This is a genomic window from Klebsiella sp. 2-CIP_Kleb. (assembly GCF_050378715.1).
Taxonomy (GTDB): domain Bacteria; phylum Pseudomonadota; class Gammaproteobacteria; order Enterobacterales; family Enterobacteriaceae; genus Klebsiella; species Klebsiella quasipneumoniae.
This window is the reverse complement of record NZ_JBNRLG010000001.1, coordinates 281,017-334,848: the sequence shown is the minus strand read 5'-3', so window position 1 is coordinate 334,848 and position 53,832 is coordinate 281,017. Positions and strand designations below refer to the sequence as shown.

The following is a 53,832-nucleotide window of genomic DNA, read 5'->3' as shown; positions in this document are numbered from 1 at the left end:
GACATCCTCGGTCTGCCGTCGCGCAAGGCGCTGAACGTCCGCTACTATGGCCTGAATCATTTTGGCTGGTGGACCAGCATCACCGATAAAGCCGGTAACGATCTGATGCCGGCGCTGAAGCGTCACGTGGCGGAGCAGGGTTACAGTAGCCCAAAAGAAGATTTTCAGCATAAAGCGCCGAGCTGGATCGAAACCTTTAAAAAGGTGAAGGATGTGTTTGCCCTCGATCCCCTGACGTTGCCGAACACTTATCTGAAATACTACCTCTACCCTGACTACGAGGTGGCCCACTCTGACCCGGACTTTACGCGGGCCAACGAAGTGATGGCCGGACGTGAAAAAGAGGTCTTCGATATGGCCCGGGAGATCACCCGTCGCGGCACCACGGAAGGCGCGCATTTCCATGCCGGGGCCCATGCCACCTTCATCGTCGACCTCGCCTGCGCCATCGCCTTTAACACCCAGGAGCGGATGCTGTTGATCGTGGAAAACAACGGGGCGATCGCCAACTTTGACGAGACGGCGATGGTGGAAGTCCCCTGCCTGGTGGGCGTCAACGGCCCGGAACCGCTGGCGATGGGAAAAATCCCTTCGTTCCAGAAAGGACTGATGGAGCAGCAGGTGGCGGTGGAGAAGCTGGTCGTTGACGCCTGGATTGAGAAAAGCTACCAGAAACTGTGGCAGGCCATCACCCTGTCAAAAACGGTGCCCAGCGCCGCGGTGGCGAAAGCGATTCTCGATGAGCTGATCGTCGCCAACGAAGGTTACTGGCCCGCGCTGCACTGATTTTTTGCCACAACCCTGCCGTGAGTGCCCCTCTCGGCAGGGTTATCGCCGGCATCCATCCCGCGATACCTCCTTCCATAGCCTCCCTCAGCGCCAACGCGTCGATGGCCTGCGCGACGCCAGCCAGACTGACATCACAGCATCGCCAGCCACAATTTTCCCTGAACAGAGTAATGAAATATAAATTCTATTCTTCGATATTATGGCGTAAAAATGTGATCTGCGTTGTATTCTTTGAGTTACATTAACCCACTGAAAACAACATCATTATTACTAACTCGCAAATTTAACCCGCATTTCATAGGGATATAGCGCCGTATGCCATTGTGATTCGCTTCATGCATTTACCTTCCTGCAACACCAGTTTGAAATTAAATTTTCATAATGTGATCTTGTAGCATGCTCATTCCATTTCTTTGTGCCATATTCTTAGCACGGTAAATCGCCGGAACGACAGCAACGTGCCACACCAGGGCGCTGTCCTGCGGCCAACGTCGGCGCTGCCGACGCACTGAAGACCGCTAACCCGAAAAGGAGAACGGATATCGACGACATCCATGCCAACACCAAGCCGTAAACCTCTTTGACCGCCATTGCTTAGCGTACCCTGCCTTGTGCTGAGCAATTACACAAAGAAGAAAATCATTTAATTCAGTTAGATACGACAACACAGGCGTGATAAATCCTGACTGGGGAGATGTATTTTTATCTTGTGTCGTTCAACAAAATAAAGGGACTACCATGTCATTTATAACAAACCTGAACCAGCAACAGAGAAAACGACTTCATCAGATCACCTTAGTGGCCACCTTCGGCGGCCTGCTTTTCGGTTACGACACCGGCGTTATCAACGGCGCCTTTTCCTCACTGAAGCAGTACATGGCGCTGACCCCGACCACCGAAGGGCTGGTAATGAGTGTCCTGCTGATCGGCGCCGCGCTGGGCAGCGTGTTTGGCGGTAAGTTCGCCGACTACTTCGGCCGGCGCAAATACTTGCTCTTCCTCTCCTTTGTTTTTCTTATCGGCGCCCTGCTTTCCGCCGCGGCTCCCGATATCACTATCCTGCTGATTGCCCGCGCCCTGCTGGGCTACGCCGTCGGCGGCGCCTCGGTCACCGCCCCCACCTTTATTTCTGAAGTGGCGCCCACCGAGATGCGCGGTAAGCTGACCGGCCTGAATGAAGTCGCCATCGTTATCGGCCAGCTGGCGGCGTTTGCCATTAACGCGATCATTGGCATCATCTGGGGCCATCTGCCGGACGTCTGGCGCTATATGCTGCTGGTGCAGGCGATCCCCGCTATCTGCCTGTTTGTTGGCATGTGGCGCGCGCCGGAAAGTCCGCGCTGGCTGATTAGCAAAAACCGCCACGAGGAAGCGCTGCATATTCTCAAACAGATCCGCCCGGCGGAACGCGCGCAGAAAGAATTCGACGACATCTCCACCCTGATCAAAATTGAAGCCGGCAATAAGTACAGCACCCAGAACACCTTCACCACTATCCTCAAAACGCCATGGATCCTCAAAATTTTGCTGGTGGGCATTACCTGGGCCGCGCTGCAGCAAACCACCGGGGTGAACGTGATTATGTATTACGGCACGGAAATCCTGAGTGCCGCCGGCTTCTCAGAGCGTACCTCGCTGATCTGTAACGTGCTGAACGGCGTCTTCTCCGTCGGCGGTATGCTGATTGGCGTGCTGTTTCTCGTCGATCGTTTTAAGCGTAAGACGATCATTATCTACGGCTTCGCCATTATGGCCACGCTGCACCTGATTATCGCCGCGGTCGACTACACCCTGGTGGGCGACCTCAAAGCCACCGCTATCTGGCTGCTGGGCGCGCTGTTCGTCGGCGTGATGCAGGGTTCGATGGGCTTTATCACCTGGGTGGTGTTAGCCGAGCTGTTCCCGCTGAAATTCCGCGGATTGTCGATGGGGATCTCGGTATTTTTCATGTGGATCATGAACGCGGTGGTCAGCTACCTGTTCCCGCTGCTGCAGGCGAAACTGGGCCTTGGGCCGGTCTTCTTTATCTTCGCGGCCATCAACTATTTGGCGATTCTGTTCGTGGTGTTCGCCCTGCCGGAGACCTCCAATAAATCGCTGGAGCAGTTAGAAGCGGAGCTGTCAGCGAATCATGAGGATAAAAAATCTACTCGTCTCACCAGGGAGGTTGGCTATGATCGATAACATCACGCTGGATAATCTGCACATCGGCTGCAAGGCCAGTAATAAAGCGGAAGTCATCGCCATGATTGGCGCAGAGTGTAAAGCCAAAGGCTATGTCAATCAGGAGTGCGTTCACTTTCTGCTGGAGCGTGAACATCAGGTTTCCACTTTTTTGGGCAATGGCATCACCCTGCCGCATCTGCCGAAATCAGCGACGGATATCATTCTTAAAACCGGGATTGAGATCTATCAGTTTCCTGATGGCGTTATCTGGGATCGCGGCAACGTGATGTTTATAGCCATTGGCGTGATTGCGAAAGAGAAAGAGCATATTGACGTGCTCAAAGAAATAGCCTCGATATTCAGCGATGAGCTGATCGCGAATGCGTTGTCATTAATCTCCGACAAAAATGACTTCCTGAAGATCCTCCAGCATAACGCGCTACCGCGTTAAGTGCGCCACCGGCCGGGGCTCTGCCCCCGGCCATCGCCTTATTTTATTGGTCTCGCAGAAAGCAAGCATTACGAAAAATCTAATTTTCTCCGTTATCACGTCACTCACAATAATAACCGGGGAAATTAACGCATATCGACTGGCTATCAACTCTATTTATTATGCGACAGCTCTTATTCAATATGGAAAAATGACCAATAAAAACAGCATGTTAACCATTAAAAGGCTTTGCATCCTTTGCTTTGCTGTTCAGGCCGTGAGTGCCGCGCGTCAGTGATTCCTGCGCTATCCCATTAGTTTTGATTTATATCAATACCGCTTCCAGCGTTAAAATGCATTTTACAGCGCGATTATTTTGGAAAGGTGTATACGACATTGGTTTTACGATTTGGATATTTATTTAGCCGGCCCGCAAGCCTGTGGGGATGGCTGATGTGTAACGCGCTTAATGGTATCGCGATCGTCCTCTGCTTTCGCGGGATAAGCATCGTGACAGGCTATCGTCAGGCGGTCTGGCAGGTCATCATCACGCTGGCTATTATTATATCGACCTGGTATAGCGCTAATTATTTCGCCGCCCTGGAAGCGCGACGCGACAGACGACGCTTTCTGCTGCTGGCCTGGGTGGTGATGACCATTCTACTGAATTTCATTCACCTCAGCGGCGCTGAATACCGTTATTAAAGGAGCATGCCCATGACGCTGGCTATGCTGTTGGTGCTTATCAATCACCATAAAGGTCTGACGATCTTACTGATTGTCATTATTGCGCTGTTGGTTATGGCGCTTACCCCGCTGGTCAAAAAACTGCTGAGCACTCTTCACGATCGGTCCTGACTTTTCTCTCACGGCCGCCGACAGGCGGCCATCTCTCCTCCTGTTAGACTGATTCCGCCACCAGCCTTAGCGGCATGCAGCCTGCTACAGCGCGCATGAAAAGAAATGAGAACCATTATCAATGAAGCTATGCTAACGTGTCAGCCCAGGCAAAACGCCAGATGACAGAAAACAGGGGGACAGACGAGGTGAAGCAGGATTCAGGGATCATCACAGCGCGGCAGGCGCACGGATTGCTGACGCTGGCGATAGGCGCCGCGCTCTTCTACAGCAGCGGCAGTTTCGCCCGGCCGGATCTGCAGCCGCTGGGGCCGAATATTGCGGACAAAGGGTCAGCTTTCTACCATTTTACCCAGCGCCAGTACGACTCTGCCGATGGCGAACGCCATTACCGGGTGTGGACTGCGGTGCCGGATAAAGCGCCGCCGGCCGCCGGTTATCCGGTACTGTATATGCTGGACGGCAACGCGGTGATGGATAAACTCAACGACGCGTTTCTGCAACAGCTCTCCGCTGGTTCCCCGCCGGTCATCGTCGCTATTGGTTACCAGACGGCGCTGCCCTTCGATACCGCAGCCCGGGCCTGGGATTACACTCCGCCGCTTAAGACGCATCAACCTCGCGCCGGAAAATCCGCGCTGCCGCCGCGAAAAACCGGGGGTAATGACCTGTTTCGCCAGCTGCTGAGCGAAACGATGGTTCCGCAAGCAGAAGCTAAGCTGAAAATCGATCCCCGCCAGCGCGCTATTTGGGGTCACTCCTATGGCGGACTGTTTGTACTCGACGCGTGGCGTAAGAGCGACCTGTTCCATATCTTTTATTCCACCAGCCCGTCGCTCGGCCAGGCACTCGAGTCTCCGCTTAAAGACAGCAACAACATCGATGCCGCGGCTTTCGTCGGGAAATCGCTGTATCTGCTGGAGGGGGATGGCAAAGCCCCTGGAGAGCCGTCCGGGCACGTGGCTTCCGTGGCGGTTTTGCGTCAGACCCAACAGCAACTGGCGGACAACGGCTTGCGGGTGGCCTTCTGGCGCTACCCTGGGCTGACCCATGGTCAGATGTTCGAGGTCTCCCTGCGCTCCGCGCTGCTGCACCTTTCCGGGCAGGCAGCGCTTGCGCATCAGTGATGACCTTGCGCCCACCAGCGGACGGCGGGCGATTCAGCGCTGATCGGGCAGGTGTTTAATATCGACCGGCTCGCCGAACAGGAACCCCTGCATTTCGTCACATCCCTCCTCTTCGAGGATCTGCAGTTGTCCTGCGGTTTCCACGCCCTCGGCGATAAGCGGCGTATTGATCGAGTTGCCCAGCGAAATAATGGCCCGCACGAATGAGCGGACCTGGGGATTGCTCTCCACATCCAGCATAAAGCTGCGGTCGAGCTTGATGACGTCGAAATGAAAATCGCGCAGCATGCTCAGGGAGGAGTAGCCGGTGCCGAAATCATCCAGTGCGATACTGATCCCCATCTTTTGCAGATGATGCAGGACGCTGAATGCCAGCTGCTTGTTCACGATAAACGCCGTCTCGGTGACCTCAAACTCCAGCAGGCTGACCGGATAGGCGGTACGCATCAGGATCTCGCGGACTTTTTCGATAAAGCTACGATGACGCAGCTGCACCGGCGAGATATTGACCGAAATTTTTCTGTTGAGACCCTTTTCCAGCGCTTCGTTACACACCTGCTCCAGCACCCAGTAGCCTAACGGCACGATGGCGCCGCTCTCTTCGGCAATGGGAATAAACACGTCCGGCGGAATAGCGCCCAGCTGAGGATGCTGCCAGCGCAACAGCGCTTCATAACCGGTGATGCGACGATCTTTAATATTGCGGATCGCCTGATAGTGAAGCGAAAACTCCCCCGCCTGAATACCGCGGCGGATGTCGGCGGCCATCATATTCCGCTGCCGCGTCTTGTCGTCCATCTCGCGTTCGTACCAGCAAATTTTGTGGTCGAGACTGCTCTTTGCCCGATACATGGCCAGATCGGAATTGCTCAGAACCGTATTAATATCCGTCCCGTCCTCCGGGTAGACGGAGATACCCATGCTGGCGGAAAGGATCACTTCCGTCGCGGCAAACGTCTGCTTACCGCTGAAGCAGTGCCAGAGACGGGCGGCAAAGGCGTCCACCTCGCTTTCATCGGCAAAAGGTTTGACGGCCACAAACTCATCGCCACCGAAGCGGGCGACCATCTCCTCCTTCTGCAGCGTTTTGAGTACGGCGCCTGCCACGCGCTGCAGCAGCTGATCGCCAATAAGATGGCCCTGCAGATCGTTAATCTCTTTAAACTTATCTAAATCGATGGTGAAAACGGCAAAGCGGCGGGCGTCATTCCCGGTGATTAGCTTTTCCACCCGCTCAAAGAACTCCACCCGATTGGGTAAACCGGTCAGCGCATCGTAACGAGCCATCCACGCGATGCGGTCATTGATCGCCTTCTGTTCGCTGATGTCGCGGGTAATTTTGGCAAAGCCCAGCAGGTTATTTTGCTCATCGCGGATGGCATTGATCATGACATGCGCCCAGAACCGGGAGCCATCTTTACGATACCGCCAGCCTTCGCCTTCGAACTGCCCGCTACGCAGGGCAATTTGCAGATTATTCGCCGGCACCCCGGAGAGTTGTTCGGCTTCGCTATAGAAGAGACCAAAGTAGCGACCGATGATCTCATCGCTCAGGTACCCTTTTGCCCGGCGGGCGCCCTCATTCCAGCTAATGACCGTCCCGTCGGCGCTCAGCATATAGATGGCATAATCTTTAACACTTTCAATAAAGTGGCGATAGGCAATGTCCGTCAGGTGATCGTTACTCATGGTACAGCGCTCTCTGTGGCTCGGTCGTGGCAAAACGCATTAGATATAACAGAATCACGCCCATAATGAATACAAGGTTAAGGTGTTTTATGGTCGCCTTTCCGGCCCGAACAACCGCCGATCGCGCGGCGGACACTCCTGTTAAGCGTAGTGGACCAGGCCATCTTCGGGGGGATAACCTCGGCGATTTTCGCACTTAGGTCGCCCACTAATAGTTACTTTTATTGATTAAAAAGTTTGATTGAAAGAATAAATAAAAGGAGTAATGTTAATAATACTTTCTATGGAGGTTAAATATGTTGCGTGATTATTTAAAAGTGGAAAAAGAAGATCGACTGGTTGAACAACAGAGTCGTCATGACAATAGTCAGCATTATTCTTCGGTAACCGAATGGGTTATTTTAAGTAAAGATGGCCAGCGTAAAGGCCGGGTATCCCTGTTTGACCGCTTCACCACTCGCCGCTCCTGGAGCGACAGCTTCCGCATTACGCAGTTCGATAATGCGGGTAAAGTGGTGGTGGATAAACTCACTGACGCGCTGTAAATTTCCCGGATTCCCGGCCTGACGGGAGAATATTCATACGCAAAATTAACACCTGCATAAAATATATTGATGCGTCGTCATCATGTTATTTTCATTCCGCATACCGATAACCTAATGGGTAATTTTCGCCATGGTGAGCCGCGCGAATTTTTAACCTGAAAAAATACGGTAAATAAGCCCGCTGGTCGGGCTTTTTTGCATGACGCTCGTCACCCACGCCACAAAATGCCAAGGACATCCCGCGCTGGTTTGTATACGATACATCTACGAATCATATATGGTCTGTTTCTATGGGAATCGTCAAAATCTCCGATCTGCTGCACGATGACATTCGTGATGCCAGCAAAGCCATGTCCCGCTCCGTTAATGCCCAGGCGGAATACTGGATCCGCCTGGGCATGATGAGCGAACTCTACCCCGAGCTTAACCACCAGCAGATCAAACTGCTGATGCTGAAATCCGGCTCTGACCGTCTGCTGGAGGTGATCAATGCCATCAATAATCATTAAAACCGCCGATGAGCTCGCGCGCCAGCGCCATGCCGGCCAGCTGCTGGCATCGGTGTTTGACATGCTGGATACCTTTATCGTCCCCGGCGTGATGACGATGGAAATCAACGATCGAGTGGAAGATTTTATCGTCAACCAGCTGCACGCCCGCCCGGCCAGCAAGGGGCAATACGACTTTCCCTATGTGTTGAATACCTCGATTAACGATGTGGTCTGCCATGGGATCCCGAAGGCGACCGAGCATCTGCGCTCCGGGATGATCGTTAACGTCGATATCACCCTCGAGAAAGCGGGCATGATCGCTGACTCCAGTAAGATGTACCTGATAGGCGACGTTTCCCCGCTGGCTCGCCGGCTGGTAAAGACCACCTATGAAGCCATGTGGAAAGGCATTGAGGTGGTGAAACCCGGCGCGACGCTGGGCGACATCGGCCATGCCATTCAGCGCTGGGTCGAGGACCATGGCTACAGCGTGGTCAGAGAATACTGCGGTCACGGCGTCGGTCAGGAAATGCATGAAGAGCCGCAGGTGCTGCACTACGGCAGGCCCGGTGAAGGCGCGGTGCTGCGGGAAGGCATGGTATTCACTATTGAACCGATGGTGAACCAGGGCGACAGTCGTATCAAGACCAAAAAGGATGGCTGGACGGTGGTCACCCGCGATAAAAAACTCTCCGCGCAGTGGGAACACACCGTGGCCGTCACCGCCAACGGATTTGAGGTGCTGACGCTACGCGACGACGAGCAGTCGCGGATCCGCTAAGTTTTCTTCTCCCGGTATATCGGCATAGCCGACATTTCTCGCTGGCGAGTACCGTCCTTCGTCAGCGCACTTTATCCCCTGGCCTCTATTGCCCCCCGCGTTCTCCACACCGCGCCGGGTGTGTCTGCTTTACTCCTTATAAAGTTAATCATAAAACGATGAAAATTTATTGTAAAACGATAAACACCAGGCTAACCTGCGCTCACTTTAACACCAGGGAGAAACGGTATTCCCTCACCTGGATGTCGTACCGCGTTAAGGAGAAAACATGCGCTGGAACCGCTATCGCCGGGACAGACAGATCATTGCCGCCGTGCTGGTTTTTACCGTCATTGTGGCGGCGGGGATCGCCCTGCAGCCCGGCTTTCATCCCCCCAGCTCCCGGACGACGGGGGATAAACAGCTGGTCTCGATATTAACGCCCCTGCTCAATGGCGCCCGCGGACAGGTCGCCGCAGCGCTGATTACGCCTCAGGGGGTGCGTTACGGCCTGTGGGGGAGCGAGTATACGACGCAGTATGAGATCGCCAGCCTGAGCAAAACCATGACCGCCAGCCTGCTGCTGGAGGCTATTCGCCGCGGCGAAGTCACCGCGCAGACGCCGGTGTCGGCGCTGGTCCCGGAGATTGTCAGCCCGGTGCGGGACGTTACCCTGGAGCAACTGGTTTCTCACCGTTCAGGACTGCCACCGCTTACCGCGTCGGTTGGGCAGCGGCTGGCTATTCTGAGCGACATTGCCCGGCGGCAGAATCCCTGGCGCTACGATCGACCCGCGCTGATCGCGATGATGAACCAGGCCACCCTGCAGCCGACGAAATGGTTTGATTATTCCAACGCCGGGTTTGCCCTGCTCGGACTGGCGCTGGAGCGGGCGTCTCATCGCGATTTTGCCACACTGATGGCGCAACGGGTCTTTGCCCCCGCCGGAATGCAGGACGCGGAAGTGGCCCGGCACAATACTCCAGCCTCGCCGACGTTTACCGTGGGCTGGTCAGCCTCTGGTTTCCCTCAGCAGCCATGGGTGATGGACGCCTTCGCCCCCGCCGGCGGCGTACGCGCCACGATTGTCGATATGGCGAAATATGCCCAGGCGCTGCTGGCAGGAAACCTGGCGGGCAGTGAAGGCATGCCCCCCCTGTTCGCCACCGATGATCCCGATTCCCGGGTGGGTTATGCCTGGTTCACTACCCGCGTCCGCGGACGGGAGATCGTCTGGCATGACGGGCAGAGTGGCGGCTTTGCGGCAATGATGGCCTTCGACCGACAGCGACAGACCGCGGTAGTGATCCTCTCCGATACCGCCTGGCCGGTGATCGGGCCTGCCATCAAGCTCTTACTGGCTGCCACCCCTGATGAACAGGAGGCGCGTAATGAACGGAATTGACATCCTCTGGGCGCTGTTAACGCTGTTGTCGGTGATCCTGTTTATTTCCGGCGACTGGCTGGCGCAGCGAAAAATACGCCTGCTCAATTATGTTTTGCTGGTGACCGGGGTTATTTATCTCGCCGAGGTTTTCCAGACCCTGCAGAATCTCGGCAAAATGGGCTACCTGTTTCGGATGCTGACCTGGACCATCCAGGCATCGTTCATCACCCTCAGCCTCTACCGCGTCTGGACCCGTCCGTGGTTTACCAGCCGTCGACGCGGCGTCCGGGCGATGAGCGTTGTCTTCGCCGTGGCCCTTATGTCATGCTTGACGCGGCTGGTGCTTTAATTATTCTCATCAATCAGGAAGGTAAATTGTGAAGCAATCCAGAACCCGGCTGAGTCTGGCTATTATTAGCGGCATACTGCCCCTCTTTTTTATGCTCGCCCTGATCGTGCCGCTGTGGATTTTCTTTACCGGCGAACGATATTTTCTTTCCACCCTGCTGCACTTTGCTGAAGTGCCGTTAACCGACAACCCGGCCCAGGCGCCGGGGATGGCGAGACGTTTGTTGCTGCTGGCCCTGCTGTATCTTCCGGCCGGGCTGTTCGCGTTCGCTATCTGGCAGGGCATGAAGGTAACCCGTAGCGTCCGCCAGCGCAGCGTGCTCAGCCTCTCCCTGGCGCACAGCGTTCGTTACATCGCTCTGGCCATGGTGGGCATGGGGATCCTGTTGCCGGTGTGCCGCTTTCTCATCCCGCTGCTCGCCTGGTGGCCGCAGCCTTATTACCAGGTGGTGTTTCTGCTCAGCGACGGGGTGCTGCTTCTGACAGGAAGCTTGCTGTTTGTGACATTTCACGCCATGCTCCACGGGATCCGTGCGGAAGAAGAGAATAAGGAGTTTATTTAACGATGGCTGTGGTGGTGAATCTGGACAAACTGCTGGTGGAAAAAAAGATGACGTCCAGGGCGCTGGCGGCCTTTGTTGGCATTACCGAACAGAATTTGTCGCTGCTCAAGTCGGGAAAAGTCAAAGGCATCCGCTTTGATACCCTGTCGCGCATCTGCGAGGCGCTCGAGTGTCAGCCTGGCGATATTCTGGCGTGGGAGCCCGACTGACCTCTCCCACCTGATGTCAACAGTCCTGTCAAGGAATTGCTCTGGCCGGCGAATCGTAAGAGAATAGCGCCTACACGCGACGATCTGATTACACGGGAGTTCATCATCAGCCATTCTCGTCGATTCCCCCTAGCCAGCAAAGTGGCGCTGGCAGGCGCGGCGCTCATCGCCGCCGGCATGCTGTTCAGCTGCACCAGTAAGGCCCCCAAATCCCTCGTCACGCCGCCGAAGAGCGCGGCCGTTAAAGCCGGTCAGACGCACCGGGAGCCGGTACGCGGCGTCTGGCTGACCACCGTCTCGCGCCTTGACTGGCCGCCGGTCGGGTCAATTATCGCCAGTACGCCGGAAAGCCGCATCACCCAGCAGAAGCTGGCGCTGATCGCCAAACTCGATAATCTGCAGCGCCTGGGGATCAACACCGTCTTTTTCCAGGTGAAACCGGACGGTACGGCGCTCTGGCGGTCGGATATTCTGCCGTGGTCCGATATGCTGACCGGCAAAATCGGCGAATACCCCGGCTACGATCCGCTGCAGTTTATGCTGGATGAAGCGCACAAGCGCGGCATGAAGGTCCACGCATGGTTTAACCCTTACCGCGTCTCGGTCAACACCAAACCGTCGACGATTGCCGAGCTGAACAACACCCTCACTCAGGTGCCGGCCAGCGTGTTCGTCCTGCACCGTAACTGGATCCGCACCGCCAGCGATCGCTTTGTTCTCGACCCGGGTATTCCCGAAGCGCGTGACTGGATCACCAGCATTGTCGCTGAAGTGGTGCAGAACTACCCGATTGACGGCGTGCAGTTCGATGACTATTTCTACACCGAAACCGCTTCTTCCCCGCTTAACGACAACGAGACCTTCCGTCGTTACGGGCAGGGCTATGCCTCGAAGGGCGACTGGCGGCGGCATAACACTCAGCAGCTTATTGCCCAGGTCTCCGCGACCATTAAAAAACTCAATCCGAACGTCGAGTTTGGCGTGAGCCCGGCCGGGGTGTGGCGCAACCGCTCCCACGATCCGGCGGGGTCTGATACCCGTGGCGCGGCCGCCTATGATGAATCCTATGCCGATACCCGCAGCTGGGTGCAGCAGGGACTGCTCGACTACATCGCCCCGCAGATTTACTGGCCGTTTGCCCGCGATGCGGCGCGCTACGATGTGCTGGCCAACTGGTGGGCCGAGGTGGTCAAGCCGACGCATACCCGGCTGTATATCGGCGTGGCCCTGTACAAGGTGGGTGAACCGTCCAAAAATGAGCCTGACTGGACGGTGGATGGCGGCGTGCCGGAGCTGAAAAAACAGCTCGACCTCAATGAGTCCCTGCCGCAGATCCAGGGCACCATCCTGTTCCGCGAAAACAACCTCAATCAGCCGCAGACCCGCCAGGCGGTTAACTACCTGCGCAGCCGCTGGGGGCCGCCGCAGAGCTAACCGCCAGCCGGCTTCGCTATCCCGCCTGCAGCCCTTGCTGCAGGCGGGCGTGCAGTTTCAGCATGTTCTCCGTGATGGCCCGCCAGACGTGGGCGGAAAAGTCCGACGGCAGCGTCCGGCGGGCGCTTTCGATGGCCTGCGGCACGCGGTCGGCAAACTCGCCCAGGATCGCCAGCATCTGCTCCCGGGGGAAGTTAACCGCTTTGGCGGTCGCCAGAAAATGACGCGGATAGATAGCGTTAATCTCCGTTTTCCGCCCTTTTGTGGCATTGAGCCCCATCGACAGCTTCAGGTCGCGCAGATGCAGTCCCGTCCCGCCCAGCACCGGAAATGCCGAAATAATGTCGTAGAACGGCGTGAGCCGGTAGCTGCCGCCGGGCAGCAAAAAGAGCGAGAAGTTCTTCGCATGCCCGTCCGTTGCCCCGGTCAGCCACTGGAACACCATGAACTTCATAAAGTCATAGCGATCTTTCAGGGCCTCACTGGAACCCAGCAGAAAGGTCATGATCGCGGCGATACCCGGCCCACCGTCAGACTCATATTTCATCGACGACGGTATGCCGAATGCCTGACACAGATCCTCCTGCGGCAGACGCAGCAGCACGCGCCCCTCCTGCGCCCAGCGCCGGTCGAAGCGGGTCACCGCCAGCGCACGGATCCGCGGCGTGTTGATAATCTCCGCCTCCGGCACCGCCAGGCCCAACGCCCTGGCCAGCGCCAGGCACAGATATTCGTTATCCACGCTTTCACGCAGATCCAGCGTCGCATTGGGCTGCTTTATCTCGCCGATGGGCAGTTTAATGATATGGGTGGTCGGGGTGGTGCCCTGCGGAATACACCAGTGCTCGCCCATTCGCAGCAGCGCGGTTTTCTCCTGAGCGCCGGCCACCGAGATACGAAAATCGTCCTGGCCGGTCACCATCCCGAGAGGAATATCCGACTGGTAGGCGGTCAGCAAAGCGGTCAGCTGCGCCTCATCCAGCGTCTGCCAGCGCAACGCGGCAAGATGCGCCTCTTCCCCCGGCGGCAGCAGAGTCACCGCCCCTACGCTGTCCCGCCCGACCTCGGCCAGCAGATCGAACGGCTGTTTCGAACGCGCCTGATAGCGCCTGACGATCCGCTCGCGGACCTGCGGGCTGTCGGGCAGCAGGTTATCAAAATAGTGATACACCGCGTCGGCGGTAATATTGCCATACTGCAGCGGCAGCGAGAGGGAGAGCGGTCTGGCGCGCGGGCTGCGCAGCCACTCCTCATCATAGCGGAAACTGTGGGCCCCGTTGGCCTGGCGGGTTAAGGTTCCCACGCGCGCATTGTTCATCCAGGTGGTGAGCGTCGCCATTACCAGTCAAGATCCGTGGTGTTATCGGGAATCATCGCCGTCTCTGCCGGTTTGGCGTTCAGGGTCATCACCACCCCCAGCGACTGGAGGATCTTAAACAGGGTGGTTAAGGTGGTTTTGTCGGGGTGATTTTCAAAATTGGACAGCGTCGCCTGTTTAATGCCGATCCGGCTGGCCAGCGCCTCCTGAGTCCAGTGATTTTGCTGGCGCAGCAGTTTCAGGTAATTGGCCAGCTGAACCGGACTGTATATCTGCGGGGAATTCATCGCCTTGTTCCTCACCATCATTTATCCCCCTATCGGGATAAAACTGGTTTTATACCCTGCAAGGGATAATGTCAAGTTTATCCCCTGGTGGGGATAGGCCAATGATTATCCTTACGTAGGGATAAAGCAGAAGGGAGGGCAGCCGGAGCAACGTGGTCTGCCCGGTGGCGGCTGCGCCTTACCGGGCCTACGGGATGTCGCTACCAGTTTCATCATCATCCAGGCCGGGCAAGCGCAGCGCCGCCCTGCAATGTCTGTCACTCGGGCAACGCGCAGCCGGGCTTAGCTGCCGCGGTAGGTCGACCACCCGCCCGGGGCGATCAGAAACGGCAGATGGAAATGGTCCTCTGCCGCCTCGCCAATGACAAAATCAATCTGCGCTCGGGTAAAAACGCTCTCGCGCCCGGCACGGGCAAACCACGCCCCGGTTTCCGCGGTTAAACAGTAGCGCCCCGCCGGCAGCGGCGCGGCGCTGAAGGTGACGATACGCCCCTGGGCGTTGGTCACCAGGTTCGCCAGGGTCTCGCCCTCCCGGCTCAGGCTGACCGCGACGCCTTCAGCCGGCGTGCCGGTGGAAATATCCAGAATATGGGTGCTCAGGGTGCTCATTCGCCAATCGCTCCTTCCAGTCTTAACATCGTAATTTCCCGCAGCTGGGCAAGCGCCTCAGCCACTTCTTCGTCAGCGGTATGCTGCAGCCGGCGCGTCAGCGCCTGCAGAATCTCTTCGCCGCTGCGCCCTTTGGCGCGGATTAAAAACACCCGGCCAAAGCGGGCTTCGTAGCGGGCATTCCCCTCCCGCAGGGCCTGCGCCAGTCTTTCATTATCGCTGTCCACCGCCGACTGCTCCTGGCGTGACATCGTCGCGTGCGCCTGGCTGCCGCTCGGTTTTTCGCCGATCCGCGGATGGGCGCTGAGCGCCGCGTTCAGATCGTTCTCTCCCCAGTCGCCCATCGCTTCCCGGGCGACCTGCAGCAGCGCTTCACGGTTGGCGAAGGGGCGCAAGTTCACCAGCGTATCGCTCCAGGCCGGGATCGCCACACAGGGAGCCAGCAGCACCCCTGCCTCATCGCCACTCAGGCTGTTAAACTGACTCAGCGCGATCATCCTGACTCCTTATCGTTTTCGTCGCCGCCTGCTCCTGCGGCAGAACAAGGTTCAGCGCTATCGCCACCAGCCCACCGCTGGTGGCCGCGGAACCGAACAGATCGCCGACCATCGGCGGAAAATGGCTGAGAAACGCCGGCACCGACTCCACGCCAAGACCCGCACCAAACGCCAGTCCCACGATCAGCACATCGCGTCGGGTGAGCGGGTTCTGGGTAATGATCCGGATCCCGGCCGCCACCACGCAGCCAAACATCACCATCGTAGCGCCCCCCAACACCGGCGCCGGGATCTGCCGCAACAGTTCGCCCACCGGCGGGAACAGCCCGAGCAGGATCAGAATTACGCCAATGTAGCGTCCGACATAGCGGCTGGCCACCCCGGTCATCTGGATCACGCCGTTGTTCTGCGCGAAAGTCGTGTTCGGAAAGGCGCTGAGCATTGCGGCCACCATGCAGCTGACGCCATCCGCCAGGATACCGCCCTTCAGCCGGTTGCGGAAAGCGCGATCGTCAACAGACTGTTGTGAAATCAGCGAGTTGGCCGTCAGATCGCCCACCGCCTCCAGAATACACACCAGCGACACCAGCGCCACCGGCAGAAATATCGCGCTGTTAAACTGAAAGCCAAACGGGAACAGCGTTGGCAGGCGAAACAGGGTATCGCCCAGGCTGTGAAGATGGAACTGACCGCTCAGCCCTGCCGCCACACAGCCTGCGGCAATGCCCACCACCACCGAGGAGAGCCGCAGCCAGCGGTTTTTGGCGCAGCTCAGCAGGACGATAACGCCAAGGGTACCCGCCCCGAGCGCGATATTGCTCATGCTGGCGAAATCCTGCGCCTTTTCCCCACCGCACCAGTTAATGACGCTGACCTTGATCAGGCTGATGCCGATCAGCGCAATCACGCTGCCGGTAATGATAGGGGTAAAGATTTTCTTCAGCGGTTCGATAAAGCGGCTGACAATCACCGGCACCAGGGCGGCGACAAAGTTAACGCCAATCAGCATCGCCATAATATCCTGTGGCCCGCCGCCCTGCGCTTTCACCCATATCCCTCCGGCTACCGCCACGCCCAGAAAGGCGAAGCTGGTGCCCTGCATGCAGATCATCCCGGCGCCAATGCCCCAGACCCGGTTGGACTGCAGAAAGGTACCGATACCCGAAGCCAGCAGCGACATACTGATGAGATACGGCAGCCAGTCGCCAAGTCCGAGGGTGGCGCCGATGATCAGCGGCGGCGTGATGATCCCCACCAGACCCGCCAGCACATGCTGGAGGGCGCTAAAAAAGGCCGGAAGCGGTGGGATCCGCTGTTCAAGGCCGTAAAGCAGGCCGCTGTGATGTTCGTCAGACATGGTGTTATCCCGTAGCAAAGAGAAGTGCATGGGCTACTGCACAAAGCAGGCCAGAGACGACAAAAGCGCACGAATAAATTTATTAACACTTAAAAATCATAAGCTTAAATTACTCGAATGATGCATCACTTCCCTCCGCTGCTGAACCAGGCTTATGAAACGATAGATTCTTAATGCAACATACAGAAACTTTTGGTTCATAAAAAGGCAACCAATGCATCACATTGCACCGAGGTGGTGCGCCATGACCTGTCGCTGTGCCTCTGGCGGGCGGTTTTCCTCCCTCCGGCGAACTGGTACGCAAATTGCTGTAGTCAGTGCCTACATCTGGAGAAGGAGAAAAAAATGAAAGCAATCGTGATTGGCGCGGGCATCGGCGGCTTAAGTGCGGCAGTGGCGCTCAAACAGTCGGGGATCGACTGCGACGTCTATGAGGCGGTGAAAGAGATCAAACCGGTCGGCGCGGCGATTTCCGTATGGCCCAACGGCGTGAAATGCATGGCCCACCTCGGCATGGGCGATATCATGGAAACCATCGGCGGACCGCTGCGCCGCATGGCGTATCGCGATTTCCGCAGCGGCGAGAACATGACCCAGTTCAGCCTCGCGCCGCTGATCGAACGCACCGGCAGCCGCCCCTGCCCGGTATCCCGCGCAGAGCTGCAGCGGGAAATGCTGGATTTCTGGGGACGGGAGCGCGTGCAGTTCGGCAAACGCGTCACCCGCTGTGAAGAAAACGCCGACGGCGTGACGGTGTGGTTTACCGACGGCAGCAGCGCCAGCGGCGATCTGCTGATTGCCGCCGACGGCAGCCATTCCGCGCTGCGTCCGTGGGTGCTCGGCTTTACCCCGGAGCGCCGCTACGCCGGCTACGTCAACTGGAACGGTCTGGTGGAAATAGATGAAGCGCTGGCGCCCGGCGATCAGTGGACCACCTTTGTCGGCGAAGGCAAGCGCGTCTCGCTGATGCCGGTCTCCGCTGGCCGGTTCTACTTTTTCTTTGATGTGCCGCTGCCGGCGGGTCTGGCCGAGGATCGTGACACCCTGCGCGCTGACCTCAGCCGCTACTTTGCCGGCTGGGCGCCGCCGGTGCAGAAGCTGATCGCCGCCCTTGACCCGCAGACCACCAACCGTATTGAAATCCACGATATCGAACCGTTCAGCCGCCTGGTGCGCGGTCGCGTCGCGCTGCTGGGCGACGCCGGACACAGCACCACCCCGGATATTGGCCAGGGGGGATGTGCGGCGATGGAAGATGCGGTGGTGCTGGGCGCCGTTTTCCGCCAGACCCGCGATATTGACGCCGCCCTGCGCGAATATGAAGCCCAGCGCTGCGATCGGGTTCGCGATCTGGTGTTGAAGGCGCGCAAGCGCTGCGATATCACCCACGGTAAGGATATGCAGCTCACCGAAGCCTGGTACCAGGAGCTGCGGGAGGAGACCGGCGAACGGATTATCAACGGCATGTGCGACACCATCCTCAGCGGGCCGCTGGGCTGACGGTCGCCATGGACTCAATCACCGCGCTCAGCGTCTGAATGGCCATCTGCGCGGGACGCGATAGCTGACGCGAGGGCGCGGTGCACAGCGCCAGAGTCAGCGGCCGCAGCAGCGTACTGCGCAGCGGGATAAAGGCCAGCTGTCCGCGCTGAACCTCGTCCAGCACGTCGAGCAGGCTGAGGAGCGTCACGCCGCTGCCGCGCAGCACCAGCGACTTAATGAGGCGAATATCATTGCAGCTGATGGTATTCTCCGGCGCAAAGTCATGGTGGCGATAGAGGAGCGCAACACGCTCATGAACGATCAGCGGCGCGCCGGGCACGATGTGCCGCTCCAGGCTGAGCTCGCCCAGAGACAGGGCCTTTGCCCCCGCCAGAGGATGGTCCGGGCGCATCACAATCCCCACCTCCAGTTCGGCAAAGGCCAGTACGCTGAGTCCGGCCTGCCCCTGCGGATCGAGGATCAGACCGACGTCCAGATCCGCCTGACGCACTTTCTGGCTGACGGTGTGGCTGTCGGCCACCTGCAGATCCAGCTCCAGCCACGGCCAGCGGGCGATGATCTCCGCCAGCGCGGCGGCGAAGCCGCCTTCCGCCAGCGCCTGCACCATGCCGACGCTGACGCTCCCGCGCTTCATCCCCTGCAGCTCATCAAATTTTTGCCGGGTCTGACGAAACTCCTTCTGCCAGCGCAACAGATTGTCATACAGCAGTTCACCCGCAGTGGTCATCCGCAGTCCCTCCGGCAGCCGCTCGAACAGCGGCGTCCCGAAGGCCTCCTCGGCCTGCAGGATCTGGCGGTTAATCGCCGAGGCCGAGATATGCAGCTGCTCGGCGGCCCGGCGCAGGCTGCCGCAGCGAGCCACGGCGATGAAATAGTGGGCGAAACGGGAAAATGGACTCATGGTGCCCCTGTACTCTTTTTTGCAACAGCAGAGTGAATTAATGGTGATGGATGTGAACACCCTAATATGACAACAATAATCTCACAACAATAAAACAATCACCGATGTGAGCAGGAAGAGAAATCATGAAGACAACCACCCCCACGCCCCCCGCCCATTGCACCTTCGATCCGGAAGACTGGCTGCGGCTGGCCCGTTGCTGGCACCCGGTGGCCCGCGCCTGCGATATTGACGGCGCTCCGGTGAAAGCCACCCTGCTGGACGAACAGCTGGTTATCTATCGTATAAAAGGCCAGGTGGTGGTCGCCCGCGACGTCTGCCCGCACCGCGGCGTCCCGCTGACCCTGGGGTTTCATGAAGAAGAAGGCATCGTCTGCCCCTATCATGGCCTGCGCTTTGGCGAGGATGGCCGCTGCAACCGCATCCCCTCCAGTCCGGGGCAACCCATTCCGGCCAAACTGCATCTCACCAGCTTCGCCGTGGAGGAGCGTTACGGGCTGATCTGGACCTGCCTGGACTGCGATCCGGACAATCCGCCGCCGTTACCGACCATGCCGCACTGGGACGACGCCGGCTTTCAGCAAATCAACTGTCCGGCCTTTGAAGTGAAGGGCTTTGCCGGCCGCCAGGTCGAAGGCTTTCTCGATGTCGCCCACTTCGCGTGGATCCACACCGAGACCTTCGCCGATCCGGACAACCAACAGGTGCCGGACTACACCCCGCAGGAGACGCCGTTCGGCTTTGTTGCCGACTACTGGAGCTCGGTAGGCAATTACCCGGCCAGCTCCGATTTCCGCGCGCCGGAAGGGTTCCAGTGGCTGCGTCACTTTGAAATGCATCTGCCGTTCACCGCCACGCTGACCATCCATTTCCCTGCCGATGCGAAGCTGGTGATCATGAACGCCGCCTCGCCGGTGTCGTCGCGCGTGACGCGAATGTTTGCCCCTATCGCCCGCAATTTTGACCTGCATGTGCCGGTGGAAGACGTTCATGCGTTCAACCTGCGGGTGTTTGAGGAGGACCGCCTGATGGTTGAGACCCAGCGCCCGGAGCGGCTGCCGCTGGATTTGACCCTGGAGGCGCATATTCCGGCAGACCGCAGCTCTATCGCCTACCGGCGCGGGCTGAAGAAGATGGGCTTTGGCGATTTCTTTCTGGTATGAGTGGAGGTCTTATGCGCGACATACTCCCGGTGGTGGTCGATGGCCTGTGGCGCCAGGGCGCGAAAAATCTGGCCGTTCGTCTGGTGAGCGCCGATGGGCAACCGCTGCCGGCGTGGGCGCCCGGCGCCCATATCGACCTCCATCTCCCCTGCGGGCTGATCCGTCAGTATTCGCTGACCGGCAGCCCGGCCGGACGGGATCACTATCTGCTCTGCGTCGCCCGCGAGGCGCAGTCGCGAGGCGGCTCCCGTTATATTCATGACACCCTGCGTCCGGGGCAGCCCTTGCTGATCTCTGCTCCGCGCAACCACTTTCCCCTGCACGGGGGCGGCCACGTGGTGCTCCTCGCCGCCGGGATCGGCATTACGCCGCTGCTGGCGATGGCCCATGCGCGGGCGGCGTCCGGCGCCAGCTTTACGCTGCACTATTACGTCAGCCGCGCGCAGGAGGCCGCCTTCGCCACCGAGATCGCCAGCCAGCTCACCGGCGGAACCTGCCTGATCCACAGCTCTGCCGACGGGCAGAGTCCGCGCCTGCGGCTGGCGCAGGATCTGGGCGCGCCGGACGCCGACACCCGAGTCTATTTCTGCGGACCGCCGGGGTTTATGGCTCAGGTGCGCGACACCGCGCTGGCGGCCGGCTGGGCGGAAACGCAACTGCACAGCGAAGCGTTCCAGCCGACCGTCCCGACGGCGGCGTCGGCGGAGGACGGCACCTTCACCATCACCCTCGCCTCCACCGGGGAGCGCTGGCCGGTACCGGGGGACAAAACCATCGCCCGGGTGCTGCAGGAGCATGGCGTTGAGGTGCCGCTCTCCTGCGAGATGGGGATCTGCGGCGCCTGCCTGACGCCGGTGCGGGAGGGAACGGTCGACCACCGGGATACCGTGCAGTCGGAGGCGGAAAAACAGGCCGCGGAGCAGCATATCGCGCTGTGCTGCTCCCGCAGCCTGTCGGCCAATTTAGTTATCGATCTCGCGGGATAAGCGGCCGGTCTCCGGCTGATCGGCGCTGGCGACCGGTTTCACCCGCACGGCGGTGAAGACCACGACCATCGCGGTCAACAGCAGCAAACCGCTGCCGGTGAAGACGCCGCTGGCGCCATGCAGATCGAACACCGCCCCGCCGCCGGCGGCGCCGGCGCTGATGGCCAGCTGAATAGAGGCCACCAGCAGACCGCCTGCGCTTTCCGCCTCATCCGGCACGGTGGTGGCCAGCCAGGTGGACCAGGCCACCGGCACCAGACCGAAGGCAAATCCCCACAGGGCGACCAGCAACCCGTCGAGCACGGACAGATGGCCAAACGTCACCATCAGCAGCGCCAGGACGCTCATCATCAGCGGCACCAGCGCCAGGGTCAGACGCAGGCTGCGGCTCAGCAGATAGCTCGCCACCGAGGTGCCGACAAAGTTAGCGACACCGAAGCCGAGCAAAATCAGCGAAACGCCTTCAACGCTGGCCTGCGCGACGGTCTCAAGGAACGGTCGCAGGTAGGTGAAGAAGGCAAAATGGCCGCTGAAAATCAGGATCGACGCCAGCATGCCCCCCAGCATACCGGGACGGCGCAGCACCCTGAACAGCGTGGAGAAGGTGCCAACGCTTTCCGGCCGCATGGAGGGCAGCACCCACAGCTGCCAGAGCAGCGCCAGCAGGCTGGGTATCGCGCAGAGAATAAACACGTTGCGCCAGCCGATCAGCTCTCCGAGGTAGCTGCCGAGCGGCGCGGCCACCACCGTGGCGACAGACACCGCGGAAAAGATGATCGCCAGCGCTTTCGGCACATGGGCCGCCGGCACCAGACGCATCGCCGTGGCGGTGGACATCGCCCAGAAACCACCGATGGCGATCCCCAACAGCAGACGACCGAGCAGGAGAAACGCCAGCGAACCGGCAAAAGCGACCATCAGGCTGGAGACAATCTGCAGCACGGAAAAGAACATCAGCACCCAGCGGCGGTCGATATTGCGGGTGGCGGTGGCGATCAGCAGGCCGGTGACTAACGCCACTAACGCCGTGGCGGTCACCGCCTGCCCGGCCATCCCTTCGCTGACGCCGAGGCTGCTGGCCATCGGCGTTAACAGGCTGGCGGGCAGAAATTCAGCCACGATCAGGCCGAACACCCCGAGGGCCAGGGCATAGACGGCGCGCCAGGCAGGCCTGACGGGTGACAGGCTCGCGTCAGCAGCTATGCAGGAAGTCATATACATCTCTCCAGGTTTATTAACATCCTGGTCATCTTAGGGGCTTACCCCTGGACGATATATGATGCATACTCTTCAGTTATTGATTATTCGTCCGGAATTACCATGAGCCAGCCCACTATCGACCTGACCAGCGAACTGCTGCGCGGTATGCGCCTCTCCGGCGTGAATTACCGGCGCATCGAGACCTCCCGCCCGTTTGGCGTCGGCTTTAGCGCCGTGGCGGGCAAAGCCCAGTTCCATTTCATCAGCCGCGGGCCGGTGCTGCTGCGCATGGCCAGCGGAGAACAGTTCACCCTGGAGAGCGGCGACGCGCTGTTTATTCCCAACGGCGACGGGCACGCCCTGCTCTCCGATCCGCAGGCCGCGGTGGTGAATGTGGCGCAGCTGAACAGCGAAACGGTGTGCAGCACGGTAAGTTGTATCAACGCTGGCGGCCAGCCTGACTGCCCGGAGCGCGCCGTGATTTTCAGCGGTTGTATGGACTTTGAACTCGGCGGCATGCAGCCGCTGGTGAAGGCCATGCCCGAAGTGATGCGGGTGAGCTGCCTGCTCAACACCTGGCCGGAGATCCAGCCGCTGCTGGCGGCGATGGAGCGGGAATCGCTCACCCGCCAGGCGGGCTATGCCGGGATCCTCGCCCGACTGGCGGACGTGGTGGCCGCGCTGATTGTCCGCGGCTGGGTGGCCTGCGGGTGCGGTAACGCCACCGGCTGGGTGCAGGTCCTGCGCGATCCCCGGCTGGCGAAAGCGATCTACGCCATGCATCAACGTCCGGGCGTTAACTGGAAAGTGGAAGATCTGGCGCGGGAGGCGGGGCTGTCGCGCTCTCTCTTCGCCGAGCGTTTTCTTGCCGCCACCGGCACCACCCCCGCCCGCTATCTCACCGAGCTGCGTATGCGGCTGGCGGTGCAGTACATCACCCACGAAGGCCAGGCGCTGGAAAAAGTCGCCTTCAGCCTCGGGTATCAGTCGCTGGCGGCCTTTAGCCGGGCTTTCAAACGCATCACCGGCCAGCCGCCGGGGGCCCTGCGCGCGACGGTACGCTAGCGTCAGCCTTTATATAAAGCGATACACGCCGTTGCCGACGCGAAAGCGTTGCCCCTTAAGCGCCGGGTTGGCGACGCGAAACACCAGCTCGGCCAGCTGGTTGGCGGGTCCCTGGCGGAAAATAAACCACTGGCCGCCCGCGTCCAGCCCCTGCTCCCCCTGTGACGGGAAGCCCAGCAGTGCCTGCCAGCGGTCGCGCACCGCCTGCGGATTGTCCACCTCGAACACCGCCTGCTCGAGCACAATGTCGCCCAGCGAATGAGGCACGTCCAGCCCCTGAGCGCGCAGCCGCGCCAGCCGGGTCTCGTCGTCTTCTCCCCACTGCAGCACAAAAGGAAAGACCAGCCCGTCGGTGTCGCCATCGATGGTGAAGATCCGCCAGCGGATGACATTGCCCTGCGGATCGTGGCGCTGGCCATCGACAATCGGTGACACCGCCAGCCCGTTGCGACGCAAGTGGTCATGGGTGGCGTCGATGTCGTCGCTGCGCAGCGCGACGCGAAACAGCGCTTCGTTCTCCGGCAGCAACCGCGCGGCATCCCGCGAGAGCAGAAATCTGTCCGTCGCGGCGCGCAGTTCGTCGGGGTCGGAAATGGCGAGGAATTCGATATAGGTCAGACCAAAATAGCTCAGCGCATTGCGGGTTCCCCAGCCCGGATGGCGCCCGCCGACCGCCGCCCGCAGCTGCTGCCCGGCAAAGATTTCAATCGCCGCTTCCGGCTGATTCACAAACTGTACTGCGTGATCCCACTGCAAGGTGGCCATGATCTCTCCCGGGGTTGTGCCTGTTAAGACGTCTGCGGCAAAAGATAGTGCTGGGGTGAAGGCAATGGCAAACAAGAATTATGTATATTGAAAGCTGGATAAGTGATTTATATCAACGCGGTATGTTGAGTGTGACAGGCGATGAAACGGCGGGCTAACGAATTGCCCGCCGGCGGGATCAGACCGACCCTTCTTTCTCAATCACCAGAATACGCGCCGCCCCCTGGGGATGGGCGACATGCTCGCATCCCACCTCGGCGTAAAAGATATCTCCGGCGTTCAGCATGATCACCTGTTCCTCGCCGTCGACCTTCACATGCATCGCCACATGACCATCCATCACGGCAAACACCTCCTGACCGTCGTTGATGTGCCAGATATAGGGTTGGTCGGTCCAGTGCAGGCGCACGGTGGTGCCGGAAAAATTGGCAATGTCCAGCGCGCCCCACGCGCGGTCGGCGGTGAAATCTTTACTGCTCCAGCTCTGCATGATGTTGTCCTGTGGTAAGGGTTATTTTTTCTGCCAGTTTGCCCAGGGATCCGGTTTCTCTGCCGGCGCATCGTCGTCGAGCGAAGCCAGATACATCGCCTCCACCTCTTTGCGCGCCCACGGCGTCCGGCGGAGAAATTTCAGGCTGGACTTGATGCTGGGATCGCTTTTAAAGCAGTTAATGTTGACCTGGCGGGCCATTTCCACCCAGCCGTAGCGCGCCACCAGGGCATTGAGCAGCGCTTCCAGCGTCACGCCGTGCAGGGGATCTTTTGAGCTGTGCATGAGGATACATCCGTTCCGCATTAAAAAAGTGCGCCCACCTTACTGACTCTCGGTGACGGGCGCAACGGCTTCAGTTCGCCCTTACGCCTTTATCTATTTAACGCAAAAGCACAGAACCCCGCGCGGACATAAATTAGAAAATAACGTTATTGGTTGCTTATCTGGCCCTGAGGCAAGCTGTGCTCAGCCCCGGACAGAGGAAATCACCATGCGCTGCTGTTGTGCCAGAACCCTGAACCTGAATCGACCCATAACTTATTATCCCGTTTTCGGAGAACACAATGAACGCGACCACCCTGCCGATTCTCGATCTGGCCCGCTACGCGGACCCCGCGGATAAAGCGGCCTTCCTGACCGACCTGCGTCACGCCGCCCGCGACATCGGCTTCTTTTATCTGATCAACTACGGTGTCGACGACGCGCTTCAATATGAAGTTCAGCGCCAGTCCCAGCGCTTTTTTGCGCTTGATGAGGCGCAAAAACAGCAGGTGGCGATGATCCACTCCCCCCATTTTCGCGGCTATAACCGCGCGGCTTCTGAGCTGACGCGCGGCCAGCCTGACTGGCGAGAGCAGTTTGATATCGGCGCCGAACGTCCGGCGCTGACCCTCAGCGACGACGCGCCGCGCTGGCAGCGCCTGCAGGGTCCGAATCTGTGGCCTGCCGCGCTGCCATCGCTAAAACCGGTATTACTTCACTGGCAACAGCAGATGACTCAGGTGGGGATCCGCCTGCTGCGCGCCTTTGCCGAAGCGCTGCAGCTCCCGGAGAATGCCTTTGACCGGCTTTACGGCGACCAACCCAACGAGCATATCAAGCTGATCCGTTATCCCGGCCAGCAGGAGACCCAGAGCAGCCAGGGCGTTGGCGCCCATAAAGATTCCGGTTTTCTCAGCTTCCTGCTGCAGGACGAGCAGAAAGGGCTGCAGGTTGAGGTGGCGCCCGGGCAGTGGATCGACGCCGTACCGCTGGCCGGCAGCTTTGTGGTCAATATTGGCGAACTGCTGGAGCTGGCCACCAACGGCTATCTGCGCGCTACCGTTCACCGGGTGGTGTCACCGCCGGCTCAGCAGCAGCGCCTCTCCATCGCTTTCTTCCTTGGCGCCCAGCTTGACGCGGTGGTGCCGGTTTATACCCTGCCGCCCGAGCTGGCGCGTGAAGCGCGCGGTCCGGACAGCGACCCGCACAATCCGCTGCTGCGCGATGTCGGCTGGAATTATCTCAAGGGCCGTCTGCGTTCCCATCCGGACGTGGCGGAACGCTACTATCAGGACGTTTTTCGCGAACGCGCCGAGCAATTGATCGTTTAACCATAACTAAAAAGGAACACACCATGAAATATGCTGCTTTTAAACTGGCAGGGGTCGCACTGTCTCTTTCTCTGGCATGGACGTCTGCCCAGGCCGCCGCGCTGCGCGTCGCCGCGGACCCGGTTCCCCACGCGGAGATCCTCAACTACATCAAAAAAATCGATCCCAGTCTCGATCTCAAGGTGGTGGAGCTGACCAGCGGGGTCAACGCCAATGAACTGCTGGCCAGTGGCGATGTGGATGCCAACTACTTCCAGCATGTCCCCTACCTGAAGGATCAGGAGAAAGCGCTGGGTAAAACCTTTGCCGTCGCGGCCACGGTTCATATTGAGCCGCTGGGGATCTACTCGCATAAGCATAAAGATTTCTCGTCGCTGCCGGAAAACGCCACGGTGGCGGTACCGAATAACACCACCAACCTGAGCCGGGCGCTGTTCCTGCTGCAGGCGCAGAAGCTTATTAAGCTGGACCCCAAATTTACCGACCCGGCCACCACCCTGGCGACGCCGAAGGATATTGTCGAGAACCCGAAACACCTGAAGATCCTGGAGATTGAATCGCCGCAGATCCCGCGCTCCCTCGACGATGTCGACCTGGCGGTGATTAACGGTAACTACGCGCTGGAAGCCGGTCTGGTGCCAGCGAAAGATGCCCTGGGGCTGGAAAGCGCCGAGCATAACCCCTACGCCAATATCCTGGTGACCACCCCGGCCCTGGCGAATGACCCGCGTATTAAGGCGCTGGCGAAAGACCTGACGTCGCCGCAGGTGGCGGAGTTTATCCGTAAAAACTACAACGGCTCGGTGATCCCGGTGGCCCCTCAGTCATGATCACCATCGAAGGGCTGAGCAAAACCTATGCCGGAACCGGCCGACCGGCGCTGAACGATATCGCGTTACAGATCCCGAAAGGGGCGATTTACGGCATTCTCGGGCGCAGCGGCGCCGGCAAAAGTACGCTCATCCGCTGTCTCAATTTGCTGGAGCGGCCCACCTCGGGCCGCATTCTGGTGAACGGACAGGATATTACTCAGCTGAACAAGGCGGCGCTGCGGGATTATCGCCTGCGCACCGGGATGATTTTCCAGCACTTCAATCTGCTGCATGCCCGCACCGTCGCCGATAACATCGCGGTGCCGCTGGAGATTGCCGGGGTGCCGCGGGCCGCTCGCGAAGCGCGGGTGCGCGAACTGCTGGAGCTGGTGGATCTCAGCGAAAAGGCCGCCGCTTTCCCGTCGCAGCTTTCCGGCGGGCAAAAACAGCGCGTCGGCATCGCCCGGGCGCTGGCCGCCCGACCGGAGGTGCTGCTGTGCGACGAGGCGACCAGCGCTCTGGATCCCGAGACCACCGCCTCGGTGCTGGCTCTGCTGGCGGATATTAACCAGCGGCTCAATCTGACCATTGTGCTGATAACGCACCAGCTGGAGGTGGTGAAAACCATTTGTGACCACGCAGCGCTGCTGGAACAGGGCGAGATTGTCGAGAGCGGCAAACTCGCCGACCTGCTGGTGACCCCATGGTCGCGGCTGCGCCAGTCGTTGCTGCACGACCCGCAGGCTGAACAGGATTTTCTTACCCGTCACGGCGTTCAGGGGAGGCCATTATGCGGAGTAGCATGAGCTGGGAAGATTTGTGGCCGTTATTACTCGACGGCACGCTGGATACGCTCTATATGGTGGGCCTGGCGGCCCTGTTTACCGTGCTGATCGGGCTGCCCACCGGTGTGTTGTTATTTATTTCCCGCGCCAACGGGCTGGCGCCGATGCCGAAACTGAACGCGTTGTTAGGCGCGGTGATCAACATCGGCAGGTCGCTACCGTTTATCGTGCTGCTGATCGCCCTGATCCCTTTTACCCGGCTGATCGTCGGCACCACGCTGGGCAGCACCGCCGCCATCGTGCCGGTGACCATCGGCGCCTTTCCGTTCTTTGCCCGCCTGACGGAAAACGCGCTCGACGAGGTGGATTACGGAAGAATCGAAGCCATTCTGTCGATGGGCGGCAACGTCTGGCACGTGATTTTTAAATCCCTGCTGCCAGAAGCCCTGCCGACGCTGCTGGCCGGGATCACGCTGACTATCGTGATGCTGATTGGCTTTTCGTCGATGGCCGGGGTGATCGGCGGCGGCGGACTCGGCGACCTCGCCATCCGCTACGGCTATCAGCGATTCAATAATGAGGTGATGTTTGGCACAGTGCTGATCCTGGTGGCGATGGTTCAGGGCGTGCAGATGGCCGGCGATCGGCTGGTGCGCAGCCTGGCCCACCGCCGTTAGCCGTCAGTCATTAGTTCCAGCCGCTCTCTGCCGCCAGCTGGCGGACCAGACTGGCGGCGTCACACTCGCGGATCAACCCCACCCCCTGCCCGGCCCAGTGGGCGCCATACTCATGGACGCCCTGGGCTTTCGCGGCGGCGGCCAGCGCTTTGCCGATATCATACGCCAGCGGATAATCCGGCACGGCGCTCGTCGGACAGGCTTCCCCTAGCGCGCAGAAGGCATTAGCCAGACAGCGTGCCGGACGCCCGGATATCGCGGAGGTCAGCACCGTACGCCCGTCAAGGCTGTTGTGGATCGCCGCGCGATAGCCGGCGTCGGCGGCCGATTCCGGACACAGTAAAAACGCCGTACCGAGCTGTACGCCCTGCGCCCCCAACTGCATCACGCTAGCGATCCCCGCTCCGTCCATGATGCCCCCGGCGGCCACTACCGGGATGGTTAGTCGACGCCGCAGAAGTTGCACCAGGGTGAAGGTGCTCAGCTGCGCGTCAGGCTCCTGCGGAGCAAAGATCCCCCGGTGCCCGCCCGCCTCATAGCCCTGAGCGACCACCACGTCGATCCCCTGCTGTTCAATCAGCAGCGCCTCCTGGAGCGAGGTTGCCGTCGCCAGGGTGACAATCCCCTGCTGTCGCAGACGCTGGATCGTCTCACCTTCAGGAAGGCCGAAATGAAAGCTCACCACCGCCGGCGAGTGGTCGAGAAGCAGCTCCAGCATGGCGGTGTGGCCGATAAACGTCTGGTATATCTCCCTAAGCGATGCCGGAGGCGTACTGCCAAAGCGGGTAAAATGGGGGCGCAGCGTCTCTGCCCAGTCCGCTTCACGTGGGGCGTTGCGCCGCGGCGGCGCATGGCAAAATAAATTGACATTGAACGGCCGGTCCGTCAGCTGGCGGGTGGCGACGATCATCGCTTCCGCCTGGGCAACGGTTGCAGCGCCCAGCCCCAGCGAACCCAGCGCCCCGGCATTACTCACCGCAGCAGCCAGCGCAGGGGTGGAGACGCCCGCCATCGGGGCCTGGATCAGGGGGTAGTCAATATCAAGAAGCGAAAGCAGTGAATTTTGCATGAGTTCCTCGTAGATGAGTGATGCCGGAGGCTTACCATCTCTTTTAAAGATGATAAGATCAACATCATTATCATATTGAGAATAAAAATATGAACCACAGCACACTGCAGATTTTTATCCAGGTGGCCGACACGCAAAGCGTCACCCTGGCAGCAAAACGGCTTGGCCGCGCCCAGTCTAATATCACCACCCGTATTCAGCAGCTAGAAGAGGAGCTTGCCGTGGAACTTTTCGTCCGCGGCAACAAAAAAATGGTGCTATCGCCGGCAGGCGTACAGTTCCTCAGCTATGCCCGGCGGATCCTGAGCCTGGCGGAGGAGGCAAAGCAGGCTCTGCATCCGACCACACCCGGCGGCAGCCTGCGGTTGGGCGCGATGGAGGCGACCGCCGCCAGCCGTCTGCCGCCGCTGCTTACCCGCTTCCAACAGCAATGCCCGCAGGTGGATGTCACCCTCAGCACCCGGCCGACCCGCCAGTTAGCCGAGGGGGTATTCACCGCCGCCCTCGATGCCGCGCTGGTCTGCCTGCCGCCAGGGCCGGATGGCCAACCGACATGCCCGCCCGGGCTGGAATCTGTCCCGGTGTTTCAGGAAACCCTGATGCTGGTCCGGCCGCAGGGCGCGGGCCCGCTGCGGTTCGCGGCATTTACCAGCGGCTGCAGCTATCGGGCGTTGGGAGAGCGCTGGCTGGCGGAGCAACAGGCGGCCGTCGAGGTGCATGAGGTTAGCTCCTATCACAGCATGCTGGCCTGCGTGGCCTCCGGGCGCTACGTCTGCCTGCTGCCGCAGAGCGTGCTGTCGCTGATGACGCTTCCCGAAAACTGCCTTAGCGAACCGCTGTGCGAGGCGACCACCCAGCTTATCTGGCGTCAGGGGTTCAGCACCTCCGCCCTCAGCGAGTGGCGCATCCTGTTGCAAAGCGCTGCGAACGGCTAAGCTAGAAGAGGATTCAGTGACACACGCGCAGGGGGCAACCCAGAGCTCTTGCCGACAAACGCAGAGGCGTTTTGCCGCTACAGTATCAACCCGAGCGACAACAGCGACAGAATCGCTTTTCGCCACAGGTCGCGGCTGTGACGCCGCTTTTTTGCCGGGTGGCGGCTGCGCCTGACCCGGCCTACGCCTTATGGGAGTCAATATGTCGTTCTGCCACATGCGCATCGCCAGACCGGTCAGCGAACTGGAGACCAGCGCCAGCATGTATTGCGCCGGGCTGGGGCTGCAGGAACTTGGCAGCTTTACCGATCATGAAGGATTTAGCGGGATTATGATCGGCTCCGCGGATGCCAGCTGGCATCTGGAATTCACCCACTGCCGCCACCATCCCGTTACCCCCTCGCCAGGAGATGAAGATCTGCTGGTGCTGTACTATCCGCAGCGTCAGGCCTGGGAGGCACAATGCAGCGCCATGGACGCCGCCGGGTTTCTGCGCGTCACGGCGTTCAACCCCTACTGGGAGGTCAACGGCGTCACTTTCGTCGACCGCGACGGCTATCGCACCGTGCTGCAAAACCGCGCCTGGGGCGTGGTGGGCGATGAGTCGCATGTGGCGGCGAGCTGACGATGATCGGGGCTGGCGTCAACCGCTGCAAAAGCAATTATTTACCTTCGGACAGACAACGTTCCCGTCGGTTACCGATAAAACGCCTTCCCGACTCGCCAGCCTTCTCGCGGCGCGCTATGCTAAACATCCCTATGTATTAACCCTTTATCCCTATGAGCACTTCCGTCAGCACCACGCAGCTTAATTTGCGCATCATTTCGATCGTTGTTTTTACCTGTATCTGCTATCTCTCCATTGGTCTGCCACTGGCCGTTCTACCGGGTTATATTCACTATCAGCTGGGCTACAGCACCTTTGTCGCCGGTATTGTGATCAGTCTGCAGTACATCTCCACGCTAATAAGCCGGCCGCACGCCGGGCGCTATACCGATATCTGGGGGCCGAAAAGAGTGGTTAGCCTCGGGATCGTCTGCTGTCTGCTTAGCGGCGCCTTCACGCTGCTGGCGGTAATGTTGCAGACGATGCCCATGCTGGCGATTGCCGCGCTGTTGGCGGGCCGGGTATTTCTTGGCGTCGGCGAGAGCTTTACCGCCACCGGAGCCACCCTCTGGGGGATCAAAACCGTCGGCGCGATCCATACGTCACGGGTGATCTCGTGGAACGGCGTGGCGACCTATGTGGCGATGGCGGTGGGCGCGCCGCTGGGGGTCACTCTTAACCACTATTTCGGCATCAGCGGCTTTGCCACGGTGGTGGTGATGGTCGCCGCCATCGGCCTGCTGTTCGCCCGCACGCGGCAAGACGTCAGCGTGACCGCCGGTGTCAGAGCGCCCTTTCACGCGGTGGTGCGCAAAATCTGGCCTTATGGCCTGGGGCTGGCCTTTGGCACCGTCGGTTTCGGCGTTATCGCCACCTTTATCACACTTTACTTTGCCGCGCACAGCTGGCAGGGCGCCGCGTTTACCCTCTCGCTGTTCAGCGTCGGTTTTATCTGTGTTCGCCTGGTGCTGGGGAATACCATCACCCGCTATGGCGGAGTCCCGGTCTCCCTGGCCTGCTTCGTCATCGAATGTCTCGGTCTGCTGCTTATCTGGCTGGCGCCGTCAGCCTGGGTGGCGGGTATCGGCGCCTTCCTCACCGGCTCGGGTTTTTCGCTGGTCTTCCCGGCGTTGGGGGTTGAGGCGGTAAAACAGGTGGAAGAGCAAAACCAGGGGACCGCCCTCGGCACCTACTCGGCGTTCCTTGACCTCGCGCTGGGGCTGACCGGGCCGCTGGCCGGCTGGGTCGCCGGCTACTACGATCTCGCCACCCTGTATCTGCTGGCGGCGATCGTCGTCGTGTTCGCTTTCCTGCTGATTTTACGCGTACATCTGCAACAGCGGGCAGCGGTCAGGACGTAGCCAGGCCCGGCTCGCGGATCGCCGCGGGCTGCCGACACCGGCAAAAAACGAATCGGCAATTGACGACGATTCGGCTTCCGTGCCAACATCCCCCTCAGCGTCTGGCGACAGATGCAAGGACGGTGGCGGAAAACAACAGAGATCGCGCAACGATCCAGCCCGCCGCCGTAGTCCAATCCGAATCACTGACCCACACGGTGAATTCCTGATTCTGGCGGGAAACACAGACATGCACCAAAGTTTTAATCAGCGCGTTCATTTCTATTACTGCGTCCTGGTCGCGCTGAAGATGCACGGAAAGTCGAAAAAGTCGGGCGGTATCCGTGGAAAGAACAACTTTCTGCTGAAATGGCTGCGCCGTGCGCAGGATAACAACATTTTCCATCCCGATATCACCAGTGAAATCGAATGGCTGCGCGGGAAGATTATTCAGGCCGGCTACGATACCGATCTCGAGCCGATGCTGGATTTTGTTTACGCCACCGCCAGCCGCGCCGAAGCGCTGAAGAACGCCGAATAAGCCACTGCGCCCGCTGCGGGCGCAGATGCTGACCAATCCGCTTCCCCTCACAAAGTGCCCATACCGCACGCGATAGCCTGCTGATGCCATTTTATCTGTGACAGTGTCACGCTGCCAGGTGCTGCAGGGGATCATTTCCCCTGACAGACGGCCCTGGGCGTTCTATGCTTTGCCCTGTCTCCCTCATACAGGACAACGCCCGATGGCTGACTGGAATCCTTCGCTGTATCTGCAGTTTGACGCTGAGCGCACCCGCCCGGCGGCTGACCTGCTTTCCCGTATCGCTCACCTGCAGGTAGAGAGCGTCGTTGACCTCGGCTGTGGGCCGGGCAACAGTACCCGCCTGCTGCGTGCCGCCTGGCCGCTGGCGGCGATCGTCGGTATCGATAACTCCCCGGCCATGCTGGACCAGGCGGCGCGGGCCTTACCCGACTGTGAGTTCATCGAGGCCGATATCGCCAGCTGGCGGCCTGCGCAACCGCCAGACGTGATCTATGCCAACGCCTCGCTGCAGTGGCTGGCGGATCATGAGACGCTGTTTCCGCATCTGGTGAATCAGCTGGCGGATAACGGTACGCTGGCGGTGCAGATGCCGGATAACTGGCAGGAGCCCTCCCATACTCTGATGCGTCAGGTCGCCGGCGAGCTGGGAATGCCGGACCGCGGCCGCCAGCCCTTGCTTCCGCCGGACGCCTGGTACGATCTGCTCACCCGACAGGGCTGTGAAGTTGATATCTGGCGCACCACCTATTTTCATCCGCTCGCTTCTCATCAGGCGATAGTCGACTGGCTGCAGGGCACCGGATTGCGACCTTATCTGACGGACCTCGATGAGCAGGCCAAAAGCGCCTTTCTGACCCGCTATTTGGCATTGTTGGCCGACCACTATCCGTTACAGTGTAACGGAATGGTGCTTCTACGCTTTCCACGTCTGTTTATCGTGGCGCGAAAAATAGCCGCCTGACGGTTGCCTTGAGCGTGGCGTAAAACATAACCAATACATAAGCAAGTCGAGCCAGCAAACATTCCTGTTTTTCAGGATCAATTATCCTGAACATTGCGATATTCAACACCTTCCTCAGCGTGCGACAGTGACGACCACTTCAACCTGTAACGGGAGTCACCATGGATACCACCCCTGTCGATCGCCACACGCTGGCCGCCATTGCGCCAAAACTGGCAGAACTGACCGAAACGGTGCTGTTTGGCGATATCTGGGCGCGCAGCGAGCTGTCGCCCCGGGAACGCAGCTTAATCACCCTCTCCGCCCTGACGGCGCTGGGCAAAACCGAGCAACTGCCCTGGCATATCGCCTACGGCTATCGAAATGGCCTGAGCCAGGAGGAAATTGTCGAATTATTTACCCACCTGGCGTTCTACGCCGGCTGGCCGGCGGCGGCCAGCGCCCTGACCTGCCTGAACGCGCAGGAGGCGCCATGCCTCTGACCCGTATTTCGCTTGGTACGGCATGGCGTCCCGCGGAGTTTGCTCAGCTGTCGGCGCTATTCCATGAGTGCCTGGTGGCGGAGTTTGCCGTGCCGCCGGCGGACAAATTTCAGTTTATCGAGCAGACCGCCGACGGGCAGCGCATTTACGACCCGCATTATCTTAGCGGCGGTCGCAGCGATCGCTTCGTGCTGTTTCATATTTTCGCCGGAAAACCGCGCCGCCGGGCGCAGAAACAGGGTCTCTATCGTCGGCTCTGCGCGCGGTTAGCCGATGAGATGGCGGTCAGCCCGCAGGACGTGATGGTGGTGATCCAGTTTAACCAGCTGGAGGACTGGAGTTTTAGCGCCGGCAAAATGGCGGGTGAATAAGTCAGGCGGCGCCTGCAGGGGCGCCGCGATTCAGGCTATTTAGTTGCTACCAGGCGAGATGATGCACCAGTGACAGATCCCAGGCCGTCGCCAATAGCGAAAGAAACATTATCAGATTGACCACTGTTTCGAGACGTTTTTCCATCGTTGCTTCTCCTGAGCCTGTTTCCCCTGTTATAGCGGGAAAAGCTTAACAGCATCTTATCGCTTCAGGAGTCAAGGGTGATCCTGTAGCGTACATAATCGTCAGCCGGGGTGAATTCATCATACAGGTGGCGGGCGGGATTATCACGGCGAGTATGCCAGTACAGACGTGACCAGCCTTGATCAGCCCCTTCGGTTTGCAGCGACTTAATCAGCGTTCTGGCAATGCCTTGTCCGCGGAAAGCTGGATCGACGAACAGATCCTCCAGATAGCAGATTGGCGTGGTGACCCAGGTGCCTTCGTGCAGAATGCAGATAGCGAATCCCACCACCGTATCATTCACCACTGCGACCCTGCCCAGCACGGGTGAGTTCACGTCCAGCATCCGCTGCCAGGTGCATTCGGTCACCTCTTCCGGCTGCGGACTGCCGTAGAAGTGGGTATAGCCTTCCCAGAGCTGAAGCCATTCGGCTTTGTCATGCGGCCTTACTTCCCGGATATCGATGACCATGCGAGTTTCCTTACAGATGAATGAATTAGCCTGCGAACATTGGCAGGAACCAGGTATTAAGGCCATTATTTTCCTGCGCAGATATTTGTTCAAGCGGCTTAACCATAATTCCCGCCTGCGCAGGGCGATTTGGCACTAAAAAGCCTATTGCAGCGGGGCTGCTGACCGGCTCTATCGGGACAATAAAAAAGTATGTTGTAACTAATTTGAGTGCCAATAAACCCGGCCGCAGCCGGGTGAAGAGACTCCGCTATCAGCAGAGCGGCCTGACGGCGTCGCGCATCCCGCGGGTCAGAATAGCGTCAAGGTCAGCGGCGACCTGATCCACCAGTCCGGGGATCTGGCTTAGATCCTGCTCCCAGTGGGACTCCACGCTGAGCACAGCGGAAACCAGCTCGCGGGTGCTTATCTGACCGTCGCGATGGCGGGCCCAGAGCGTCTGGTAGCGCGTCAGCCAGTCAGCATCATCCTGTACCGGATAGCATGTCCCCTCCCGCTCTCCTCGGTAGAAGGCGATCAGCGCCGCCAGCGCGAAGGTCAGGCGCGGCGGCAGCGTGCCATGCGCCTTCTGCCCTGCCAGCAGCTGCGGCAGAATACGGGTGCGGTACTTGGTCATGCCGTTGAGGGCGATCGAGAGCAGCTGATGTTTGATATAGGGATTGCGGAAGCGCCCGGTCACGGCGCTGGCGAATGACACCAGCTCATCGCGCGGCAGGTCCAGCACCGGAATAATCTCGTCATAAATCGCTTTTTCGACAAACGCGCAAATCTCCGCGTCGTTCATCGCTTCGCCGACGGTATCGATTCCAGCCTGGAAGGCCACCGGCACCAGGGCGGTGTGCGCCCCGTTAAGGATCGCCACTTTGCGCTCTTTATAGGGCTTGATATCGTCGACGATACGCACATTCAGCGGCAGCTTATCGAGACGCAGCTCGCTGGCCAGCGAAGCGGGCCCCTGGATAACAAACAGATAGAAGTGCTCGGCGGTATCGAGGAAAGCGTCTTGATAGCCGGTTTGCGCCTCCAGAGCCGCCACTTCATCGCGCGGATAGCCGGTCACAATGCGATCCACCAGGGTGGAACAGAAGGTGTTCGCCGAGGTGAGCCAGTTGATAAAGTCCTGCGGCAGCTGCCACTCGGCGGCATAGCGCAGGACCAGGGCCTGCAGCGCCTCACCGTTATAATCGATCAGTTCGCAGGGGATAATCACCCATCCCTTATCGGCTGCGCCGGCGAAATGCTGGTAACGCTCAAACAGCAAGCGGGTTAGTTTCGCCGGATAGCTGACCGGCGGCGCGTCGTCAAACCGATCCCCGGCATGGTAGCTGATGCCTGCCTCGGTGGTATTGGAGAAGACAAACCGTATCTCCGGGTTATGCGCCAGACGTAAAAAAGCGTCGTAGTCAGCGTAAGCGCTGATTTCGCGGTTGACCGATCGGATCAACCGCGCGTCGCTAACCGCTTCGCCCTGCTCGTTGAGACCACGGATAATGGTGGTATAGAGGCCGTCCTGGGTGTTCAGCGACGGTGGAAAATCCGTGTCAATGGGGCGAACGACCACGATGCCCGCATTCAGGTCGGTATGCTCGTTGAGCAGGTCGATCTGCCAGTCAACGAATGCGCGCAGGAAGTTGCCTTCACCAAACTGGACGATACGGTCAGGGTACTGCGCGCCGGGGAAATCACGACGGTTTAATGTTTTCACAATGGGTTCCCTCTAATAGTAGTCATACAACCTGAGTAATTGGTCCAATAAGTTATCAGGTTTTACGACCACTGAAACCCTGTTTTGATCAAAGCATTCTGCAATAGCGGCCGTCAGGGCAGAAACTTATAGAACAGCGAGGTGGCAGTCATCTTGCCGTCTGGCATCAGCGCATAGCGCGGAATTTCCCCCACTTTTTCCCAACCGCAGCGAACATAGAACTGCTCCGCCCCGCTGCCGGTCGCCGTGTCCAGCACCAGCACTGTCTTCCCTTCCCGGCGAGCGGTTTGCTCCAGCTCCGCCATCAGCGCGTTGGCAATACCCTGGCGGCGGGCATTTTGGTGAACCAAAAGTTTGGCGACATCCGCACGATGCGGCTGATTTTCCGGCTGGCTGATAATCAGCTGCACGGTGCCGACGGGGCGCGAGTCAGCGTCAAGGGCGGCCAGCACGATGCGCTCCCCTGCCGCCACACTGTCAGCGGTACGTTGCCAGAAGGTCGTCGCGGTTTGCAGACTGAAAGGCAGCATAAAGCTCACCGAGGCGCCGCCGTTAACGCAGCTGGCCAGGATATCGCTTAATGCCGGAAGATGATGAAGAATATCGTCACGCGACAGCGTGCGCAGTGAAAAGGATGTGGTCATAAGAGCTCCCTGTTATCGACCACATCACTATGTTTTTAACCAAAAATTAACACAAGAGAGATCCTGATAGGATTTTCTTATGGCGCACTTTCGGTGAGCGCCGGCATACAGATGCGGTTACGGCCGGTCTGTTTGGCTTTGACCATTTCATCATCCGCCGCCAGCAGCAGCTGGTTAAACAGTTCGGTAATGCGGGCGTGGCCCACCTCGCGGGTCTCCAGTCCCATACTGATGGTCAGATGGATCGGGTTCTGACCGAGGCCGAAGGATTGCGACTCCACACCGTGGCGGATCTTCTCCGCCAGCACATAGCCCTGCTGAGCGCTGTCGACGACGGCGGCCACGGCAAACTCCTCGCCGCCGATACGGGCAACCATCCCCTGCTCGCCCACCAGGTGTCGAACCTGCTGGGCAAACTGGGTCAGCACGCAATCGCCGCCTTCATGGCCCAGAGCATCATTCACTCGCTTGAAGCCATCGATATCCAGCACCATCACCGTCAGCAGCTTATCTGCCGGCAGCGCCTGGCGCTTCAGCGCCTCGCTCAGCCCGGAACGGGAATAGACGCGGGTCTGGAAATCAAAATCAGCGCGCAGGGCCAGCTGCTTCACCAGCATGTTAATCGCCTCGACGCTGGAGGCGACGATCACCGGGCTTATCAGCATAGCCGCGATCCCCAGGCGGGTGGAGAACAGCTGCCACGGCTGCATTCGCGTATCCGGCGAAAAGTGAATTAACGAGTTGGCCACCAGCAGTATCTCGCCGATGCCGGTGAGAAAGGTCAACAGGCAGGTCAGCGGCAGCGGATAGCGCACGGCGCACCAGATCAGGGCCGGTAACGGGAAGGTAATGCTGCCGGCGCCGCCCACCGCCACGCCGAGGGCAATCGACAGCACCAGCGCCAGCGCTGGCAGCAGCTGGTGAAAGCGAAAACCGCTTAACGCGGATGGCAGCGTCAGGGTCAGAATAAACGGCAGGATAAGCACCGCCGTCGAGAACTGCTCGCTAAACCAGTCCGCCAGCTGGGGGATAAAGGTGGCGCGCTCGACGTCCACCGACCCCAGCGCGCCGACCGCTGCGCACAGCAACGCGGCTAACAGACAGAAACAGAATAAATTAAGCGCGTTAATCGGGCCTGGCATGGAATCGGCGCGTCGTTTATCCCACAGTACCAGCTGTGCCAGGGTCACAATAAAGACAATATTGGAGAAGTTAATCAGCAATGAGGCAAAGCCCATTCCCCAGCGCGAGGTTAATCCGTCATAGACCAGCATTGCCGCAAAGCAGACGGCATAAAAATAGCTGCGATTAAGCCATACGTAGCGCGCAAAAATCCCGGCCATCACGGCGTTGAGCGGCCAGAAGAAAGAGAGCTCCTGCACCAGACGCAGCATGGCGCCCAGAAAATGCAGCAGTAGCGTTAACGTAAATAAGACCAGTGCATCGCGCACGGGTTGTTCTTCACGAAACAGTGTAAATGACCGAATCGACAGTGAAGACATTCAGTAATTATCCGTCTAATTGTTTCAGGCAATTATTATGTTAATAGTTAGTTAGCGGATTATCATAACATGAGAATATTTATCAGGCATACTCCGGCGCCGATCAAATGCAAATTAGCGCACAGACGGCGCGTTCATCTGCAGCACCAGCCAGCGGTGGATCACCTGCACAATATAGCGCTGTTCCTGCTCGCTCAGCGCGCGGCCGTGGGGAATGGCGTGCCATTTTTCCAGGCAGCCGCGACAGCAGGTGGCGGTCGCGTGCTGGGCGATAAACACCGGGTGACCGCGCATCGGCGTCTGCTTGCCATCATTGGCCGGCGCGGCGGGCGCCAGCCGCTGGCGAATAAAATCGGCGGCGTGCTGGTCGATGACCTCCGGTCCCTTATCGAGACAATATTGCCGCTCTTTCCCACCCAGCCGGAAGCGCGAACGAAACGTCGAGCGCGCCAGACGAGCAAACAACCGATCCTGATCGACCATCAGAACACCGACCTCCCCAGCCGCTGAGTCAGTTTCTCCAGCAGCGCCACCCCGGCCAGCGAGTTACCCGCCTCGTCAAGCTCCGGGCTCCACACCGCGATCGCCATCTCCTGCGGCACGATCGCCACAATTCCGCCGCCGACGCCCGATTTCGCCGGCAGCCCCACGCGCCAGGCGAACTCGCCGGCGTTCTGGTACATGCCGCTGGTCATCATCAGGGCATTCACCTGACGGGACTGGATAGGCGCGATAACCGGCTTTTCCAGGTGCGGGGCGATGCCGCGATCGGCGAGGAAGAGAAAGGTTCGCGCCAGCTCGACGCAGCTCATCTCCAGCGAACAGTAATGAAAATAGTTCTGCAGCACGGTGGTGACGTCGTTATGGAAGTTGCCGAAGGATTTCATCAGCCAGGCGATAGCGGCGTTGCGCGCCGAATGCTCAAACTCAGAGCGGGCCACCAGCGGATCGTAGGCGATATCGGTCACGCCGCTGAGGCGGCGGACAATCTCCAGCATCCGCTGGCGCGGCGCGCTGAGCCGGCTCTGCAGCATGTCGCAGACCACCAGCGCCCCGGCGTTGATAAACGGGTTGCGCGGTTTACCCTGCTCGATCTCCAGCTGCAGCAGCGAGTTAAACGGCTGTCCGGAGGGATCTTTCCCCACCCGCTGCCAGATCTCTTCTTCCTGATAGTGGTTCATGGCCACCACCAGACTCAAAACTTTGGAGATCGACTGGATGGAGAATCGTTCATGCGCATCGCCGGCGGCAAAATGTTGCCCGTCCACTGTACTGATAGCGATGCCAAGCTTGTCGCCGCTGACGCTGGCCAGCGCCGGAATATAATCCGCCACTTTACCGCGGCCAATCAGCGGCCTGATTTCTGCCAGAATGGCTTCCAGCATTGCGTTATTGATCACCGTCGCCACGCGCGGCTCCTTGCCCACCGTCGAATTTTGGTGGGCGAGTATAGCAGACGAGAACGACGGTCGTCAGGGGCAAACACAGATTAGCGACGGTCTTTCCAGACGGTCTGCGCATTGCAGAACTCGTGCAGACCAAAATGCGACAGTTCACGACCAAAACCGCTCTTCTTCACGCCGCCGAAAGCCACCCGGGCGTCGCTGGCGCAGTAGCCGTTAAGGAAGACGCCGCCGCACTCCAGCTCGCGGGCAAAGCGCTGAGCCTGCGCCTCGTCGGTGGTGTAGACCGTTGCTGACAGGCCAAATTCGCTGTCGTTGGCAAGGGCCAGCGCGTGGTCCGCATCTCGGGCGGTGGTCAGGGTCGCCACCGGACCAAACAGTTCCTGGCGGAAGCCGGTCATTCCGGCGGTGACGTTGCCCAGGACCGTGGGCGCGTAGTAATTGCCCGCCCCTTCGATTTTCTCCGCCCCCAGCAGCAGGGTCGCGCCTTCATCGAGGGTCGCCGTGACCTGCTGGTGCAGTTCATCGCGCAGATCGAATCGCGCCATCGGCCCGACGTAATTCTGCTCGTCGCGCGGATCGCCCATCTTCAGCGCCGCGACGGCGTCAACAAATTTGCGGGTGAAGGCTTCGGCAATGCCGGCTTCGAGGATAAAGCGTTTCGACGCGGCGCACACCTGGCCGCTGTTCTGATAGCGGCCGGTGACGGCGGCCTTTACCGCTTCATCCAGATCGGCGTCGTTCAGGACGATAAAGGGATCGGATCCCCCCAGCTCGAGCACGCATTTTTTCAGCGCTGCGCCCGCCTGAGCGCCAATCGCTTTTCCGGCGCGGACGCTGCCGGTGACGGTCACCGCCGCGATGCGGTCGTCATTGATAATCTGCGAAACGCCGTCATTGGTGGCGTTGACCCAGCCAAAAACCCCCTCCGGCAGGCCGGCGGCGGCAAAAATTTCGCCCAGCAGACGGGCGCTGCCCATTACGTTAGGGGCATGCTTCAGCAGGTAGCTGTTGCCGGCCAGCAGGATCGGCACCGCGCCGCGCAGCACCTGCCAGACCGGGAAATTCCACGGCATCACCGCCAGAATGGCCCCCAGTGGACGATATTCGATCACCGCCTGGTTATTTTCCACCAGGGTGGCTTCGGTCGCCAGCATCGCCGGGCCATGTTCGGCATACCAGTCGCAGAGGTTGGCGGATTTCGCCACCTCGCCGCGAGCCTGAGCAATCGGTTTGCCCATCTCGAGCGTGATCGTCTGGGCCACCTCTTCACCGCGGGCGCGCAGCTCGGCCCCAATGCGGCGCAGCGCGTCGGCGCGTGCGGCGAGCGGCGTCTGACGCCACTGGCGATAACCCGCCGCGGCGAGAGCGATAGCCGCGTCGACCTCGCGTTCGCTGGCCCACGGCAGCGAGGAGACCACCTCACCGGTAGTCGGGTTGACGGAGACGGCGTGCGTTGCAGATAAATTCATCGTTATTCTCTCTCTCGTTGCTTGCGAAGTGAGCGTATTCTGGCTTACCTTTCCATTCATTGAAAATGAATAATATTAAGCAACGCATTCACAAAAGAAGAATGGTATGGACCTGACTCAACTTGAGATGTTTAACGCTGTCGCTAGCACCGGCAGCATCACCCAGGCGGCGCAAAAAGTGCATCGTGTGCCGTCCAACCTCACCACCCGCATCCGCCAGCTGGAGGCTGATCTTGGCGTTGAGCTGTTTATTCGCGAGAACCAGCGGCTGCGCCTCTCCCCCGCGGGCCACAGCTTTTTACGCTACAGCCAGCAGATCCTCGCCCTGGTTGACGAGGCGCGAATGGTGGTGGCGGGCGACGAACCCCAGGGGCTGTTCTCTCTCGGTTCGCTGGAGAGCACCGCGGCGGTGCGGATCCCCACCACCCTGGCCCACTTTAATCAGCGTTACCCGAAAATTCATCTCGCCCTCTCCACCGGCCCCTCCGGGACGATGATCGACGGCGTGCTGGAGGGAGCCCTGAGCGCCGCGTTCGTTGATGGACCGCTGGTGCATCCGGGCCTGGAGGGGCTGCCGGTGTTCCCTGAAGAGATGATGATCGTCGCCCCCTACGGCCACGCGCCCATCGCCCACGCCCGCGAAGTGAACGGGGCAAATGTCTACGCTTTTCGCGCCAACTGTTCCTACCGCCGGCATTTTGAGAGCTGGTTCCATGCCGACAGAGCGACCCCGGGGAGGATCCACGAGATGGAGTCTTACCACGGGATGCTGGCCTGCGTGATCGCCGGCGCGGGCCTGGCGTTGATCCCGCGCAGTATGCTGGAAAGTATGCCCGGCCATCAGCAGGTATCCGCCTGGCCGCTGGCGGAAGAGTGGCGCTGGCTCACCACCTGGCTGGTGTGGCGCCGGGGCGCCAAAACCCGCCAGCTGGAGGCGTTTATAGCGCTGCTGAACGAAGATCGGCGAACAGCGGTTTCTCCATAAACACGCTGAGCGGATCGGGCTGGTAAGGGGCAAACGCGCAGCGGGTCTGATAGCCGTTGCGCGTATAGAGGGTGATGGCCGCATGCTGATGGATGCCGGTCTCCAGGCGCAGAGTATGGCAGTCGCGCCGCCGCGCTTTCTCCTCCAGGGCCGCCAGCAGCTTTTCTCCCAGCTGCTGTCCGCGGTGCTGTGGATCGATATAGACCCGCTTCATCTCGCCAAAACCTTCAGCGCTGAGGACAATGGCCCCGCAGCCAACGGCTTCGCCCTGCGGACTGCGAATCGCCAGGGCGATCACTGTCTCTGGCGGCAGCTGGCCGAGGTCCAGCAGATGGTTGCTCTCTGCCGGGTAGAGTGTCTCCTGCCAGGCGTCGAGGGCGGCAATCAGGGCGGTAAATTCGGCGTCGGTGGGGGCGATGTCGGTAACGGTATACATAGGTGAGCTCCTTTTTTTTACGCCACTGTAGCGCGCCTCAGGACGGTTTCCGCCATAGCATTAACTTATATTGCCGCCAACCACTTGCGCTAACTCACTGAAACACAGTAACTTTATCCCCTGACGTTCGTTTTTGAGAGCTGAATATGCACACCAAAGCCCGTAAAGTGATGATTATTGGCGCCGGCAACGTCGGCGCGTCGGCGGCCTACGCGCTGCTCAATCAGAGCATCTGCGAGGAGCTGATCCTCGTCGACATTAACCAACAGCGCGCCGAGGCACACGCTCAGGACCTCAGCGATGCCGCGGCCTATCTGCCGGGGATGATGACCATCTCTACCCGCGAGGCCAGCGACTGCGCTGATGTCGACATCGCGGTGATCACCGTCTCCGGGGGCGCGCTGCGTCCAGGCCAGAGCCGACTGGATGAACTGACCACCACAGCGAAGATAGTGCAGCGCATCGTGCCAACGATGATGGCCAATGGGTTTAACGGCATCTTTCTGGTGGCCACGAACCCCTGCGACATCATCACCTGGCAGGTATGGCAGCTCTCCGGCCTGCCGCGCAGCCAGGTGCTGGGCACCGGCGTCTGGCTGGATACCACCCGCCTGCGCCGTCTGCTGGCGCAGGAACTGAACATTGGCGCCCAGAGCATCGACGCTTTTATCCTCGGCGAGCACGGCGACACTCAGTTTCCGGTTTGGTCGCACTCCTCGGTGTATGGCTCGCCGATAGCCGACCTCTACCAGCAGCGCACCGGCCGGCCGCTCGACCGCGAGGCGATGGCCGATAAAGTGCGTAAGCTGGGGTTTGAGATCTACGCCGGTAAAGGCTGTACGGAATATGGTGTGGCAGGCACCATCGCCGAGATCTGCCGTAATATTTTTACCGGCAGCCACCGCGCGCTGGCGGTCTCCTGCATTCTTGACGGTGAGTACGGGGTCTGCGGCGCGGCGGCTGGGGTGCCGGCGGTGCTGGCCCAGGGGGGCGTGGAGCAGATTATCGAACTGCGGCTGGCCGACGAAGAGCAGGCGAAGTTCAGCCAGTCGATTGCGGTAATCAAAGCCAATATCGCGCGTCTGCCCTGATGGCAGACGGCGACGTCTGGTTCAGTCGGCAATGATCAGCTGTGGGGAAAGGGTCACCAGCGCCTCGCGGGTCGCTTCCGGCAGGTGGCTGTCGGTAACGATTACCCTCGCAGATAAACCGTTCCGCGCAGATAGGTGGTGGCCTGGCCGCCTATCAGCACCCTGTCGCCCTGCCACTGGCAGCGCAGGTCGCCGCCGCGGGCGGAGCCCTGGCGCGCCATCATGGTGGTTTTCCCCAGTTTTTCGCCCCACCAGGGGATCAGCATGCTATGGGCGGAGCCGGTCACCGGATCCTCCGGCACCCCTTCACCCGGGCAGAAGAAGCGGCTGACAAAGTCATACTCCTCATCCGACGCGCTGACGCAGATCATTTTGCCAAGCGTCTGCAGGCGCGCCATGTCCGGCCGCACCGCTTCAACCTGCTGACGATCCGCCAGCAGCACCAGATAATCGCGCCCTTCACGTACCTCGACGGCCGCCTCGAGGCCTAGTCCGGCCAGCAGGTCCGCCGGCGGGTTGGCCACCGGGGTGGTCGTCCACGCCGGGAAGTCGAGCGTCAGCCAGTCGCCGCTGCGGGTGACTCGCAGGTCGCCAACGAAGCGGGTGCTGAAGGTGATGGTCGCCGAGGGATGGTCGAGATATTCAAAAATAACGTGCGCCGCGGCCAGGGTGGCATGACCGCAGAGGTTGATCTCGTGCAGCGTGGTAAACCAGCGCAGCTCATAGCCTTCGTCGGTGCGGACGAAGAACGCCGTTTCGGACTGATTATGCTGTTGGGCCATTTTCAGCAGCACATCGTCGGCTAACCACTCGCTGAGGGGGCAGACGGCCGCGGCATTGCCACCGAAGTTTTTATCGCTGAAAGCATCGACCAGATAAAATTGAATTTCCTGCATACACTGTCCTTACTTTTTTACTTTCCTTCAACATGACATAAAAGTGCCCCTCTGACACTATCCATAGCAAAATTAATTGCTTAACCGCGCCTGGCTGCTTACAGTGAAATGAGAGACAGATCACATAATGATTGTCTTTTCGCCAGCAAACGTTTTATGATCGGCGTCACATCTTCCCCTGAATCACCAGTCCAGAGCTTATGACTACGAATACGGTCTCACGCAAGGTAGCGTGGCTACGTGTCGTGACGTTGGCCATCGCCGCGTTTATTTTTAACACCACAGAATTCGCCCCGGTCGGTCTGCTGTCGGATATTGCCGACAGCTTCGACATGGAAACCGCCCAGGTGGGCATGATGCTGACCATCTACGCATGGGTGGTAGCGTTAATGTCGCTGCCGTTTATGCTGCTGACCAGCAAAGTGGAGCGCCGGCGGTTGCTCATCGGCCTGTTTATTCTGTTTATCGCCAGCCATGTGCTGTCGTTCTTTGCATGGAATTTTGACGTGCTGGTCATCAGCCGCATCGGCATCGCCTTCGCCCATGCGGTGTTCTGGTCGATAACGTCGGCGCTAGCCATCCGCATGGCACCCCCGGGCAAACGGGCGCAGGCGCTCAGTCTGATCGCCACCGGTACCGCGCTGGCGATGGTGTTTGGGATTCCGATCGGCCGCATCATCGGCCAGTATTTTGGCTGGCGAATGACCTTCCTGGCGATCGGCCTGGGCGCGTTAGCCACCCTGGTCTGCCTGGTGAAACTGCTGCCGACCCTGCCGAGCGAACACTCAGGCTCGCTGAAGAGCTTGCCGGTGCTGTTCCGTCGCCCGGCGCTGGTCAGCGTATACATTCTGACCGTAGTGGTGGTGACCGCCCATTATACCGCCTACAGCTATATCGAACCCTTCGTCCAGACGGTGGCGGGTCTGAGCGGCAATTTTGCCACCGTGCTGCTGCTGATCCTCGGCGGGGCCGGGATTATCGGCAGCATTCTGTTCGGCAAGCTCGGTAACCAGCACGCTTCGGGGCTGATAAGCTTCGCCATCGGCCTGCTGCTGGCCTGTCTGCTGCTGCTTCTGCCTGCCTCGCATAACCCGCACCACCTGATGCTGCTCAGCATCTTCTGGGGGGTGGCGATTATGATTATCGGTCTCGGCATGCAGGTGAAAGTGCTGGCCTCCGCCCCGGACGCCACCGACGTCGCCATGTCGCTGTTCTCGGGCATCTTTAATATCGGCATTGGCGCCGGCGCGCTGGTGGGCAGCCAGGTGAGTCTGCATCTCTCTATGGCCTCCATCGGCTATATCGGCGCTATCCCGGCGCTGGCAGGCCTGATCTGGGCCCTGCTGATCTTCCGCCGCTGGCCGGTATCGCTGGAAGAACACCAGCCGCACCACTCTTAATTTAGCCGCAAAAAAAGCCCGCCGGTATCGCTCCGGCGGGCTGTTGTCTCTCTGCGCATCACCGCGGTCAGGGATGCCAGGTCGAAATGATCTCCAGCACGCCATTAATAATAAATTGCACGCCCATGCAGACCAGCAGGAAGCCCATCAGTCGTGAGATGGCCTCAATGCCGCCTTTGCCTACCAGACGCATAATCGCCCCCGAACTGCGCAGGCAACCCCAGAGAATGATCGCCAACAGGGCAAAGATAATCGGCGGCGCCGCCAGCACCACCCACTCCGGGAAGTCCACCCCGTGCTTGACGGTCGAGGCGGAACTAATGATCATCGCGATGGTGCCCGGACCGGCGGTGCTTGGCATCGCCAGCGGCACAAAGGCGATATTGGCGGTCGGCTCATCCTGTAGTTCTTCCGATTTGATCTTCGCTTCCATCGAATCGTGGGCTTTTTGCTGGGGGAACAGCATACGGAAACCGATAAAGGCCACAATCAACCCCCCGGCGATTCGCAGCCCAGGTATTGATATGCCGAATGTATTCATCACCACCTGGCCGGCATACCATGACACCATCAGGATGGCGAAGACATACACCGAGGCCATCAACGCCTGCTTGTTACGCTCGGCGTTGTTCATATTGCCCGCCAGGCCGAGGAACAGCGCCACGGTAGTCAGCGGATTCGCCAGCGGTAAAAGCACCGCCAGGCCGAGCCCTATCGCTTTAAACAAATCGAACATAGTTAAATAAAGTCCCGTAAATATTCATTTTTTAAAGATGGTTTCAATCCGTGAGTATACCGGCTTCAACAATTCCAACGCCAGCCAGCTGATAAATCACTTTCGCCAAAAATTAACAAGCGTTAGAAAATTCACAAACAGTGACACGCGTCGAATTTTTTTGTTTTAGCAAATCGTGGCATCGGCTAATTCATAATGTTGACTTATGATTGCCTGGGCAATAGTATCACTCGCAACTAAATCATTGCCTGGGCAACCATCATGAAAAGTACCAGCGACCTGTTCAACGAGATGATCCCGCTGGGCCGCTTGATCCAGATGGTTAACCAGAAAAAAGATCGCCTGCTCAACGACTACCTCTCACCCATGGATATTACCGCGACCCAGTTTCGGGTGCTCTGTTCCATTCGTTGCGAGGTATGTATTACCCCCGTTGAGCTGAAAACCGTGCTTTCCGTCGACCCGGGCGCGATGACGCGTATGCTCGACCGCCTGGCGTGTAAAGGCTGGATTGAACGGTTACCCAACCCCGCTGACAAGCGCGGTGTGCTGGTGCAGTTGACGCCAGTCGGCGCAGCCCTTTGCGAGCAGTGTCATCAGGTTGTGGGTCAGAAGTTACACCAGGAGTTAACAAAAAATCTGTCGGCGGACGAAGTCGCCATGCTTGAGCAACTCCTCAAGAAGGTCCTGCCGTAAAAATAAGAAGAGGTAAGATGATGTCCAGACGTAATAATGACGCCATCACTATCCATAGTATTTTGTCGTGGATCGAGGATAACCTGGAATCGCCCCTGTCGCTGGAAAAAGTGTCTGAGCGCTCAGGTTACTCCAAGTGGCACCTGCAACGTATGTTTAAGAAAGAGACTGGCCATTCCCTCGGCCAGTACATCCGCAGCCGTAAGCTGACGGAGATTGCGCAAAAGCTCAAGCAGAGCAATGAGCCAATCCTGTACCTGGCGGAACGCTACGGTTTCGAATCGCAGCAGACCTTGACGCGAACATTTAAAAACTATTTTGATGTTCCGCCCCACAAATATCGCATAACGAATGTACCTGGCGAATCCCGCTATCTGCATCCGCTAAATAACTGATGTTAATCGCCTGCATTATTAAAGACGTATTGAGGAAATCATGAAACTATTCGCTGCCGCAGCTATCGTCCTTCTGTCGCTGGCATCCAGCTTCAGCTTTGCGGAGCAAACCACCACGCCGGTGCGGCAAAACCAGCGTGACACAATGATTCTCCCTTCGGACCATAACGACTCGCCGTTTGATTTCAATCATATGGCGGCCGGCAATGATAAATCTGACGAACTAGGCGTGCCGTACTACCAGCAGCACGACCTGTGATGCCATTACACGCATACTTGTGTATAGCCCCGTCTCCGGGGCTTTTTTTTACCCGCGCGCCATGCCCGGCCACACCAGACGCAGACCGAAAACGTTGATATAGAGCCCGGCCATGATCAGCGCCGCCCCGGCGAGCTGCAGTCCGCTCAGCGTCTCCCCCAGCAGCAGCGCGGCGCTGGCCATCCCCACTACCGGCACCAGCAGCGACAGCGGCGCCACCCGCCAGGTTTCATAGCGCCCCAGCAGCGAGCCCCAGATACCATAGCCGACGATGGTGGCGATAAACGCCAGGTAAAGCAGCGAGAGAACCGTCAGCATATCGATCTGGCGTAGACTCGCCAGCATGAGCTGCGGGCCATCGATCAGCCAGGAGGCAAACATAAACGGCAGCACCGGGATCAATGCGCTCCACACCACCAGCGACATGATCGGCGGGCGGGTCGCCTGGGACATGATTTTTTTGTTGAAAATATTGCCGCAGGCCCAGCTGAGCGCCGCCGCCAGGGTCAGCATAAAGCCCACCAGCGGGACATGCTCCCCGCCGAGGCTCCCCTCCACCAGCACCAGCACGCCGAAGATCGCCAGCGCGATCCCCGCCAGCTGCTTGCCCTGTAAGCGTTCGCCAAAGACGAAGGCGCCAAGAATGATGGTAAAAAAGGCTTGCGCCTGCAGCACCAGCGACGCCAGCCCCGCCGGCATGCCCAGGCCGATAGCGCAGAACAAAAAGGCAAACTGGCCAAAGCTAATGGTCAGGCCATAGCCCAGCAGCAGGCGCAGCGGAATGGCCGGCCGGGCGACAAACAGCAGCGCCGGGAAGGCGACCAGCATAAAGCGCAGGCCCGCCAGCATCAGCGGCGGCATATTGTGCAATCCCAGCTTAATCACCACGAAGTTAAGCCCCCACACCACCACTACCAGCAGCGCCAGCAGTCCATCTTTCCTCGTCATACCCTGCCTCTGTCGTTATTAGAATTTTTGTGAACAAAATCAAAGTAGCGAAAAAGCGGTCGCCAGGATAGATCATTATTTTTGGCAGGTTCGGAAGTGCCTATCGCCACCGGGGCGACCTGTACAAGGCGTGATGGCCGTGTTATTTGTGATCGAAGACATAAAATTATAACAACATGACAGGCAAGGAAATCATGATCACCACACTCCGGCGCTCCACCATCGCGCTGCTGGCATCGTCGCTACTGTTGACTATCGGCCGCGGGGCCACACTGCCGTTTATGACCATCTACCTCACCCGACGCTATCAGCTGGAGGTGGATGTGATTGGCTACGCCCTGTCGCTGGCCCTCGTGGTCGGCGTGCTGTTTAGCATGGGCTTTGGCATCCTCGCGGACAAGTTCGACAAAAAGCGCTATATGGTGTGGTCAGTGCTGGTGTTTATCCTTGGTTTCAGCGCGATACCGCTGGTCAATAACGCTATCCTGGTGGTGATCTTCTTTGCGCTGATCAACTGCGCCTACTCGGTCTTTTCCACCGTGCTGAAAGCCTGGTTCGCCGACCGGCTGACGGCGGAGAAAAAAGCGCGCATCTTCTCGCTGAACTACACCATCCTCAACATCGGCTGGACCGTCGGACCGCCCATCGGCACGCTGCTGGTGATGCACAGCATTAATCTGCCATTCTGGCTGGCGGCAGCCTGCGCCGCCTTCCCGTTAGTGTTTATTCAGCTGTTTCTGCAGCGAGATGGCGCCGCCGCCGCCCAGCCAGGGGCTGCCGTCTGGACGCCTTCGGTGCTGCTGCGCGACCGCGCGCTGCTGTGGTTTACCTGTTCAGGGCTGCTGGCCTCCTTCGTCGGCGGCGCTTTCGCCTCCTGTATCTCGCAGTACGTACTGGTGGTCGCCAGCAGCGACTTCGCCGAAAAAGTGGTGGCCGTGGTGCTGCCGGTTAACGCCGCGGTGGTCGTCGCTCTGCAGTATGCGGTTGGCCGGCGACTGAGCGCCAGAAATATCCGCCCGCTGATGACCTTCGGCACCGTCTGCTTTGTGATCGGCCTCGTGGGCTTTATGTTCTCCGGCGCCAGCCTGTGGGCATGGGGGATCTCGGCGGCAGTCTTCACCCTTGGCGAGGTGATTTATGCCCCCGGCGAGTATATGCTGATTGACCATATCGCCCCGCCGGGGATGAAGGCCAGCTACTTCTCCGCGCAGTCGCTGGGATGGCTGGGCGCGGCATTCAACCCGATGCTGACGGGGTTGATCCTCACCCATCTGCCGCACTGGTCGCTTTTTGTCATTCTTATCGGGGCGATTGTCGCCGCCTGGCTGATGATTTTCCGCGGGATCAATGCCCGCCCCTGGCAGCCGGATTCTCCGCTGGCCAACGCCTGACGCCAGCTGGCATGCGGCTGTCAGGTTGCTGTCGGGCCGTTGTCGGGTCGCTGTCGTGGTGGCTGGCGGCCCGCTTTTCCATACTCCATCACAGGTTTACATCCGCAGAACGTTATGGAGCATACAAATATGAACAGCAACAATCAGGTCAAACAATTACGGCTGCAGCGCGCCTGGTCCCAGGAACAGCTGGCCGAAATGGCGGGGCTCAGCGTCCGCACGATCCAGCGCATTGAGAATGGCGAACGCCCGGGACTGGAGACTCTCAGCGCCCTCGCCGCGGTCTTTGAGGTGACGGTGGCCGAGATCGGCGGCGAAGCCTCGCGGGAGGGCGCGCCGGGCCCGGAAGCCTCGCTGGATCTGCGTATAGAGGAAGCGAAAGCGCGGGTGCAGCAGGAGAGCCGCTTTTTTCGTTCGCTGTCGGTGGCGCTGGTGGTCTGCGTGCTGCTGGCGCTGCTCAACCGGTACACTAACCCGCAGTACACCTGGTCCGGCTGGGTCGCCCTGATCTGGGGCGCTCTGCTGGCGGTGAGAGGATTACGCCTGTTCGTGTTCGGCGAATGGATCAAAAACTGGCGCCAGGCGCGCCTGCAGCGGCTGCTGCGTAAATAGCAAGGAAACCGGCGGCGCGAACGCCGCCGGTCCGTTCAGATAGTCACCAAGGCGCGTACGCCGTCGGTTTCCATATCTCCGCCCTTGCCCTGCTGGACGATGGCGCCGCGCGACATCACCAGGTAGTGGTCCGCCAGCCCGGCGGCAAAGTCATAGAATTGTTCCACCAGCAGGATGGCCATATCCCCGCGGCTCGCCAGCTGACGGATCACCTCGCCAATCTCTTTGATGACCGAGGGCTGGATCCCCTCGGTGGGCTCATCGAGGATCAGCAGCTGCGGACGGCTGGCCAGCGCCCGGCCGATCGCCAGCTGCTGCTGCTGGCCGCCGGATAAGTCACCGCCCCGCCGCTGCTTCATGGTCTTGAGCACCGGGAAAAGCTGGTAAATCTCCTCCGGCACCTGCTGCGCCTCGCGGGCGGGAAAGCGCGATAGCCCCATCAGCAGGTTTTCCTCCACCGTCAGGCGCGGAAAAATCTCGCGTCCCTGAGGGACGTAGGCCACCCCGGCCTGTACCCGCTGGTGCGGTTTACGGTGGGTAATGTTCTGATCCTGCCAGCGTACCTCACCGCTGCGCGCCGGGATCAGCCCCATCAGACATTTCAGCAGGGTGGTCTTGCCGACGCCGTTGCGCCCCAGCAGGCAGGTGACTTCGCCCTGGCGGGCGGAAAAATCCACCCCACGCAAAATATGGCTGCCGCCGTAGTATTGATGTAGCTGACTCACCTGTAACATTGGCGCTCCTTAACGTCCCAGATAAACTTCAATGACCTGCTCATTGGCCTGCACCTCCCGCAGCGATCCCTCCGCCAGCACCTGGCCCTGATGCAGGACCGTCACCCGGTCGGCGATAGTCTCGACAAATCCCATGTCGTGCTCCACCACCATCAGGGAGTGCTGTCCGGCCAGCGTACGAAACAGCTCCGCTGTATATTCGGTTTCCGCATCGGTCATGCCGGCCGCTGGCTCATCAAGCAGCAGCAGATGCGGCTCCTGCACCAGCAGCATGCCGATCTCAAGGAACTGTTTCTGGCCATGGGAAAGCAGCCCCGCCTGGCGGTAGCGTTCGCCGTCAAGACGCAGCAGGCGCAGCACCTCATTCAGTCGATCGTCCTGTTCACTGCTCAGCCGGGCGCGCAGGCTGGCCCACACCGATTTATCTCCCTTCATCGCCAGGGCGAGATTTTCCGCCACCGTCAGCGCTTCGAAGACCGTCGGCTTCTGAAACTTGCGCCCGATGCCCTGGCGGGCGATGGCCACCGGTTCGAGGGTGGTCAGATCCACCGACTGGTCATAGATCGCTTTGCCGCTCTGCGGCCGGGTTTTGCCGGTGATCACATCCATCAGGGTGGTCTTGCCCGCGCCGTTGGGGCCGATCACACAGCGCAGCTCGCCGACGCCAATCGCCAGCGACAGGTCCGTCAGCGCCCGGAAACCATCAAAGCTGACGTTAATGTTCTCCAGCTGCAGTACCGGGTCGGTTTGCGCACG

62 protein-coding genes and 1 pseudogene (2 of these 63 cut by a window edge) are annotated in these 53,832 nt (G+C 59.5%); 37 read left to right on the top strand and 26 right to left on the bottom strand.

Features of this window, described 5'->3' with window-relative positions:
* The 6 genes from ACQUTP_RS01675 to ACQUTP_RS01650 all read left to right on the top strand — a co-directional run.
* On the top strand, window positions 1-786 hold the 3' portion of the coding sequence (locus tag ACQUTP_RS01675; RefSeq protein ID WP_285756017.1) for a 6-phospho-alpha-glucosidase. The gene continues 543 nt to the left of window position 1, outside the view; the window shows 786 of its 1,329 coding nt (coding positions 544-1,329); its start codon lies off the left edge, out of view; the stop codon is at window positions 784-786.
* 741 nt (window positions 787-1,527) lie between these two features.
* Complete coding sequence (locus ACQUTP_RS01670; protein ID WP_428902332.1) at window positions 1,528-2,973, top strand: sugar porter family MFS transporter; 1,446 nt, start codon at window positions 1,528-1,530, stop codon at window positions 2,971-2,973.
* Window positions 2,963-3,406, top strand: a complete 444-nt coding sequence (locus ACQUTP_RS01665) for a PTS sugar transporter subunit IIA (RefSeq protein ID WP_004205906.1) — start codon at window positions 2,963-2,965, stop codon at window positions 3,404-3,406. The genes ACQUTP_RS01670 and ACQUTP_RS01665 overlap by 11 nt, the downstream gene beginning before the upstream one ends.
* Before the next feature lie 432 nt (window positions 3,407-3,838).
* Window positions 3,839-4,090, top strand: coding sequence for a hypothetical protein (locus ACQUTP_RS01660; RefSeq protein WP_004205908.1), 252 nt, complete (start codon window positions 3,839-3,841; stop codon window positions 4,088-4,090).
* Between the two features lie 12 nt (window positions 4,091-4,102).
* Window positions 4,103-4,243, top strand: coding sequence for a hypothetical protein (locus ACQUTP_RS01655; RefSeq protein WP_017900388.1), 141 nt, complete (start codon window positions 4,103-4,105; stop codon window positions 4,241-4,243).
* 188 nt (window positions 4,244-4,431) lie between these two features.
* Window positions 4,432-5,370: an alpha/beta hydrolase gene (locus ACQUTP_RS01650; protein ID WP_080846691.1), complete on the top strand. Its 939-nt coding sequence runs from the start codon at window positions 4,432-4,434 to the stop codon at window positions 5,368-5,370.
* A 33-nt stretch (window positions 5,371-5,403) separates the two neighbouring features.
* Here ACQUTP_RS01650 and ACQUTP_RS01645 read toward each other — a convergent pair whose 3' ends face one another.
* Complete coding sequence (locus ACQUTP_RS01645) at window positions 5,404-7,059, bottom strand: putative bifunctional diguanylate cyclase/phosphodiesterase (RefSeq protein WP_017900386.1); 1,656 nt, start codon at window positions 7,057-7,059, stop codon at window positions 5,404-5,406.
* A gap of 296 nt (window positions 7,060-7,355) precedes the next feature.
* Between ACQUTP_RS01645 and ACQUTP_RS01640 the strand changes: the two genes are divergently transcribed.
* From ACQUTP_RS01640 to ACQUTP_RS01605, 8 genes are all read left to right on the top strand, one after another.
* Window positions 7,356-7,604 carry a hypothetical protein gene (locus ACQUTP_RS01640; RefSeq protein WP_004205912.1) on the top strand — a complete coding sequence of 83 codons (249 nt, stop codon included), beginning with the start codon at window positions 7,356-7,358 and terminating at the stop codon, window positions 7,602-7,604.
* Window positions 7,605-7,894: 290 nt separating this feature from the next.
* Entirely contained in the window at window positions 7,895-8,113 is a 219-nt protein-coding gene (locus tag ACQUTP_RS01635; protein ID WP_002904808.1) for a ParD-like family protein, read from the top strand.
* Complete coding sequence (gene map / locus ACQUTP_RS01630) at window positions 8,094-8,876, top strand: type I methionyl aminopeptidase (RefSeq protein ID WP_080846690.1); 783 nt, start codon at window positions 8,094-8,096, stop codon at window positions 8,874-8,876. Before ACQUTP_RS01635 ends, map begins: the two co-directional genes overlap by 20 nt.
* A gap of 268 nt (window positions 8,877-9,144) precedes the next feature.
* Entirely contained in the window at window positions 9,145-10,260 is a 1,116-nt protein-coding gene (locus ACQUTP_RS01625) for a serine hydrolase domain-containing protein (RefSeq protein WP_049093366.1), read from the top strand.
* Window positions 10,247-10,591 (top strand): hypothetical protein, encoded by a 345-nt coding sequence (locus tag ACQUTP_RS01620; RefSeq protein ID WP_108450437.1) that lies wholly within the window; start codon window positions 10,247-10,249, stop codon window positions 10,589-10,591. Before ACQUTP_RS01625 ends, ACQUTP_RS01620 begins: the two co-directional genes overlap by 14 nt.
* Before the next feature lie 28 nt (window positions 10,592-10,619).
* Entirely contained in the window at window positions 10,620-11,153 is a 534-nt protein-coding gene (locus tag ACQUTP_RS01615; protein ID WP_004205916.1) for a DUF2975 domain-containing protein, read from the top strand.
* A 2-nt stretch (window positions 11,154-11,155) separates the two neighbouring features.
* The gene (locus ACQUTP_RS01610; protein ID WP_004205917.1) at window positions 11,156-11,362 is read left to right on the top strand and encodes a helix-turn-helix domain-containing protein; all 207 of its coding nucleotides are present in this window, start codon (window positions 11,156-11,158) and stop codon (window positions 11,360-11,362) included.
* A gap of 141 nt (window positions 11,363-11,503) precedes the next feature.
* Window positions 11,504-12,796 carry a glycoside hydrolase family 10 protein gene (locus ACQUTP_RS01605; RefSeq protein WP_023318214.1) on the top strand — a complete coding sequence of 431 codons (1,293 nt, stop codon included), beginning with the start codon at window positions 11,504-11,506 and terminating at the stop codon, window positions 12,794-12,796.
* A 16-nt stretch (window positions 12,797-12,812) separates the two neighbouring features.
* Here ACQUTP_RS01605 and ACQUTP_RS01600 read toward each other — a convergent pair whose 3' ends face one another.
* The 5 genes from ACQUTP_RS01600 to ACQUTP_RS01580 all read right to left on the bottom strand — a co-directional run bounded on the left by ACQUTP_RS01600 (window position 12,813) and on the right by ACQUTP_RS01580 (window position 16,864).
* Window positions 12,813-14,135 (bottom strand): type II toxin-antitoxin system HipA family toxin, encoded by a 1,323-nt coding sequence (locus ACQUTP_RS01600; protein WP_017900381.1) that lies wholly within the window; start codon window positions 14,133-14,135, stop codon window positions 12,813-12,815.
* On the bottom strand, window positions 14,135-14,401 hold the full coding sequence (gene hipB, locus ACQUTP_RS01595; RefSeq protein WP_004205921.1) for a type II toxin-antitoxin system antitoxin HipB: 267 nt from the start codon (window positions 14,399-14,401) through the stop codon (window positions 14,135-14,137). Before hipB ends, ACQUTP_RS01600 begins: the two co-directional genes overlap by 1 nt.
* A gap of 282 nt (window positions 14,402-14,683) precedes the next feature.
* A complete protein-coding gene (gene uraH, locus ACQUTP_RS01590; protein WP_017900379.1) occupies window positions 14,684-15,010 on the bottom strand; it encodes a hydroxyisourate hydrolase in 327 nt (108 codons plus the stop codon).
* Window positions 15,007-15,507, bottom strand: a complete 501-nt coding sequence (gene uraD, locus ACQUTP_RS01585; protein ID WP_080846687.1) for a 2-oxo-4-hydroxy-4-carboxy-5-ureidoimidazoline decarboxylase — start codon at window positions 15,505-15,507, stop codon at window positions 15,007-15,009. The genes uraH and uraD overlap by 4 nt, the downstream gene beginning before the upstream one ends.
* Window positions 15,485-16,864 (bottom strand): nucleobase:cation symporter-2 family protein, encoded by a 1,380-nt coding sequence (locus ACQUTP_RS01580; RefSeq protein WP_428902331.1) that lies wholly within the window; start codon window positions 16,862-16,864, stop codon window positions 15,485-15,487. The genes uraD and ACQUTP_RS01580 overlap by 23 nt, the downstream gene beginning before the upstream one ends.
* A gap of 345 nt (window positions 16,865-17,209) precedes the next feature.
* Between ACQUTP_RS01580 and hpxO the strand changes: the two genes are divergently transcribed.
* Window positions 17,210-18,364, top strand: coding sequence for an FAD-dependent urate hydroxylase HpxO (gene hpxO, locus ACQUTP_RS01575; RefSeq protein ID WP_428902330.1), 1,155 nt, complete (start codon window positions 17,210-17,212; stop codon window positions 18,362-18,364).
* On the opposite strand, the gene hpxR is transcribed toward hpxO, so the two are convergent.
* Entirely contained in the window at window positions 18,345-19,268 is a 924-nt protein-coding gene (hpxR, locus tag ACQUTP_RS01570) for a LysR family hpxDE operon transcriptional regulator HpxR (protein WP_004205929.1), read from the bottom strand. The genes hpxO and hpxR overlap by 20 nt on opposite strands.
* A gap of 125 nt (window positions 19,269-19,393) precedes the next feature.
* Between hpxR and hpxD the strand changes: the two genes are divergently transcribed.
* Window positions 19,394-20,431: a molybdenum cofactor-independent xanthine hydroxylase subunit HpxD gene (gene hpxD / locus ACQUTP_RS01565; protein WP_021314344.1), complete on the top strand. Its 1,038-nt coding sequence runs from the start codon at window positions 19,394-19,396 to the stop codon at window positions 20,429-20,431.
* Window positions 20,432-20,442: 11 nt separating this feature from the next.
* A complete protein-coding gene (hpxE, locus tag ACQUTP_RS01560) occupies window positions 20,443-21,417 on the top strand; it encodes a molybdenum cofactor-independent xanthine hydroxylase subunit HpxE (RefSeq protein WP_049093370.1) in 975 nt (324 codons plus the stop codon).
* Here the strand turns inward: hpxE and ACQUTP_RS01555 are convergent.
* On the bottom strand, window positions 21,394-22,632 hold the full coding sequence (locus ACQUTP_RS01555; RefSeq protein WP_080846969.1) for an MFS transporter: 1,239 nt from the start codon (window positions 22,630-22,632) through the stop codon (window positions 21,394-21,396). The genes hpxE and ACQUTP_RS01555 overlap by 24 nt on opposite strands.
* Before the next feature lie 105 nt (window positions 22,633-22,737).
* Between ACQUTP_RS01555 and ACQUTP_RS01550 the strand changes: the two genes are divergently transcribed.
* A complete protein-coding gene (locus ACQUTP_RS01550) occupies window positions 22,738-23,682 on the top strand; it encodes an AraC family transcriptional regulator (RefSeq protein ID WP_004205934.1) in 945 nt (314 codons plus the stop codon).
* 9 nt (window positions 23,683-23,691) lie between these two features.
* Here ACQUTP_RS01550 and ACQUTP_RS01545 read toward each other — a convergent pair whose 3' ends face one another.
* The 3 genes from ACQUTP_RS01545 to ACQUTP_RS01535 all read right to left on the bottom strand — a co-directional run bounded on the left by ACQUTP_RS01545 (window position 23,692) and on the right by ACQUTP_RS01535 (window position 25,222).
* Window positions 23,692-24,447: a VOC family protein gene (locus ACQUTP_RS01545; protein WP_065877663.1), complete on the bottom strand. Its 756-nt coding sequence runs from the start codon at window positions 24,445-24,447 to the stop codon at window positions 23,692-23,694.
* A gap of 178 nt (window positions 24,448-24,625) precedes the next feature.
* Window positions 24,626-24,937 carry a cupin gene (locus ACQUTP_RS01540; RefSeq protein WP_080846684.1) on the bottom strand — a complete coding sequence of 104 codons (312 nt, stop codon included), beginning with the start codon at window positions 24,935-24,937 and terminating at the stop codon, window positions 24,626-24,628.
* A 21-nt stretch (window positions 24,938-24,958) separates the two neighbouring features.
* On the bottom strand, window positions 24,959-25,222 hold the full coding sequence (locus ACQUTP_RS01535; protein ID WP_040250364.1) for a VF530 family DNA-binding protein: 264 nt from the start codon (window positions 25,220-25,222) through the stop codon (window positions 24,959-24,961).
* 281 nt (window positions 25,223-25,503) lie between these two features.
* Here ACQUTP_RS01535 and ACQUTP_RS01530 point away from each other — a divergent pair, with 281 nt between their 5' ends.
* From ACQUTP_RS01530 to ACQUTP_RS01515, 4 genes are read left to right on the top strand one after another with little or no spacing between them, the layout of a single operon-like run.
* Entirely contained in the window at window positions 25,504-26,532 is a 1,029-nt protein-coding gene (locus ACQUTP_RS01530; RefSeq protein WP_285756029.1) for an isopenicillin N synthase family dioxygenase, read from the top strand.
* Between the two features lie 23 nt (window positions 26,533-26,555).
* Window positions 26,556-27,362, top strand: a complete 807-nt coding sequence (locus ACQUTP_RS01525) for a MetQ/NlpA family ABC transporter substrate-binding protein (protein ID WP_004205939.1) — start codon at window positions 26,556-26,558, stop codon at window positions 27,360-27,362.
* Window positions 27,359-28,150, top strand: coding sequence for a methionine ABC transporter ATP-binding protein (locus tag ACQUTP_RS01520; RefSeq protein ID WP_008804932.1), 792 nt, complete (start codon window positions 27,359-27,361; stop codon window positions 28,148-28,150). Before ACQUTP_RS01525 ends, ACQUTP_RS01520 begins: the two co-directional genes overlap by 4 nt.
* On the top strand, window positions 28,147-28,806 hold the full coding sequence (locus ACQUTP_RS01515) for a methionine ABC transporter permease (RefSeq protein WP_004217626.1): 660 nt from the start codon (window positions 28,147-28,149) through the stop codon (window positions 28,804-28,806). Before ACQUTP_RS01520 ends, ACQUTP_RS01515 begins: the two co-directional genes overlap by 4 nt.
* A gap of 10 nt (window positions 28,807-28,816) precedes the next feature.
* Here ACQUTP_RS01515 and ACQUTP_RS01510 read toward each other — a convergent pair whose 3' ends face one another.
* A complete protein-coding gene (locus ACQUTP_RS01510) occupies window positions 28,817-29,875 on the bottom strand; it encodes an NAD(P)H-dependent flavin oxidoreductase (protein WP_049003682.1) in 1,059 nt (352 codons plus the stop codon).
* A gap of 89 nt (window positions 29,876-29,964) precedes the next feature.
* Between ACQUTP_RS01510 and ACQUTP_RS01505 the strand changes: the two genes are divergently transcribed.
* From ACQUTP_RS01505 to ACQUTP_RS01475, 7 genes are all read left to right on the top strand, one after another.
* Entirely contained in the window at window positions 29,965-30,810 is an 846-nt protein-coding gene (locus ACQUTP_RS01505; RefSeq protein ID WP_017900370.1) for a LysR substrate-binding domain-containing protein, read from the top strand.
* A gap of 202 nt (window positions 30,811-31,012) precedes the next feature.
* Window positions 31,013-31,435, top strand: coding sequence for a VOC family protein (locus tag ACQUTP_RS01500; protein ID WP_004205943.1), 423 nt, complete (start codon window positions 31,013-31,015; stop codon window positions 31,433-31,435).
* 155 nt (window positions 31,436-31,590) lie between these two features.
* Entirely contained in the window at window positions 31,591-32,778 is a 1,188-nt protein-coding gene (locus ACQUTP_RS01495) for an MFS transporter (protein WP_004205944.1), read from the top strand.
* A gap of 229 nt (window positions 32,779-33,007) precedes the next feature.
* Window positions 33,008-33,298, top strand: a complete 291-nt coding sequence (locus ACQUTP_RS01490; protein ID WP_004205945.1) for a hypothetical protein — start codon at window positions 33,008-33,010, stop codon at window positions 33,296-33,298.
* A gap of 202 nt (window positions 33,299-33,500) precedes the next feature.
* On the top strand, window positions 33,501-34,262 hold the full coding sequence (tam, locus tag ACQUTP_RS01485) for a trans-aconitate 2-methyltransferase (RefSeq protein ID WP_004205946.1): 762 nt from the start codon (window positions 33,501-33,503) through the stop codon (window positions 34,260-34,262).
* Window positions 34,263-34,423: 161 nt separating this feature from the next.
* Window positions 34,424-34,744, top strand: coding sequence for a carboxymuconolactone decarboxylase family protein (locus tag ACQUTP_RS01480; protein ID WP_004205948.1), 321 nt, complete (start codon window positions 34,424-34,426; stop codon window positions 34,742-34,744).
* Window positions 34,735-35,115 (top strand): tautomerase family protein, encoded by a 381-nt coding sequence (locus ACQUTP_RS01475; RefSeq protein WP_004205951.1) that lies wholly within the window; start codon window positions 34,735-34,737, stop codon window positions 35,113-35,115. Before ACQUTP_RS01480 ends, ACQUTP_RS01475 begins: the two co-directional genes overlap by 10 nt.
* A gap of 209 nt (window positions 35,116-35,324) precedes the next feature.
* On the opposite strand, the gene ACQUTP_RS01470 is transcribed toward ACQUTP_RS01475, so the two are convergent.
* From ACQUTP_RS01470 to sad, 7 genes are all read right to left on the bottom strand, one after another.
* Window positions 35,325-35,771, bottom strand: coding sequence for a GNAT family N-acetyltransferase (locus tag ACQUTP_RS01470; protein ID WP_004205953.1), 447 nt, complete (start codon window positions 35,769-35,771; stop codon window positions 35,325-35,327).
* 253 nt (window positions 35,772-36,024) lie between these two features.
* Complete coding sequence (locus tag ACQUTP_RS01465; protein ID WP_285756036.1) at window positions 36,025-37,476, bottom strand: tagaturonate reductase; 1,452 nt, start codon at window positions 37,474-37,476, stop codon at window positions 36,025-36,027.
* 113 nt (window positions 37,477-37,589) lie between these two features.
* Window positions 37,590-38,120, bottom strand: coding sequence for a GNAT family N-acetyltransferase (locus tag ACQUTP_RS01460; RefSeq protein WP_032456019.1), 531 nt, complete (start codon window positions 38,118-38,120; stop codon window positions 37,590-37,592).
* Between the two features lie 77 nt (window positions 38,121-38,197).
* A complete protein-coding gene (locus tag ACQUTP_RS01455; RefSeq protein ID WP_048294837.1) occupies window positions 38,198-39,622 on the bottom strand; it encodes a GGDEF domain-containing protein in 1,425 nt (474 codons plus the stop codon).
* Window positions 39,623-39,736: 114 nt separating this feature from the next.
* Window positions 39,737-40,105 carry a DUF4186 domain-containing protein gene (locus ACQUTP_RS01450; protein WP_064190025.1) on the bottom strand — a complete coding sequence of 123 codons (369 nt, stop codon included), beginning with the start codon at window positions 40,103-40,105 and terminating at the stop codon, window positions 39,737-39,739.
* Window positions 40,105-41,031, bottom strand: a complete 927-nt coding sequence (gene glsB, locus ACQUTP_RS01445) for a glutaminase B (RefSeq protein ID WP_285756039.1) — start codon at window positions 41,029-41,031, stop codon at window positions 40,105-40,107. The genes ACQUTP_RS01450 and glsB overlap by 1 nt, the downstream gene beginning before the upstream one ends.
* Window positions 41,032-41,111: 80 nt before the next feature.
* Window positions 41,112-42,497 carry a succinate-semialdehyde dehydrogenase gene (sad, locus tag ACQUTP_RS01440; protein ID WP_004205961.1) on the bottom strand — a complete coding sequence of 462 codons (1,386 nt, stop codon included), beginning with the start codon at window positions 42,495-42,497 and terminating at the stop codon, window positions 41,112-41,114.
* Between the two features lie 106 nt (window positions 42,498-42,603).
* On the opposite strand from sad, the gene ptrR reads away from it, so the two are divergent.
* Entirely contained in the window at window positions 42,604-43,482 is an 879-nt protein-coding gene (gene ptrR, locus ACQUTP_RS01435; RefSeq protein WP_285756041.1) for a putrescine utilization regulator PtrR, read from the top strand.
* Here ptrR and ACQUTP_RS01430 read toward each other — a convergent pair.
* Window positions 43,436-43,918 (bottom strand): GNAT family N-acetyltransferase, encoded by a 483-nt coding sequence (locus ACQUTP_RS01430; RefSeq protein ID WP_100050882.1) that lies wholly within the window; start codon window positions 43,916-43,918, stop codon window positions 43,436-43,438. The genes ptrR and ACQUTP_RS01430 overlap by 47 nt on opposite strands.
* 146 nt (window positions 43,919-44,064) lie before the next feature.
* On the opposite strand from ACQUTP_RS01430, the gene ACQUTP_RS01425 reads away from it, so the two are divergent.
* A complete protein-coding gene (locus tag ACQUTP_RS01425; RefSeq protein WP_004205964.1) occupies window positions 44,065-45,009 on the top strand; it encodes an L-lactate dehydrogenase in 945 nt (314 codons plus the stop codon).
* Between the two features lie 21 nt (window positions 45,010-45,030).
* Here the strand turns inward: ACQUTP_RS01425 and ACQUTP_RS01420 are convergent.
* Both ACQUTP_RS01420 and ACQUTP_RS01415 read right to left on the bottom strand, forming a co-directional pair.
* Window positions 45,031-45,111 (bottom strand): annotated as a pseudogene (locus ACQUTP_RS01420) (DeoR/GlpR transcriptional regulator); the annotation flags it as partial.
* Window positions 45,111-45,905, bottom strand: coding sequence for a PhzF family phenazine biosynthesis protein (locus ACQUTP_RS01415; protein WP_285756043.1), 795 nt, complete (start codon window positions 45,903-45,905; stop codon window positions 45,111-45,113). The pseudogene ACQUTP_RS01420 and the gene ACQUTP_RS01415, both read right to left, overlap by 1 nt.
* Window positions 45,906-46,105: 200 nt before the next feature.
* Here ACQUTP_RS01415 and ACQUTP_RS01410 point away from each other — a divergent pair, with 200 nt between their 5' ends.
* Window positions 46,106-47,305 (top strand): sugar transporter, encoded by a 1,200-nt coding sequence (locus ACQUTP_RS01410; RefSeq protein WP_057215125.1) that lies wholly within the window; start codon window positions 46,106-46,108, stop codon window positions 47,303-47,305.
* A gap of 67 nt (window positions 47,306-47,372) precedes the next feature.
* On the opposite strand, the gene ACQUTP_RS01405 is transcribed toward ACQUTP_RS01410, so the two are convergent.
* The gene (locus tag ACQUTP_RS01405; protein WP_004205969.1) at window positions 47,373-48,041 is read right to left on the bottom strand and encodes a MarC family NAAT transporter; all 669 of its coding nucleotides are present in this window, start codon (window positions 48,039-48,041) and stop codon (window positions 47,373-47,375) included.
* Between the two features lie 261 nt (window positions 48,042-48,302).
* Here ACQUTP_RS01405 and marR point away from each other — a divergent pair, with 261 nt between their 5' ends.
* The 3 genes from marR to marB are packed head-to-tail and all read left to right on the top strand — an operon-like array spanning window position 48,303 to window position 49,391.
* Entirely contained in the window at window positions 48,303-48,737 is a 435-nt protein-coding gene (gene marR / locus ACQUTP_RS01400; protein ID WP_049003693.1) for a multiple antibiotic resistance transcriptional regulator MarR, read from the top strand.
* Window positions 48,738-48,757: 20 nt separating this feature from the next.
* The gene (marA, locus tag ACQUTP_RS01395) at window positions 48,758-49,132 is read left to right on the top strand and encodes an MDR efflux pump AcrAB transcriptional activator MarA (protein WP_002904397.1); all 375 of its coding nucleotides are present in this window, start codon (window positions 48,758-48,760) and stop codon (window positions 49,130-49,132) included.
* A 40-nt stretch (window positions 49,133-49,172) separates the two neighbouring features.
* The gene (marB, locus tag ACQUTP_RS01390) at window positions 49,173-49,391 is read left to right on the top strand and encodes a multiple antibiotic resistance protein MarB (RefSeq protein ID WP_043519537.1); all 219 of its coding nucleotides are present in this window, start codon (window positions 49,173-49,175) and stop codon (window positions 49,389-49,391) included.
* A gap of 48 nt (window positions 49,392-49,439) precedes the next feature.
* Here the strand turns inward: marB and eamA are convergent, their stop codons facing one another.
* Window positions 49,440-50,339: an O-acetylserine/cysteine exporter gene (eamA, locus tag ACQUTP_RS01385; protein ID WP_049003694.1), complete on the bottom strand. Its 900-nt coding sequence runs from the start codon at window positions 50,337-50,339 to the stop codon at window positions 49,440-49,442.
* A 194-nt stretch (window positions 50,340-50,533) separates the two neighbouring features.
* Between eamA and ydeE the strand changes: the two genes are divergently transcribed.
* Together ydeE and ACQUTP_RS01375 are read left to right on the top strand one after the other, a co-directional pair.
* Entirely contained in the window at window positions 50,534-51,730 is a 1,197-nt protein-coding gene (ydeE, locus tag ACQUTP_RS01380) for an efflux MFS transporter YdeE (RefSeq protein ID WP_004205975.1), read from the top strand.
* 129 nt (window positions 51,731-51,859) lie between these two features.
* On the top strand, window positions 51,860-52,342 hold the full coding sequence (locus ACQUTP_RS01375; protein WP_004205976.1) for a helix-turn-helix domain-containing protein: 483 nt from the start codon (window positions 51,860-51,862) through the stop codon (window positions 52,340-52,342).
* A gap of 35 nt (window positions 52,343-52,377) precedes the next feature.
* Here the strand turns inward: ACQUTP_RS01375 and urtE are convergent, their stop codons facing one another.
* Together urtE and urtD are read right to left on the bottom strand one after the other, a co-directional pair.
* Entirely contained in the window at window positions 52,378-53,076 is a 699-nt protein-coding gene (urtE, locus tag ACQUTP_RS01370; protein ID WP_004205977.1) for an urea ABC transporter ATP-binding subunit UrtE, read from the bottom strand.
* Between the two features lie 9 nt (window positions 53,077-53,085).
* On the bottom strand, window positions 53,086-53,832 hold the 3' portion of the coding sequence (gene urtD / locus ACQUTP_RS01365; RefSeq protein ID WP_004205978.1) for an urea ABC transporter ATP-binding protein UrtD. It continues 51 nt past the right edge of the window; the window shows 747 of its 798 coding nt (coding positions 52-798); the start codon falls outside the window, past its right edge; its stop codon occupies window positions 53,086-53,088.

Bases quoted from the DNA above. Each gene is read 5' to 3' on its own strand.
- ACQUTP_RS01670 (WP_428902332.1), top strand. From the start codon at position 1,528: ATGTCATTTATAACAAACCTGAACCAGCAACAGAGAAAACGACTTCAT.
- ACQUTP_RS01665 (WP_004205906.1), top strand. From the start codon at position 2,963: ATGATCGATAACATCACGCTGGATAATCTGCACATCGGCTGCAAGGCC.
- ACQUTP_RS01660 (WP_004205908.1), top strand. From the start codon at position 3,839: ATGTGTAACGCGCTTAATGGTATCGCGATCGTCCTCTGCTTTCGCGGG.
- ACQUTP_RS01655 (WP_017900388.1), top strand. From the start codon at position 4,103: ATGACGCTGGCTATGCTGTTGGTGCTTATCAATCACCATAAAGGTCTG.
- ACQUTP_RS01645 (WP_017900386.1), bottom strand. From the start codon at position 7,059: ATGAGTAACGATCACCTGACGGACATTGCCTATCGCCACTTTATTGAA.
- ACQUTP_RS01640 (WP_004205912.1), top strand. From the start codon at position 7,356: ATGTTGCGTGATTATTTAAAAGTGGAAAAAGAAGATCGACTGGTTGAA.
- ACQUTP_RS01635 (WP_002904808.1), top strand. From the start codon at position 7,895: ATGGGAATCGTCAAAATCTCCGATCTGCTGCACGATGACATTCGTGAT.
- map (WP_080846690.1), top strand. From the start codon at position 8,094: ATGCCATCAATAATCATTAAAACCGCCGATGAGCTCGCGCGCCAGCGC.
- ACQUTP_RS01625 (WP_049093366.1), top strand. From the start codon at position 9,145: ATGCGCTGGAACCGCTATCGCCGGGACAGACAGATCATTGCCGCCGTG.
- ACQUTP_RS01620 (WP_108450437.1), top strand. From the start codon at position 10,247: ATGAACGGAATTGACATCCTCTGGGCGCTGTTAACGCTGTTGTCGGTG.
- ACQUTP_RS01610 (WP_004205917.1), top strand. From the start codon at position 11,156: ATGGCTGTGGTGGTGAATCTGGACAAACTGCTGGTGGAAAAAAAGATG.
- ACQUTP_RS01600 (WP_017900381.1), bottom strand. From the start codon at position 14,135: ATGGCGACGCTCACCACCTGGATGAACAATGCGCGCGTGGGAACCTTA.
- hipB (WP_004205921.1), bottom strand. From the start codon at position 14,401: ATGAATTCCCCGCAGATATACAGTCCGGTTCAGCTGGCCAATTACCTG.
- uraH (WP_017900379.1), bottom strand. From the start codon at position 15,010: ATGAGCACCCTGAGCACCCATATTCTGGATATTTCCACCGGCACGCCG.
- uraD (WP_080846687.1), bottom strand. From the start codon at position 15,507: ATGATCGCGCTGAGTCAGTTTAACAGCCTGAGTGGCGATGAGGCAGGG.
- ACQUTP_RS01580 (WP_428902331.1), bottom strand. From the start codon at position 16,864: ATGTCTGACGAACATCACAGCGGCCTGCTTTACGGCCTTGAACAGCGG.
- hpxO (WP_428902330.1), top strand. From the start codon at position 17,210: ATGAAAGCAATCGTGATTGGCGCGGGCATCGGCGGCTTAAGTGCGGCA.
- hpxR (WP_004205929.1), bottom strand. From the start codon at position 19,268: ATGAGTCCATTTTCCCGTTTCGCCCACTATTTCATCGCCGTGGCTCGC.
- hpxD (WP_021314344.1), top strand. From the start codon at position 19,394: ATGAAGACAACCACCCCCACGCCCCCCGCCCATTGCACCTTCGATCCG.
- hpxE (WP_049093370.1), top strand. From the start codon at position 20,443: ATGCGCGACATACTCCCGGTGGTGGTCGATGGCCTGTGGCGCCAGGGC.
- ACQUTP_RS01555 (WP_080846969.1), bottom strand. From the start codon at position 22,632: ATGACTTCCTGCATAGCTGCTGACGCGAGCCTGTCACCCGTCAGGCCT.
- ACQUTP_RS01550 (WP_004205934.1), top strand. From the start codon at position 22,738: ATGAGCCAGCCCACTATCGACCTGACCAGCGAACTGCTGCGCGGTATG.
- ACQUTP_RS01545 (WP_065877663.1), bottom strand. From the start codon at position 24,447: ATGGCCACCTTGCAGTGGGATCACGCAGTACAGTTTGTGAATCAGCCG.
- ACQUTP_RS01540 (WP_080846684.1), bottom strand. From the start codon at position 24,937: ATGCAGAGCTGGAGCAGTAAAGATTTCACCGCCGACCGCGCGTGGGGC.
- ACQUTP_RS01535 (WP_040250364.1), bottom strand. From the start codon at position 25,222: ATGCACAGCTCAAAAGATCCCCTGCACGGCGTGACGCTGGAAGCGCTG.
- ACQUTP_RS01530 (WP_285756029.1), top strand. From the start codon at position 25,504: ATGAACGCGACCACCCTGCCGATTCTCGATCTGGCCCGCTACGCGGAC.
- ACQUTP_RS01525 (WP_004205939.1), top strand. From the start codon at position 26,556: ATGAAATATGCTGCTTTTAAACTGGCAGGGGTCGCACTGTCTCTTTCT.
- ACQUTP_RS01520 (WP_008804932.1), top strand. From the start codon at position 27,359: ATGATCACCATCGAAGGGCTGAGCAAAACCTATGCCGGAACCGGCCGA.
- ACQUTP_RS01515 (WP_004217626.1), top strand. From the start codon at position 28,147: ATGAGCTGGGAAGATTTGTGGCCGTTATTACTCGACGGCACGCTGGAT.
- ACQUTP_RS01510 (WP_049003682.1), bottom strand. From the start codon at position 29,875: ATGCAAAATTCACTGCTTTCGCTTCTTGATATTGACTACCCCCTGATC.
- ACQUTP_RS01505 (WP_017900370.1), top strand. From the start codon at position 29,965: ATGAACCACAGCACACTGCAGATTTTTATCCAGGTGGCCGACACGCAA.
- ACQUTP_RS01500 (WP_004205943.1), top strand. From the start codon at position 31,013: ATGTCGTTCTGCCACATGCGCATCGCCAGACCGGTCAGCGAACTGGAG.
- ACQUTP_RS01495 (WP_004205944.1), top strand. From the start codon at position 31,591: ATGAGCACTTCCGTCAGCACCACGCAGCTTAATTTGCGCATCATTTCG.
- ACQUTP_RS01490 (WP_004205945.1), top strand. From the start codon at position 33,008: ATGCACCAAAGTTTTAATCAGCGCGTTCATTTCTATTACTGCGTCCTG.
- tam (WP_004205946.1), top strand. From the start codon at position 33,501: ATGGCTGACTGGAATCCTTCGCTGTATCTGCAGTTTGACGCTGAGCGC.
- ACQUTP_RS01480 (WP_004205948.1), top strand. From the start codon at position 34,424: ATGGATACCACCCCTGTCGATCGCCACACGCTGGCCGCCATTGCGCCA.
- ACQUTP_RS01475 (WP_004205951.1), top strand. From the start codon at position 34,735: ATGCCTCTGACCCGTATTTCGCTTGGTACGGCATGGCGTCCCGCGGAG.
- ACQUTP_RS01470 (WP_004205953.1), bottom strand. From the start codon at position 35,771: ATGGTCATCGATATCCGGGAAGTAAGGCCGCATGACAAAGCCGAATGG.
- ACQUTP_RS01460 (WP_032456019.1), bottom strand. From the start codon at position 38,120: ATGACCACATCCTTTTCACTGCGCACGCTGTCGCGTGACGATATTCTT.
- ACQUTP_RS01455 (WP_048294837.1), bottom strand. From the start codon at position 39,622: ATGTCTTCACTGTCGATTCGGTCATTTACACTGTTTCGTGAAGAACAA.
- ACQUTP_RS01450 (WP_064190025.1), bottom strand. From the start codon at position 40,105: ATGGTCGATCAGGATCGGTTGTTTGCTCGTCTGGCGCGCTCGACGTTT.
- sad (WP_004205961.1), bottom strand. From the start codon at position 42,497: ATGAATTTATCTGCAACGCACGCCGTCTCCGTCAACCCGACTACCGGT.
- ptrR (WP_285756041.1), top strand. From the start codon at position 42,604: ATGGACCTGACTCAACTTGAGATGTTTAACGCTGTCGCTAGCACCGGC.
- ACQUTP_RS01430 (WP_100050882.1), bottom strand. From the start codon at position 43,918: ATGTATACCGTTACCGACATCGCCCCCACCGACGCCGAATTTACCGCC.
- ACQUTP_RS01425 (WP_004205964.1), top strand. From the start codon at position 44,065: ATGCACACCAAAGCCCGTAAAGTGATGATTATTGGCGCCGGCAACGTC.
- ACQUTP_RS01415 (WP_285756043.1), bottom strand. From the start codon at position 45,905: ATGCAGGAAATTCAATTTTATCTGGTCGATGCTTTCAGCGATAAAAAC.
- ACQUTP_RS01410 (WP_057215125.1), top strand. From the start codon at position 46,106: ATGACTACGAATACGGTCTCACGCAAGGTAGCGTGGCTACGTGTCGTG.
- ACQUTP_RS01405 (WP_004205969.1), bottom strand. From the start codon at position 48,041: ATGTTCGATTTGTTTAAAGCGATAGGGCTCGGCCTGGCGGTGCTTTTA.
- marR (WP_049003693.1), top strand. From the start codon at position 48,303: ATGAAAAGTACCAGCGACCTGTTCAACGAGATGATCCCGCTGGGCCGC.
- marA (WP_002904397.1), top strand. From the start codon at position 48,758: ATGTCCAGACGTAATAATGACGCCATCACTATCCATAGTATTTTGTCG.
- marB (WP_043519537.1), top strand. From the start codon at position 49,173: ATGAAACTATTCGCTGCCGCAGCTATCGTCCTTCTGTCGCTGGCATCC.
- eamA (WP_049003694.1), bottom strand. From the start codon at position 50,339: ATGACGAGGAAAGATGGACTGCTGGCGCTGCTGGTAGTGGTGGTGTGG.
- ydeE (WP_004205975.1), top strand. From the start codon at position 50,534: ATGATCACCACACTCCGGCGCTCCACCATCGCGCTGCTGGCATCGTCG.
- ACQUTP_RS01375 (WP_004205976.1), top strand. From the start codon at position 51,860: ATGAACAGCAACAATCAGGTCAAACAATTACGGCTGCAGCGCGCCTGG.
- urtE (WP_004205977.1), bottom strand. From the start codon at position 53,076: ATGTTACAGGTGAGTCAGCTACATCAATACTACGGCGGCAGCCATATT.